Annotated in this window: 45 protein-coding genes and 1 pseudogene; 19 read left to right on the top strand and 27 right to left on the bottom strand. The window is 67.0% G+C overall.

Features of this window, described 5'->3' with window-relative positions; all coding sequences use genetic code 11:
* Positions 1 to 35: 35 nt before the first annotated feature.
* The gene (locus N5D20_RS21125) at positions 36 to 1,013 is read right to left on the bottom strand and encodes a zinc-binding dehydrogenase (protein WP_049410313.1); all 978 of its coding nucleotides are present in this window, start codon (positions 1,011 to 1,013) and stop codon (positions 36 to 38) included.
* A 431-nt stretch (positions 1,014 to 1,444) separates the two neighbouring features.
* Here N5D20_RS21125 and N5D20_RS21120 point away from each other — a divergent pair, with 431 nt between their 5' ends.
* From N5D20_RS21120 to N5D20_RS21105, 4 genes are all read left to right on the top strand, one after another.
* A complete protein-coding gene (locus tag N5D20_RS21120) occupies positions 1,445 to 3,808 on the top strand; it encodes a ribonucleoside-diphosphate reductase subunit alpha (protein ID WP_279914802.1) in 2,364 nt (787 codons plus the stop codon).
* A gap of 99 nt (positions 3,809 to 3,907) precedes the next feature.
* Entirely contained in the window at positions 3,908 to 4,948 is a 1,041-nt protein-coding gene (locus N5D20_RS21115; RefSeq protein ID WP_279914801.1) for a ribonucleotide-diphosphate reductase subunit beta, read from the top strand.
* 25 nt (positions 4,949 to 4,973) lie between these two features.
* Positions 4,974 to 5,441 (top strand): flavodoxin, encoded by a 468-nt coding sequence (locus N5D20_RS21110; protein WP_100050567.1) that lies wholly within the window; start codon positions 4,974 to 4,976, stop codon positions 5,439 to 5,441.
* Positions 5,413 to 5,739: a thioredoxin family protein gene (locus tag N5D20_RS21105; RefSeq protein ID WP_279914800.1), complete on the top strand. Its 327-nt coding sequence runs from the start codon at positions 5,413 to 5,415 to the stop codon at positions 5,737 to 5,739. The genes N5D20_RS21110 and N5D20_RS21105 overlap by 29 nt, the downstream gene beginning before the upstream one ends.
* Positions 5,740 to 5,857: 118 nt before the next feature.
* Here N5D20_RS21105 and N5D20_RS21100 read toward each other — a convergent pair whose 3' ends face one another.
* Positions 5,858 to 7,189: an Nramp family divalent metal transporter gene (locus N5D20_RS21100; RefSeq protein WP_171954429.1), complete on the bottom strand. Its 1,332-nt coding sequence runs from the start codon at positions 7,187 to 7,189 to the stop codon at positions 5,858 to 5,860.
* A 117-nt stretch (positions 7,190 to 7,306) separates the two neighbouring features.
* On the opposite strand from N5D20_RS21100, the gene mntR reads away from it, so the two are divergent.
* Positions 7,307 to 7,777: a manganese-binding transcriptional regulator MntR gene (mntR, locus tag N5D20_RS21095; RefSeq protein WP_006372477.1), complete on the top strand. Its 471-nt coding sequence runs from the start codon at positions 7,307 to 7,309 to the stop codon at positions 7,775 to 7,777.
* Between the two features lie 114 nt (positions 7,778 to 7,891).
* On the opposite strand, the gene N5D20_RS21090 is transcribed toward mntR, so the two are convergent.
* The 3 genes from N5D20_RS21090 to fabR all read right to left on the bottom strand — a co-directional run bounded on the left by N5D20_RS21090 (position 7,892) and on the right by fabR (position 11,476).
* Positions 7,892 to 8,440, bottom strand: coding sequence for a thioredoxin-like domain-containing protein (locus N5D20_RS21090; protein ID WP_171954427.1), 549 nt, complete (start codon positions 8,438 to 8,440; stop codon positions 7,892 to 7,894).
* Positions 8,430 to 10,589 carry a TonB-dependent receptor gene (locus N5D20_RS21085; protein WP_279914799.1) on the bottom strand — a complete coding sequence of 720 codons (2,160 nt, stop codon included), beginning with the start codon at positions 10,587 to 10,589 and terminating at the stop codon, positions 8,430 to 8,432. The genes N5D20_RS21090 and N5D20_RS21085 overlap by 11 nt, the downstream gene beginning before the upstream one ends.
* Before the next feature lie 230 nt (positions 10,590 to 10,819).
* Positions 10,820 to 11,476 carry an HTH-type transcriptional repressor FabR gene (gene fabR / locus N5D20_RS21080; RefSeq protein WP_005409961.1) on the bottom strand — a complete coding sequence of 219 codons (657 nt, stop codon included), beginning with the start codon at positions 11,474 to 11,476 and terminating at the stop codon, positions 10,820 to 10,822.
* A 92-nt stretch (positions 11,477 to 11,568) separates the two neighbouring features.
* Between fabR and N5D20_RS21075 the strand changes: the two genes are divergently transcribed.
* Entirely contained in the window at positions 11,569 to 12,639 is a 1,071-nt protein-coding gene (locus N5D20_RS21075; RefSeq protein ID WP_279914798.1) for a ferredoxin reductase, read from the top strand.
* An 11-nt stretch (positions 12,640 to 12,650) separates the two neighbouring features.
* Positions 12,651 to 13,799: an acyl-CoA desaturase gene (locus N5D20_RS21070; protein ID WP_010485207.1), complete on the top strand. Its 1,149-nt coding sequence runs from the start codon at positions 12,651 to 12,653 to the stop codon at positions 13,797 to 13,799.
* Between the two features lie 5 nt (positions 13,800 to 13,804).
* Here the strand turns inward: N5D20_RS21070 and N5D20_RS21065 are convergent, their stop codons facing one another.
* The 5 genes from N5D20_RS21065 to N5D20_RS21045 all read right to left on the bottom strand — a co-directional run bounded on the left by N5D20_RS21065 (position 13,805) and on the right by N5D20_RS21045 (position 17,922).
* On the bottom strand, positions 13,805 to 14,140 hold the full coding sequence (locus N5D20_RS21065; protein ID WP_019336271.1) for a hypothetical protein: 336 nt from the start codon (positions 14,138 to 14,140) through the stop codon (positions 13,805 to 13,807).
* On the bottom strand, positions 14,137 to 14,715 hold the full coding sequence (locus N5D20_RS21060) for a flavin reductase family protein (protein ID WP_021204258.1): 579 nt from the start codon (positions 14,713 to 14,715) through the stop codon (positions 14,137 to 14,139). The genes N5D20_RS21065 and N5D20_RS21060 overlap by 4 nt, the downstream gene beginning before the upstream one ends.
* On the bottom strand, positions 14,712 to 15,341 hold the full coding sequence (locus N5D20_RS21055) for a superoxide dismutase (protein WP_279914797.1): 630 nt from the start codon (positions 15,339 to 15,341) through the stop codon (positions 14,712 to 14,714). Before N5D20_RS21055 ends, N5D20_RS21060 begins: the two co-directional genes overlap by 4 nt.
* Before the next feature lie 481 nt (positions 15,342 to 15,822).
* Entirely contained in the window at positions 15,823 to 17,343 is a 1,521-nt protein-coding gene (locus N5D20_RS21050; protein ID WP_279915094.1) for a thioredoxin family protein, read from the bottom strand.
* Between the two features lie 129 nt (positions 17,344 to 17,472).
* On the bottom strand, positions 17,473 to 17,922 hold the full coding sequence (locus tag N5D20_RS21045; protein ID WP_100445962.1) for a GNAT family N-acetyltransferase: 450 nt from the start codon (positions 17,920 to 17,922) through the stop codon (positions 17,473 to 17,475).
* Between the two features lie 66 nt (positions 17,923 to 17,988).
* On the opposite strand from N5D20_RS21045, the gene N5D20_RS21040 reads away from it, so the two are divergent.
* The 9 genes from N5D20_RS21040 to N5D20_RS21000 all read left to right on the top strand — a co-directional run bounded on the left by N5D20_RS21040 (position 17,989) and on the right by N5D20_RS21000 (position 29,076).
* Entirely contained in the window at positions 17,989 to 18,924 is a 936-nt protein-coding gene (locus N5D20_RS21040) for a TIGR03571 family LLM class oxidoreductase (RefSeq protein WP_279915095.1), read from the top strand.
* A gap of 125 nt (positions 18,925 to 19,049) precedes the next feature.
* Positions 19,050 to 19,361, top strand: coding sequence for a DUF3817 domain-containing protein (locus N5D20_RS21035; RefSeq protein ID WP_057503679.1), 312 nt, complete (start codon positions 19,050 to 19,052; stop codon positions 19,359 to 19,361).
* A gap of 154 nt (positions 19,362 to 19,515) precedes the next feature.
* Positions 19,516 to 20,712 carry an MFS transporter gene (locus N5D20_RS21030; RefSeq protein ID WP_043396400.1) on the top strand — a complete coding sequence of 399 codons (1,197 nt, stop codon included), beginning with the start codon at positions 19,516 to 19,518 and terminating at the stop codon, positions 20,710 to 20,712.
* Positions 20,709 to 21,902 carry an isochorismate synthase gene (locus N5D20_RS21025; protein WP_010485225.1) on the top strand — a complete coding sequence of 398 codons (1,194 nt, stop codon included), beginning with the start codon at positions 20,709 to 20,711 and terminating at the stop codon, positions 21,900 to 21,902. Before N5D20_RS21030 ends, N5D20_RS21025 begins: the two co-directional genes overlap by 4 nt.
* On the top strand, positions 21,899 to 23,551 hold the full coding sequence (locus N5D20_RS21020) for an AMP-binding protein (RefSeq protein WP_143994015.1): 1,653 nt from the start codon (positions 21,899 to 21,901) through the stop codon (positions 23,549 to 23,551). Before N5D20_RS21025 ends, N5D20_RS21020 begins: the two co-directional genes overlap by 4 nt.
* The gene (locus N5D20_RS21015; protein ID WP_279915097.1) at positions 23,551 to 24,183 is read left to right on the top strand and encodes an isochorismatase family protein; all 633 of its coding nucleotides are present in this window, start codon (positions 23,551 to 23,553) and stop codon (positions 24,181 to 24,183) included. The genes N5D20_RS21020 and N5D20_RS21015 overlap by 1 nt, the downstream gene beginning before the upstream one ends.
* Positions 24,183 to 24,440: a phosphopantetheine-binding protein gene (locus tag N5D20_RS21010; RefSeq protein WP_046986169.1), complete on the top strand. Its 258-nt coding sequence runs from the start codon at positions 24,183 to 24,185 to the stop codon at positions 24,438 to 24,440. Before N5D20_RS21015 ends, N5D20_RS21010 begins: the two co-directional genes overlap by 1 nt.
* Positions 24,437 to 28,327 carry an enterobactin synthase subunit F gene (locus N5D20_RS21005; RefSeq protein ID WP_279915098.1) on the top strand — a complete coding sequence of 1,297 codons (3,891 nt, stop codon included), beginning with the start codon at positions 24,437 to 24,439 and terminating at the stop codon, positions 28,325 to 28,327. The genes N5D20_RS21010 and N5D20_RS21005 overlap by 4 nt, the downstream gene beginning before the upstream one ends.
* The gene (locus N5D20_RS21000) at positions 28,318 to 29,076 is read left to right on the top strand and encodes a 2,3-dihydro-2,3-dihydroxybenzoate dehydrogenase (RefSeq protein ID WP_049480895.1); all 759 of its coding nucleotides are present in this window, start codon (positions 28,318 to 28,320) and stop codon (positions 29,074 to 29,076) included. The genes N5D20_RS21005 and N5D20_RS21000 overlap by 10 nt, the downstream gene beginning before the upstream one ends.
* 90 nt (positions 29,077 to 29,166) lie before the next feature.
* Here N5D20_RS21000 and N5D20_RS20995 read toward each other — a convergent pair whose 3' ends face one another.
* The 6 genes from N5D20_RS20995 to N5D20_RS20970 form a co-directional block, all read right to left on the bottom strand.
* Positions 29,167 to 30,624: an esterase-like activity of phytase family protein gene (locus N5D20_RS20995; protein ID WP_279915099.1), complete on the bottom strand. Its 1,458-nt coding sequence runs from the start codon at positions 30,622 to 30,624 to the stop codon at positions 29,167 to 29,169.
* Between the two features lie 21 nt (positions 30,625 to 30,645).
* Entirely contained in the window at positions 30,646 to 32,964 is a 2,319-nt protein-coding gene (locus tag N5D20_RS20990; RefSeq protein WP_279915100.1) for a TonB-dependent receptor, read from the bottom strand.
* A 284-nt stretch (positions 32,965 to 33,248) separates the two neighbouring features.
* Positions 33,249 to 33,626, bottom strand: a complete 378-nt coding sequence (locus tag N5D20_RS20985) for a DUF2894 domain-containing protein (RefSeq protein WP_100445952.1) — start codon at positions 33,624 to 33,626, stop codon at positions 33,249 to 33,251.
* Positions 33,616 to 34,254, bottom strand: coding sequence for an OmpA family protein (locus tag N5D20_RS20980; protein WP_005409939.1), 639 nt, complete (start codon positions 34,252 to 34,254; stop codon positions 33,616 to 33,618). The genes N5D20_RS20985 and N5D20_RS20980 overlap by 11 nt, the downstream gene beginning before the upstream one ends.
* Entirely contained in the window at positions 34,251 to 36,515 is a 2,265-nt protein-coding gene (locus N5D20_RS20975) for a DUF802 domain-containing protein (RefSeq protein ID WP_071305340.1), read from the bottom strand. Before N5D20_RS20975 ends, N5D20_RS20980 begins: the two co-directional genes overlap by 4 nt.
* Positions 36,516 to 36,525: 10 nt before the next feature.
* Positions 36,526 to 37,179: a DUF3348 family protein gene (locus N5D20_RS20970; protein ID WP_019337835.1), complete on the bottom strand. Its 654-nt coding sequence runs from the start codon at positions 37,177 to 37,179 to the stop codon at positions 36,526 to 36,528.
* A gap of 146 nt (positions 37,180 to 37,325) precedes the next feature.
* On the opposite strand from N5D20_RS20970, the gene N5D20_RS20965 reads away from it, so the two are divergent.
* Positions 37,326 to 38,246, top strand: a complete 921-nt coding sequence (locus N5D20_RS20965; protein WP_043396360.1) for a M14 family metallocarboxypeptidase — start codon at positions 37,326 to 37,328, stop codon at positions 38,244 to 38,246.
* Here N5D20_RS20965 and eptA read toward each other — a convergent pair.
* The 10 genes and pseudogenes from eptA to N5D20_RS20915 all read right to left on the bottom strand — a co-directional run bounded on the left by eptA (position 38,150) and on the right by N5D20_RS20915 (position 47,781).
* Positions 38,150 to 39,961, bottom strand: a complete 1,812-nt coding sequence (gene eptA / locus N5D20_RS20960) for a phosphoethanolamine transferase EptA (RefSeq protein WP_227200023.1) — start codon at positions 39,959 to 39,961, stop codon at positions 38,150 to 38,152. The two genes, N5D20_RS20965 and eptA, sit on opposite strands and share 97 nt — an antisense overlap.
* 73 nt (positions 39,962 to 40,034) lie before the next feature.
* Positions 40,035 to 40,421 carry a diacylglycerol kinase gene (locus N5D20_RS20955; RefSeq protein ID WP_019659912.1) on the bottom strand — a complete coding sequence of 129 codons (387 nt, stop codon included), beginning with the start codon at positions 40,419 to 40,421 and terminating at the stop codon, positions 40,035 to 40,037.
* Between the two features lie 59 nt (positions 40,422 to 40,480).
* Positions 40,481 to 41,713: a HAMP domain-containing sensor histidine kinase gene (locus N5D20_RS20950; protein WP_279915103.1), complete on the bottom strand. Its 1,233-nt coding sequence runs from the start codon at positions 41,711 to 41,713 to the stop codon at positions 40,481 to 40,483.
* Positions 41,710 to 42,384, bottom strand: a complete 675-nt coding sequence (locus tag N5D20_RS20945) for a response regulator transcription factor (RefSeq protein WP_019659910.1) — start codon at positions 42,382 to 42,384, stop codon at positions 41,710 to 41,712. The genes N5D20_RS20950 and N5D20_RS20945 overlap by 4 nt, the downstream gene beginning before the upstream one ends.
* 117 nt (positions 42,385 to 42,501) lie before the next feature.
* Positions 42,502 to 42,723 (bottom strand): annotated as a pseudogene (locus N5D20_RS20940) (nuclear transport factor 2 family protein); the annotation flags it as partial.
* 72 nt (positions 42,724 to 42,795) lie between these two features.
* Positions 42,796 to 43,143: an RcnB family protein gene (locus N5D20_RS20935; RefSeq protein ID WP_021204235.1), complete on the bottom strand. Its 348-nt coding sequence runs from the start codon at positions 43,141 to 43,143 to the stop codon at positions 42,796 to 42,798.
* Positions 43,144 to 43,277: 134 nt separating this feature from the next.
* Positions 43,278 to 44,714, bottom strand: a complete 1,437-nt coding sequence (locus N5D20_RS20930) for an efflux transporter outer membrane subunit (protein WP_279915104.1) — start codon at positions 44,712 to 44,714, stop codon at positions 43,278 to 43,280.
* Positions 44,711 to 45,595 carry a biotin/lipoyl-binding protein gene (locus N5D20_RS20925; RefSeq protein ID WP_100445944.1) on the bottom strand — a complete coding sequence of 295 codons (885 nt, stop codon included), beginning with the start codon at positions 45,593 to 45,595 and terminating at the stop codon, positions 44,711 to 44,713. The genes N5D20_RS20930 and N5D20_RS20925 overlap by 4 nt, the downstream gene beginning before the upstream one ends.
* A gap of 1 nt (position 45,596) precedes the next feature.
* Positions 45,597 to 45,806, bottom strand: a complete 210-nt coding sequence (locus N5D20_RS20920; protein WP_279915105.1) for a DUF1656 domain-containing protein — start codon at positions 45,804 to 45,806, stop codon at positions 45,597 to 45,599.
* Positions 45,807 to 45,810: 4 nt separating this feature from the next.
* Positions 45,811 to 47,781, bottom strand: a complete 1,971-nt coding sequence (locus N5D20_RS20915; protein WP_279915107.1) for an FUSC family protein — start codon at positions 47,779 to 47,781, stop codon at positions 45,811 to 45,813.
* A gap of 70 nt (positions 47,782 to 47,851) precedes the next feature.
* Between N5D20_RS20915 and N5D20_RS20910 the strand changes: the two genes are divergently transcribed.
* Positions 47,852 to 48,646: a helix-turn-helix transcriptional regulator gene (locus tag N5D20_RS20910; RefSeq protein WP_279915108.1), complete on the top strand. Its 795-nt coding sequence runs from the start codon at positions 47,852 to 47,854 to the stop codon at positions 48,644 to 48,646.
* A gap of 35 nt (positions 48,647 to 48,681) precedes the next feature.
* On the opposite strand, the gene N5D20_RS20905 is transcribed toward N5D20_RS20910, so the two are convergent.
* Positions 48,682 to 49,503: an alpha/beta hydrolase gene (locus N5D20_RS20905; protein WP_279915109.1), complete on the bottom strand. Its 822-nt coding sequence runs from the start codon at positions 49,501 to 49,503 to the stop codon at positions 48,682 to 48,684.
* Between the two features lie 357 nt (positions 49,504 to 49,860).
* On the opposite strand from N5D20_RS20905, the gene N5D20_RS20900 reads away from it, so the two are divergent.
* The coding region (locus tag N5D20_RS20900) for a DUF6531 domain-containing protein (protein WP_279915110.1) at positions 49,861 to 52,794 on the top strand (2,934 nt) is incomplete at its 3' end.

Raw genomic sequence — 52,794 nt, 5'->3', positions numbered from 1 at the left:
CATGGCTCGGCTCTACAGAACGCAATGTCAGACGATCACGGCCGCAGCAGCACCTTGCCGTTACGACCCGAACCCGCACCGGCCTTCGCTGCCTGGGCGATGTCGTCCAGTGCGAAGATCTGCTCCACCGGCAGCGTCAGCTCGCCGCCAGCCGCACGCTTCAGCAGTTCGCCAACCAGCCGGCGCTTGTCCTCCACCGCCATCGCCTGGCTGACCTTGCTGCCCCAGAAGCCCTTCACCGTCGCTTCCTTGTAGATCAGGCCGCCGGCCGGGATGCGCATCGGTTCGCCGCTCATCACGCCGAACGACACCAGCGTGCCGTTGTGGCCGAGCAGGTCGACCAGGTCACCGCTGGCGTCGCCGCCGATGGAATCCACGGCGGCCGCCGCCTGTGCTTCGCCGGTCGCTTCACGAACGCGATCCTTCCAGCCGTCCACCGAGGTGTCGAACACATGATCGATACCCAGGGCCTGCAACTGTGCGACGGCATCCGCATTGCGCACCAGGTTGGCTACATGCACGCCACGCGCCCGCGCCAGCATCGCCAGCGACTTGCCCACCGCGCCGTTGGCGGTGTTCTGCACGATCCACTGGCCCGCCTCGACGTGCAGGAACTCCAGCAGCATCAGCGCGCTCAGCGGCATGGCGATCAGCTGCGCGGCCATTTCGTCGGGGATCGCCTCCGGCATCGGAATCACCATGCGTGCCGGCGCGATGAAGGCCTCGGCCCAGGTACCGTGTACCGAGGCTGCGGCGACGCGCTGGCCGATCTGCAGGCCGTCGACACCATCGCCGAGTGCATCGACCACGCCCAGCGCTTCACTGCCACCGATCGCCGGCAGGGTCGGCTTGTAGCCGTAGAGGCCGCGCACGGTCAGCAGATCGTGGTTGTGGATCGAGGCCAGCACGGTGCGGATGCGCACCTCGCCGGGGCCGGGCTCGGGCAGCGGCGCATCGGCAATGGCAAGGACGTCGGCCGGGTTGCCGAAGGAGGGGTACTGGGCAGCGCGCATGGGTGGTGTTCCGGGGAAAGTTGATGTTGTACCGAACTGGGGCCGCAGGGGCTGTCGACAAGGCGCCGCAGCTGCAACACGGCATCCTGCGACTGATCGTCGCGACATGTGCTGATTACCGCATCTTGTGTTGACGGTTCGGGATATCCCCACTATGTTGTGGCCGTCACTCCCGGTCAGCCGCCGCCGCCGGACATGCAGCAAACGTCCCGCGGCCCGCCCCTGAAGGCTTGCCGTGTCGACGCGGCCGCCATCGTGCGGACGCAGGTCGCCCCCACGGCCCGGATACCGGCCGTGGGCGCAGGCAGATGCCGACGACCTACGTTCCCGTGCCCTGGCAATCCACCCGTTCGCCCCGTGCGCCGGTATCGCGTTCAGGGCCGCCATGGCATCGACCGCCAACGCGCGTGCGAGCCTGGAGTTTCACCACCATGACCGACAGTACCTTCCGCGTGGCCGATCTGGCCGGCGCTGGCGACGCCTTGCGCGCCGGTGGCGAGCGCGTGCCGACCTGGATCACCAAGGAGGCCGGCAACCGCCGCCTGCCGTTCGAGGCCGAGCGCCTGCAGCGCAGCATCGACGCCGTGCATGCCGAGTTCCCGCAGCTGGACGTGAGCGACTATCGCCGCGTGGTGCAGGCGATGGTCGAGCGCAAACCGAGCATCAGCGCCGACGACCTGGTCGATCTGCTGATCCGTGAGGCCGAATCGCGGGTGGACCTGGTCGCACCCGAGTGGGAACAGTTTGCCGCGCGCATCTACCTGCGCCGCCTGTACAAGCGTGCCAGCCGCAACCGCTTCTACGATGTCGGCCTGAAGTACGGCTCCTACGTTGGCCTGCAGGAAAGCCTGGCTGACCGCGGCATATACAGCAACGACATCCTGCGCTGCTATTCGAAGGAAGAGCTGCAGCAGGCCGGCGAGATGATCGACCCGGAGCGCGACCGCCTGTTCGCCTACAACGGCCTGTACCTGCTGGCCACGCGCTATCTGGCCAGCGACCGCAGCCGCGAGGTCTACGAACTGCCGCAGGAGCGCTGGCTGACCATCGCGCTGTACCTCATGCAGGAAGAAAAGCCGCGCGAGCGGCGCATGCAGCTGGTCGGCGAGGCGTACTGGGCGCTGTCCAACCTGTACATGACCGTCGCCACACCGACCCTGGCCAATGCCGGCAAGGTGGGTGGGCAGCTGTCCAGCTGCTTCATCGACACGGTGGACGACAGCCTGCAGGGCATCTATGACTCCAACACCGATATCGCCCGCGTGTCCAAGCACGGTGGCGGCGTCGGCGCCTACCTGGGCTATGTGCGCAGCAGCGGCGCGCCGATCCGGGGCGTGGCCAATTCCTCCGGTGGCGTGGTGCCGTGGATCAAGCAGCTCAACAACACCGCGGTGTCGGTTGATCAGCTTGGCCAGCGCAAGGGCGCGGTGGCGGTGTACCTGGACATCTGGCACCGCGACATCGAAGCGTTCATGGACCTGCGCCTCAACAACGGCGACCAGCGCCTGCGCGCGCACGATGTGTTCACTTCGGTGTGCGTGCCCGACCTGTTCATGGAAGCGGTCGAGCGCCGCGCCGACTGGTACCTGTTCGACCCGCACGAGGTGAAGCAGGCCAAGGGCTGGTACCTGCAGGACTTCTATGACGAGAAGCGCGGTGCGGGTAGCTTCCGCGACCGCTATGCCGAACTGGTGGCCGACGAGCGCATCAGCCGCCGCACGGTGAAGGCGATCGATCTGTTCAAGCGGATCATGCTCAGCCAGTTGGAGACCGGCAATCCGTTCCTGTTCTACCGCGACGAGGTCAACCGCCGGAACCCGAACAAGCACGCGGGCATGATCTATTCCAGCAATCTATGCACCGAGATCCTGCAGAACATGAGCCCGACGCGGATGATCCAGGAGATCGTCAGCGGCGACCAGATCGTCACCACGCGCCGCGCCGGTGACTTCGTGGTCTGCAACCTGTCCTCGATCAACCTCGGCCGGGCAATCAGTGCGCCGGATGACCTGCTGGCCACCGACGTGCTGGAGCGCCTGATCCCGATCCAGGTGCGCATGCTCGACAACGTGATTGACCTCAACGCGCTGCCGGTGCCGCAGGCCACCATCACCAACCGCAAGTACCGCGCCATCGGCCTGGGCACGTTCGGTTGGCACCACCTGCTGGCGCAACAGGCGATCCAGTGGGAATCACCGGATGCCGAGGATCTGGCCGACCGTCTCTACGAGCGCATCAACTTCCTGACCATCCAGGCCAGCGCGCAGCTGGCGAAGGAGAAGGGCAGCTACCCGATGTTCGCGGGCAGCGACTGGCACAACGGGCGTTACTTCCGTGACCGCGACTACAGCGGCGCCGCGTGGGACAGCCTGGCCCGCGAGGTCGCCACGCACGGCCTGCGTAACGGCTGGTTGCTGGCCGTGGCGCCGAACATGAGCACCGCGCAGATTGCCGGTTCCACCGCGTCGATCGACCCGATCTACAGCGCGTTCTACTACGAGGAAAAGAAGGACTTCCGGCGGTCGGTGGCGGCCCCGGGCCTGTCGCTGGAAACCTGGCCGTACTACGAGAAGGGTGCCTACAAGGTCGACCAGTTCGCCAGCGTGCGCCAGAACGCCCGCCGCCAGCGCCATGTCGACCAGTCGATCAGCTTCAACCTGTATGTGCCGAGCACGATCCGCGCGAGCACCCTGCTGGAGCTGCACCTGAGCGCCTGGCGCGAAGGCCTGAAGACCACCTACTACGTGCGCTCCAACGACATCGACATCAGCGAATGCGAATGGTGCTCCAGCTGACCATCCACGGTAGCGCCGGGCCACGCCCGGCGAGCGCATCGCGCGGCCGTCGCACATTCCGCCGGGCATGGCCCGGCGCTACCCCCTGCAGGTAACACCATGGCAACCCCCCTCGACCGCATCAAGATCCTCGAACCACGCCATCCCAACCGCAGCACCGGCATCATCAACGGCCGCACCAGCGGCATCCTCAACTGGAACGACATCCCTTACCCGTCGTTCTACCGGGCCTACAAGGAGCTGTCGACCAACTTCTGGATTCCCGACGAGGTCGACATGAAGCTCGATGCCCGCCAGTACGGCGAGCTCAACGCACGCGAAAAGAACGCCTACGATTCGATCATCGGCCTGCTGGCCACGCTCGACTCACCGCAGACCCGTTTCATCTACAACGTCGCCGAGTACATCACCGACCCGGCCGCGCATGCCAATGCGGCGATCATCGGCCAGCAGGAAGTGATCCATAACGAGAGCTACAGCTACGTACTGGCCTCGATCACCGACCTGCCGAACCAGAACCGCATCTTCGAGATCGCCCGCACCCACCCGACCATCATCAAGCGCAATGCCCCGATCATGAGCGCGTATGACGACTTCATGCGCGAGAAGACCGCCGAGACCCTGCTCAAGTCGCTGATCCAGTCCTCGATCCTGGAAGGCATCAACTTCTATTCCGGTTTCGCCTACTTCTACAACATGGTGCGGCAGAACCGCATGAACGGCACCGGCAAGATCATCAGCTTCATCAATCGCGACGAGCTGGCCCATACCAAGTTCATCAGCGAGCTGATCCGCGCCATCATCGGTGAAAACTCCGAGCTGCAGACCAATGAGTTGACCGCCTATGTGCACCAGTCATTCGAACATGCCATCGAGCTTGAGACGCAGTGGTCGTCGGAGGTGCTGGATGGCATCGATGGCATCGACGTGGACGAGATGGTGCGCTACGTGAAGTACCGCGCCAACAAGATGGCCGGCATGCTCGGCATCGAGCGCCTGTACAGCGACACCACTGACAACGTGATGCCGTGGATCAAGGCCTACGCCGACAACTTCACCGAGACCAAGACCGACTTCTTCGAGATGCGCAATGCAAGTTACAAGAAGACCAACGTCGACAACGGCTTCGACGATCTCTGAGCCTGTCGCCGCGCTGCGCATCCTGATGGTGGTCGCCTCCTTGAGCGGCAACACCCGCGAACTCGGCCGGCAGATTGCCGAACGCTGCCGCGCTGCCGGTCATGCGGTGCACTGGCAGGAGGCCGACGACCTGCGCCAGGCACCGCCGCTGGCGACCGATGAGGCCGACCTGGTGCTGCTGGGCTGCTGGACCGACAACGCCGGCCGCACGCCGGCGGAGATGAAGGCATGGGTGGCCGGCATCGCCGAGCGCGGCGAGCGGCCACGGCAGCTGGCGGTGTTCGGCACCGGTGAAACGCAGTGGGGGCAGGAGTACTACTGCGGCGCCGTGCACCGGCTGATCCGCTATTTCCGCAGCGACTACCCGCCGCTGGAGATCGAACAGATGCCGCATGGCCAACGCCATGCAGAGACCATCGATGCCTGGACCGATGCGGTCCTGGCCCATTACTGGAGCAACACCGATGCAGATCATCGACGCCACCACGCCTGAGCAGTTCCAGCAGCTTCTGGCCGAACATCCGCGGGTGCTGGTGGATTTCCACAAGGACCAGTGCCCGGGCTGCCGGATGCTGGAGGTGTCGTTGCACCGGGTGGCCAACAGCGTGGCGGGGCAGGGCACGACCCTGCTGCGCGTGCAGCTGGAGGTGCTGGGTGAAGCGTTCTTCAGGGAGCTGGGACTGCGGCAGACCCCGACGTTGTCCATGTTCCGTGACGGTGATGAGCGCACGCGCCTAGCGGGGTTCCAGTCACCGCAGCAGATCGAGGCCGCGATCGCGTTGCATTTGTAGAGCCGAGCCCATGCTCGGCTGCCGTTCGCGCGGTGAGCGATGAGTCGAGCATGGCCCGACTCTACAAGGGCATCCACGCATGGCGTGGATCTACCGGGGCAGGGTCCGTGGTTCGGCGTCAGGCTCCGCTGAAGGTATCCACCAGCAGCTTCACGTTCAACACCACGATCACCAGCGCGATCACCCAGGCAATCGCGCCCAGCCAGCGTGGTGCCACCAGCGCGCCCATCGTCACTTTGTCGGTCACGATCCGCACCAGGGGAATGATCGCGAACGGCAGCTGCATCGACAGCACCACCTGGCTCAGCACCAGCAGCTTCACCGCGCCCTGGTCGCCGAACAGCATGATCACCACCACCACCGGAATGATCGCCAGTGCGCGCGTGATCAGCCGACGCAGCCACGGCGGCAGGCGCAGGTGCAGGAAGCCTTCCATCACGATCTGGCCGGCCAGCGTGGCGGTCACTGTCGAATTCAGGCCCGAGGCCAGCAGGGCAATCGCAAACAGTGTCGCCGCCGCGCCCACGCCCAGCATCGGCGCCAGCAGCTGGTGCGCCTGCTCGATGTCTTCCACATCGAAACGGCCATTGGCATGGAACACCGCCGCCGCCAGGATCAGGATGCTGGCGTTGATGAACAGTGCCAGCGTCAGCGCGAGGGTGCTGTCGGTCACCGCCCAGCGCAGCGCGCTGCGACGGCCCTCGTCGGTGCGCGGATAGGCGCGGGTCTGCACGATGGAAGAATGCAGGTACAGGTTATGCGGCATCACCGTGGCGCCGATGATGCCGATGGCGATGTACAGCGCGTGCGGATCAGTCACTACCTGCGCGCGCGGAATGAATCCGCCCAGCACGTCCATCACCGGCGGTGCGGCCAGCGCGATCTGCACCATGAAGCAGCCGAAGATCACCATCAGCAGCGCGATCACGAAGGCTTCCAGCGCACGGAAGCCGCGGTTCATCAGCAGCAGGACCAGCAGCGTATCCAGCGCGGTGATCACCGCGCCCCACAGCAGCGGCAGGTCGAACAGCAGCTTCAATGCGATCGCGGTGCCGATCACCTCGGCCAGGTCGCAGGCGATGATCGCTGCCTCGCACAGCGCCCACAGCGCCAGGTTCACCGGCTTCGGGTACCGCGCGCGGCAGGCCTGCGCCAGGTCCATGCCGGTGGCGATGCCCAGCCGTGCCGACAGCGCCTGCAGGATCACCGCCATCAGGTTGGAGATGAGGATGACCGACAGCAGCAGGTAGCCGAAGCGCGAACCGCCGGCGAGGTCGGTGGCCCAGTTGCCTGGGTCCATGTAGCCGACCGAGATCATGTAGCCCGGGCCGAGGAAGGCCAGCAGGCGGAACCACCAATGGCCCGTGTCGGGAACGGCGACCGAGGCGTTGAGCGCGCCCAGGCTGGCCGGGGTGGAGGCCGAAGGGTCGTGGGGCGCCAGGGTGTTCATGGGTCCGAATATAGCTCCTGCTATAGTCATTAGCAATGTGAAACAATCGTCTTTATCGCGTTACTGGTCCAGAATTCAGTTTCAAACCCGGAGTAGACCGGAAGGACAGGCGCAGGCGTGGGCAAGACCGACGATTCGACATCGCTGAAAAGCACCCCCTTGATCGAGGCTGAGCGCCAGGTCGAGAGCTTCCGGCAAGTGCGCGAAGCGCACCGGATGGAGCTGGTGGAGGACTATGTCGAGCTGATCTCGGACCTGCTGGCCGACGGCGGCGAGGCCCGCCAGGTCGACATCGCCACCCGCCTGGGCGTGGCCCAGCCCACCGTGGCGAAGATGCTGCGGCGCCTGGCCCGCGATGGCTGGGTGGTGCAGCGGCCGTACCGCGGCGTGTTCCTGACCCCGGAAGGCGAGGCGCTGGCCCATGCCAGCCGCCAGCGGCACCAGACCGTGGAGCGTTTCCTGCTGGCGCTGGGCGTGGACCCTGATACGGCACGGCGTGATGCGGAGGGTATCGAGCACCATGTGAGCGAGCAGACGCTGGCGCTGTTCGAGGCGTTCGTGCGCAAGGCCGAGGGCGAGGCGCCGTAACGGTAGCGCCGGGCCATGCCCGGCGGCCGTTCGCGCGATCCCGGTTTTTGTAGAGCCGAGCTATGCTCGGCTGCCGTTTGCACGGTGATGGAATGCGTCGAGCATGGCTCGACGCTACAGGTCAGGCGGGCAGCGGGCCTGTTCCTGCGCGCACGCCCGTTTCGACCATTCCTTCAACACCGGCTGCAGGCCTTGGTAACGCCGGCCTTGCCAGCCATTGGCCAGCACCTTGCCGTCGGCATCGATCAGCACCAGGTTTGGCGGTGCCAATCCGGCCAATGCCTGCAGGGCCGGCATGCGCGCGGCGCGGCGCGGGTCCAGTACCGGCCACGGCATGTCCTGCGCGTGCATGTAGCGGCGCAATGCAGCCTCGCTCTCATCCAGACTGACGTACACCACTTCGGTATCGGCGCCGGCTTGGCGCAGGGCATCACGCACGCTGCGCAGCGTGGGTACGAAGGCATGGCACGGTGCACACCAGTCGGCACCGAAGTACAGCGCCACCAGTTTCGGCGGCGGCGTCCATTGCATCGGTCGCAGCGAGCGCTGTTCCGGCCGCATCAGCGAGGCCGAGACCTGCGCGTGCAGGTCCGCAGCCATCGCCGGTGCGGCCAGCAGCACGGCACAGGCCAGCAACAACGCTCGCAGAGCTTCAGAACGCATAGCGCAGGTTGACGTACCACGAACGCGCGAAGCGCGGCCCGTAGACATAGTCGCTGTCACGCTGCGCGCCCACTTCCAGATCTTTCTGGCGCTGATCGAACACGTTCTTGACACCCGCGGCCACCGACACTTCCTGCTGCGCCTGCGCGCCCAGATGTCGGTGCCAGCGAGCACCAAGATCGGTGACCAGGAAGGAACGCGTACGGTGCAGCTCGCCCAACCGGTTGTTCAGCACCGACATAGGCCCGGTATGGCGCAGCGCGACGAAGGTTTCCCACGGCTCGGCGGGCATCCAGCTGAGCTGCGCCAGGCCGGTCCAGCGCGGGGTCTTCAGGTAGTCGCGGCTTTCGATGATGGTGTCGCCACCGTCGCCGGTGTCGTCGAAGATGCGCTGCGGTTCGCGGAAGCGCGAGCGGTACCACGAGGCACCGGCGGTCAGGCGCCACTGCGGCGACGGTTGCCAGCCGAGGTTGGTTTCCGCCCCCAGTACGTTGGAGCCGGAGGCGTTGTAGCGCAGCTGGCTCAGTTGTCCGTCATCGCCGCGCTGGATCTCGCCCAGCGCGAAGGTGTCGCGGATGCGTGCATAGGAGGCGGTAGCATCCCAGCTCCACACTGGATTGGCCGGGTCCGAGCGCCAGTCGAAGCCGAACAGAGTGGTCAACGCGCGCTCTTCCTTCAGGCCATCGGTGTTGCGCACGCGCACCTGCTCGCCACCCAGCGTATCGACGTGCACGTCCTCGACGAAGATCTCCGGTGCACGGAAGCCGGTGGCGATGCCGGCTCGCCATTTCAGGTCGGGCGTGGCTTGCCAGGCCAGGGCGATGCGCGGCGAGAACACCGCGCTGTCCAGCTCCGAGCTCTTGTCCACGCGTGCGCCCAGTACCAGGTCGACGTTGTCGCGCAGGCTCCACTCGTCCTGGATGAAGGCGCCCAGATTGTGGAAGGTTGCATCTTCCAACACCGCCAAGCGCTGCCCGTCACCGGTGCGGTTGTCGTCGCGCAGCGCCTCGTGCTTGTACTGCACGCCGAAGGCCAGCGCGTGCGCGCCCAGGCGCCAGTTCAACTGGCTGTCGATGTAGTGCAGCGGGTTGTGGGTGCGGCCGTATTGGCGCCACGAACGCGAGGCCGCGCTGCCGGCCACGTTGGGATCCAGCTGCGACGGGTCATGGCCGAGGGCAGACGGATCGGTAACCACGTCGCCAAGACCGCCGTAGAAACTGTCGCGGTCGATGTCGGCGAAGGCGTAGGCCAGGCGGAAATCGGCGTCGGCATTGATTTCCTGATCCCACGACACGCTGCCGCGCCGGTATTTCGTATCCAGCGATTCGGCGATGTTGGCCAGGTATTCGGGATGATCCAGTCGATTGCCGCCACGCCGGGTTTCATCGGTCACCTGCAGGTCCAGGCGCAGCCGCGTGCCCGGCGTGGGCGCGTACCAGGCCTGCAGCCCGCCGACCTTGAGGTTCTTGCGGGTGATCTCGGTGTAGCCGTCACCGTTGTAGTCGATGCCGCTGTTCCAGTTGCGCTGGGCAATCACTGAAAGCCCGGCGTCGGCATCTTTCGCCACCAGGTCCAGGCGCACGTCGGCATTCTTCTGCGGTGTGCCCTTCAGGACATCCACGCCGGCCTGCACATGGCCACCGCTGCGCGCCGGCAGCGGCGGAATCAGGTTGATCACACCGGCCACCGCACCCGGGCCGTACAGCGCCGAGCCGCCGCCCTTGACCACTTCGATGCGGTCGACGAACCCGGCCGGGATCTGTTCCAGGCCGTACACGCTGCCCAGCGTGGACAACAGCGGGATGCCATCGAACAACAGCTGGTTGTAGGCACCGGGCAGGCCCAGCAGCTGCACTTCGCTGGTGTTGCAGTTCTGGCAGTTGCTTTCCACGCGCAGGCCGTTGATCAGCTCGGCGGCGCGCGAGAAGTCGGTGGCCGCGCGCAGCGCGATGTCTTCCTTGCGCAGCACTTCGGTGCGGATCGGGACATCGGATAGCAGGCGTTCGCTGCGGGTGGCGGTGCTGACCTTGACCTGCGCGCGGTCCAGCTCGGTCGGCTTCGAGGTGGCGGCCAGTGCAGGCAGCGGCAGGGTCAGGGCAATGGCGGCGGCCAGGGGCAGCCGATGGAAGAGGGGCGTGGCAACGGGCATGAGGGCGTCGTCCTTGGGAGAAGAAAGGCGGCGAGGGCGACCTGGCTGACGCATATGAAAGCAGCGGCTTATTAATATAGCAAGTGCTATATAACGAGGCCGAGGCCATTGCGCGTGGGGCACCAGTCGAGTCAGATCATGCGAGTGTTATAACATTACATAATGCGACCACACCCCTGCCGGTGGTCATGTCCATAGGATGGAGTTGCCGTGTAGGCGCGGTCGGATCGTCAGCCGCGGCGGAATGCGGCGGGGGTCCGGGCGCCAACGATGATCATGCGGATCATCGTGGAGATCTGTTCGACCAGTTCCGGATCCTTCTCCGGCGGCAGGTCCATGGCGGTGGCACCCATCGCGAACACCAGCCGGGTGATGGCCTTGGCCACCAGCTCGGGGGCATGCAGCACGGCGCCGTCCAGTGCAGCCAGGCGCACCAGGTCGTGCTGCAGCTCTTCTTCGAAATAGTGCAGTTCGCGTTCGACCGCATGCTTGAAGTCGTCCGAGCCGACCGCGCCTTCGCGCAGCAGCACGTGCAGCAGCTTGTCGTCGGCGCGCAGCTGTTCCATGAAAGTCTCCACCGAGACCCGTACCACGCTGGTGGCGGTGGAGGTGGCGCGCTGGCGGGCCTCGCCGATGATGGTGCGCAGCGAGCGACCGGCGGCATCGATCAGCGCCACGGCCAGTTCGTCCATGTCGCGGAACTGCCGGTAGAAGCTGTTCGGCGCAATGCCGGCCTCACGTGCCACTTCGCGCAGGCTGAGCGTGGACAGGCTGCGGTGCGGCCCGATCAGCTTCAGGGCGGCGGCCAGCAGATCCTCGCGGCTCACCGTACGGCGGGCCGGGCTGTTGGCATCTTCAGGCGTCGACAAGGCGGTGGCGGCGGCCATGGGGGTTCCGGTGAGGCGAGGCTGAATCATACCCAATCCGGTTCAATATACACATGTATACACAGGTGTATGTGCGCCCGTATAGTGCGCCCATGAGCGCTGTCGTCCGTCCGTCCCTGTTCTCTCCGTACCGCTGGGTCTCGCCGTCGCTGTTCGATTTCTGGGCGGGCCAGCTCAATCCCCTGTGGACCCTGCGCGAGCCGATGGCCCGACTGGTCCGGCGCGAGCCGGCCGGCGAGGGCGCGGCGACCCTGGTCCTGCGCACCAACCGGCACTGGGCCGGCATGCGCGCCGGCCAGCACGTCACCCTGGGCGTCGAGATTGAGGGGCGCCTGTGGCAGCGCAGCTACAGCCCTACCGCACTGGGTCGGCGCGAGCTGGCGATCACCGTCAAGGCGATCGATGGCGGCCGGGTCAGCCAGCATCTGGTCAACCATGCACAGCCGGGCGAACTGTTCCGCCTCGATGCCGCCTTCGGCGAGTTCCATATGCCGGCCGCGGCGCCGGTGCTGCTGCTGGCTGCCGGCAGTGGCGTCACGCCGATGCGCAGCCTGTTGCGCGACGCCTGCCAGCGCCCGCTGGCAGCACCGGTGGACCTGTTCTATTGGGAGCGCACCGCCGCCCATCTGCAGTTCCGTGATGAACTGCAGGCGCTGGCCGCGGCACATCCGAACCTGCGCGTGCATCTGCTGACCACCCGCGAGGGTGAGGTGCCGGCCGCGCGCATCGATACCCATGGTCTGCAGGTGGCCGGCGATGACACGCCGCTGGCGCAGCGCCATGTGCTGGCCTGCGGTCCGGATGGCTTCGTTGCCGCTGCGCGTGAACGCCTGGCGCACCAGGTGGCTGGCTTCCAGGCTGAAGCCTTCACCCCGCCGGCGCCACTGCGCGATGCCAGCAGCGAAGGCGAGGTGTCGCTGACGCTTGCGCGCAGTGGCCGCCAGCTGAGCGTGCCGCGAGGCCGCTCGCTGCTGGAAAGCCTGGAAGCGCATGGCATCAAGCCCAAGCACGGTTGCCGCATGGGCATCTGCAACACCTGCACCTGTGATCGCGTCAGTGGCGCCACCCGCCACCTTCGCACCGGCGACCTGCAGTCCGAAACGGCACAGCCGGTGCGGATCTGCGTGAGCGCACCGACCACCGACCTGACTCTGGATCTCTGAGGACGCCTGCCATGACCCGCGCTACCGACCGTGCCCTGAGCACCGCCGAGATGCATGCTTTCGGTGAGGAACTCGATGCGATCCGCGACCGTGTGATCGGCAGCCTCGGCGCCTCCGATACCCGCTACATCCGCCGTGTGGCTGCTGCCGTGCGATGGTTCGGCGTCGGTGGCCGTGGCCTGCTGTTCCTGGCAGCATTCTCGCCGCTGTTCTGGATGCCGCTGCTGTGGCCGGCCGCGATCACTGGCACGCTGCTGCTGGCGCTGTCGAAGATCCTGGAGAACATGGAGCTGGGCCACAACGTCATGCACGGCCAGTTCGACTGGACCGGCGACCCCAAGCTCAATGGCAACACCTACGAGTGGGATATCGTTGCCACCGCCGACAACTGGCGCAAGACCCACAATTTCCGCCACCACACCTACACCAACGTGCGTGGCATGGACGATGACATCGGCTACGGCCTGCTGCGCATCTTCCCGGAACAGCGCTGGAAGCCGTTCTACCTGCTGCAGCCGATCATCGCGCCGATCTTCGCGCTGCTGTTCCAGTGGGGCGTGGCCGCGCAGGACCTGCGCCTGGGTCGTTGGCTGAAAGGTCGCATCAGCGGCCGTGCGATGTGGATGCAGACCCGCCCGGTGGCGCGAAAGATGGCCCGCCAGGTGCTGAAGGACTACGTGTTCTTCCCGCTGCTGGCTGGCCCGTTCTTCCTCACCGTGATGCTGGGCAACATGGTGGCCAACGGCCTGCGCAACATCTGGACCTACGTGATCATCTTCTGCGGCCACTTCACCGCCGAATCGGAAACCTTCCCGAAGGAATGCCTGCGCAATGAATCGCGCGGTCACTGGTACCTGCGCCAGCTGCGCGGTTCGTCCAACATCAGCGGCGGCTTCCTGATCAATGTGCTGTCGGGCAACCTCAGCCACCAGATCGAGCACCACTTCTACCCGGACCTGCCGGCCAACCGCTATGCGGCCATTGCCAAGGAAGTGAAGGACATCTGCCGCCGTTACGGCCAGCACTACAACAACGGCTCGCTGCCGCGCCAGTTCGGCCAGGTGGTCTGGCGCATCCTGCGCCACGCGTTCCCCAGCAAGCCGCGCCGCCTGCCGATGCCGGACATCATGTCCGCACCGGCATCGGCCAACGCGGGCTGATCGACTCAGCCCGCCTTCGCCAGGGCCGCCTGTTCGCGGTCCAGGCGGCGCAGGAACACCTGCATTTCCTTGTGTGCCTGCTGGTCACCCTTGCTGCCGGCCACGCTCAAGCCGCGTTGCCATGCTTCGCGCGCCGCCAGCGGCTGGCCACTGGCCAGCCAGGCTTTGCCCAGCAGCTTCCACGCCGCGGAATACTGCGGATCAAGCACCACGCACCGGCCCAGATGGGTGGCCGCGCGCACCGGGTTGCCCGCATCCAGCCAACCCTTGCCCAGGCCGAAGCGCAGCAGCGCGCCGTCCTTGCCGTTGGCAAGCATGCATTCCAGGGCTTCGATGTTCATCCGCGCACCTCCACCAGCAATTCGGTGGGGCCGGGCTGGAAGCGGCCACGATGGAACAGCAGCGGCGCGCCGCCGTTCTCGTGCACTTCGATGATGCGGCCAGCCAGCAGCAGATGATCACCCACCGGCCACTGTGCGTGGCGGGTACAGGTGAGGTGGGCGACCGCACCGGCGATGCGTGGTGGGGCATCCTCGTCATCATCCAGCAATGCCAGGCCGTCGAAGCGGTTGCGGACCTGCGGATCGGCAAAGCGCCGGGCCAGCGCTTCCTGGTCGGCCGCCAGCACGCTGATCGCAAAGCGGGTGGCGCGCTGGAAGGTGGACAGGCTCTGCGCATGCAACGCCAGGTTCCACAGCACCAGTGGCGGCTGCAATGACACCGGCACGAACGAATTGATGGTCAGGCCGATGGGTTTGCCCTGCGCATCGCGCGTGCAGACGATGGCCACGCCGGTAGGAAAGTGGCCGAGCAGCCGCCGCAGGGCCCGCGGCGGCATCTCGACCGACGGCACCGGGGCCGGGGCGGGGAAAACCCCCGCCCACGGCCCGGCGTACGGCAGCGTTTCGCCGCTCATGAGGCCCTGGCCTGGCGGTAGCGCCGGCCGACCTCGGCCCAGCTGATGATGTTGAAGAACGCACCGATGTAGTCCGGGCGACGGTTCTGGTAGTGCAGGTAGTAGGCGTGTTCCCAGACATCCAGTGCGAGGATCGGGGTGTTGCCGGACAGGCCCACGGCCGCACCCATCAGCGGGCTGTCCTGGTTGGCGCTGCTTTCCACCTGCAGGCGACCATCGCGATCGCTGGTCAGCCAGGCCCAGCCGCTGCCGAAGCGGGTCTGCGCCGCCTTGGTGAAGGCCTCCTTGAAAGCATCGAAACCGCCGAGGTCACGGTCGATGGCGGCGGCCAGTTCGTCATCGGGCGCACCACCGTTGGTGCTGAGCACGGTCCAGAACAGGCTGTGGTTGGCGTGGCCACCGCCGTTGTTGCGGATGGCGCCGCGCTGCGCCTCGGGCACGGCATCGAGGTTGGCGATCAGCGCCTCGACCGGCTGCTCGGCGATGCCGGCCTGCTCGATGGCGGCGTTGAGGTTGTTGACGTAGGCCTGGTGGTGCTTGCTGTGGTGGATCTCCATCGTGCGCGCATCGAAATGCGGCTCAAGGGCGTCGTAGGCGTAGGGGAGCGGGGGAAGCGAGTACGACATCGAAGCAATCTCCGTGGGGAAGGCCAGAGGGCTGGCCGTGGGGAGACTGTTATCGCACCTCAACATTGGTTGAGGTCAAGGGGCGGGATTGGGATGCGCGCGCGTTCGCCGCTTTGATTCCCCCGTCAACCTCTGCAGGACAGTTCCCTGCGGCGGCGTGGAAACGGAGTCAAAGGCAAGAGGCAGAGCGACGTGGTAGTGCCGGCCGCTGGCCGGCAATCAGCGAAGGTCGGGTTGACGGCCAGCGGCCGGCACTACCAGAACCCGCTGTTCGGACCTCACCGGCGCGCTGATGTGCTGCCCGCGCTCGCTGGAAACTGTCCGGTGGCGGGGGGAGGGGCTGGCTGGGACCGTTGGCGCCATGGATGGCGCCATCGAGCCCCCAAGGATGGGTTTACGGCGTGTCCCGGCCAGCCCCTCCCCCCGCCACAACCGATATCAACAAAAGCGCCGGCAGGCGAACCCGCCGCCAGCGTTTTCATCAACTCAACCAATCCTTGCACGCGCCATCTACCTGATCGCCGCACGCCTGCTGCATCCTCTGCTGCAGCCGCGCCAGCGTCTCCGCGCCCTGGTGCTTGCCGCTCCACGTCTTCAACTGCCCTGCCAGGCGTTCGAAACGCTGGCGGGTACGCTGGTGGTAACCGGAAGGCTGCGCTTCCAGTTCGGCGATCAGCGAGGCGGTGGCCTGCTCGATGCGTGGTGCGTCGTCCGGCGCCAGCTTCAGCAGGCCCTCCACGTACAGCACGCCCCACTGCACGCGGGTGGCCGGGCCCTGCGCACCGTCGTAGGCACGCTTCAACCACTCCAGCGCCCCGGCGGTATCGCCGCGCTGCTCGGCCAGTTCGGCCAGCTCGGGCATGTAGTAGTACGGCTGTTCGCTGCGCTTCAGCTCGGCCAGCAACAGCGCCTCGGCACCCGCGTCGTCGCCAACCTCGCGCAGGGCATGGACCGCGCTGCTGATCGTGGCCTGGCGCGCATGCGCATCGGTGGCGGCGGCATCGGCAGCGGCCACGCGCTGCTTGACCCGATCAACCAGCGGCGCGGGCAGTGCACCCTCCGGCTGCTGCTGGCGGACCAGCGCTACTTCGGTCAGCGCACGGGACAACGCGTCGTCGGCGCGGTCGCCGCGCTCGGCGTCCGCCCGCTCCAGTGCGACCAGCAGCTGCTGTCCCAGCGTGTTGCTGGTGGCCGGCCCGGCACTGGCCTGCTTGACCAGCTGCACGCCTGCATAGCCCAGCAACTCGCGGTTGCGACGTACTTCCGCCGGTTGCGCCAGCACCGCCTGCAGCAGCTCGCGCACTTCGGTGGGCGAGGCATCGGGCTTTTCGGCGGTTGCCAAGGCAAGCAGAGCGAAGCGGCGCTGCAGGGCGGCATCCGGTGCCGCCTTGGACAGCTGGCGCAGCACATCCTGGCTCCTGCGCTCGCCGGCCAGGCGGTTGGCGTCCACTTCCCAGCCGTAGTCGCCCAGCACCTGCCAGTCTTCTGCGGCCAGTCGGTCCGGCGTTGCCAACGCGGTGGCCAAGGTGGCGGCAACAGCACTGCGGCGGCCTGCGGCGACGGTCAGTGCCCGGGTCAGTTCGGTGGCATCATTGCCGCCGGCCACGCGGGTGATTTCGTTGCGCTGTGGGTCCAATACGATCAGGGTCGGATAGCCGCGTACGCCGAAGCGCTCGCCCCAGGCCTGCGCCCCTTCCTCGTCGCCATCCAGATAGACAGGAACGAATTTGCTGGTCAGCGCGATGAAGGCCGGATCCTTGAACAAGCCTGCTTTGAGCTGGTTGCACGGCGGGCACCAGACGGCACCCCAGTACAGCAGCACCGGCTTGCCGCTGTCGGCGGCCTCGGCGAAGGCATCGTCGACATCGCCTTGGCGCCAGGCGATGGCGGACGCCGGCGCGGGCGCCTCGGCGGAGTTGGCGGTGGAAACCGGGGCCGGGGTGCAGGCGCTCAGCGCCGAAGCCAGCAGCAACACGGAAAGCGCGACGCGCATCGGCAGCATCTCGAAGGGCAGGGTGACAGGCCATTGTAGGAACCGCCGGGGAGCCCGCTGATTCAGTTTGCTTATGACGGGCGTGCTGCAGGGCATGACGCCCACCGCGCATTGCCGGGCAACGCCGGGCGGATGCCTTCAGGCCGCTGCCCGCACCATCTGTTGATACACCAGCCCATTGAACTCGCCGACCTCGCCGTCCAGCACGAAGCCATAGCGCAGGTAGGTTGGCACTGCATTGAGTGAGGCGCGCACGGTCAGGACCGGCTCGCGCACCTGTGGAAGCACCGCCTCGAACAAAGCATGGCCGATACCCTGACCCTGGCAGCCGGGATCGACGAACAGCATCGCCAGGTGCCGGCCCTCCTTCAGTTCGATCACGCCGACGACACGGCCGTCCTGCTCGGCCACCAGGATGTGGTTGTCGCCCTGCAGGCGCGCGCCGAACGCTTCGGCCGCGGCGACACTGCCGAAGGTGGCGATGCCGGCCGCGCTGAGCGAAGGCGCGACCGCCGCAGTGAACGCAGCCAGGCACACCGCGCTGATCGCAGGCAGGTCATCGACGTGGGCAGGGCGAATCGTCGGCATGCAGTGTTCTTCCGGTGGTGGGCGGCGCGTCATCGTTGCCGCATGACTGCACGCTAAGCTGCCGGCATGAGTGATTTCAATCCCGCTTACGCTGCGTTGTTTCCCCAACAGGGGCTGAGCCTGGGCCTGATGACCCCTGTCGCCGCGCATGGGCTGGCCGATCCGCATGACGCCAGGCGCATCGCACGACTGGCCGATGACCTGGGCTTTGCCGCGTTGTGGACGCGCGATGTGCCGTTGATGGTCCCGCAGGGGCCAGATGCGACAGCCAGCGCGCTGGACGATCCGTTCCTGTGGCTGGGCATGCTGGCTGCGGCGACCGAGCGGATCGTGGTTGGCAGCGCGGCCATCGTGCTGCCGTTGCGCCAGCCGCTGCAGGTGGCGAAGTCGGCCTTGAGCCTGGACCGGATCAGTGGCGGCCGCTTCGTGCTGGGCCTGGGTTCGGGCGACCGCCCGGAAGAGTTCGCCGCATTCGGCGAGGATCTGGAGGGCAGGGCGGCGACGTTCCGTGAGCGCTGGACATTGTTGCGCGCGGCGCTGTCACCGGAGGCCGATGAGCGGGCCGCCGTGCGGCAGGCGACCGGTGGCTTCGACGTGCTGCCGGCCCCGGCCACGCGCATTCCGATGCTGGTGGTGGGCACTGCGCGGCAGAGCCTGCAGTGGATCGCGCGCGAGGCCGAAGGCTGGGCTACCTATCACCGCGAGGAAGCCGCACAGGAAGGGCGCATCGGCCTGTGGCAACAGGCGCAGGCGCAAGGCGCTGGGCCAGGCAAGCCGTTCGTGCAGTCGATGCTGCTGGATCTGCAGGCCGATCCGCAGGCGCCACCCGAGCCACTGCCGCTGGGGCTGAAGGTTGGCCGCGATGGCTTGCGCGACTACCTGCTGCGCGTACATGTGCAGGGCGTGGCGCATGTGATGTTCAACCTGGTCGACAACGGGCGACCGATGGACGCGGTGCTGCGCGAAATTGGAGAGCAGGTGCTGCCACATATGCTCCGGTAGGTGTCCACCTTGGTGCACACGTTCCAGCAGTCGAGCACGGCTCGGCTCTACATGGGGCGTGCATCTGCGTATCATTCGCATTTGATACCCCGATGCCGGAGCCCCGCGTGACCCAACGTTCCCCCATGCACTCGACCGGACGCCTGTTCGCCGCGGTCGCTTTCATCGAGGCCGTGACCTGGGCCGGCCTGCTCATCGGCATGTGGATGAAGTACGGCCCCATGACCAACGTGGCGCTGGTGAAGCTGTTCGGGCCCCTGCACGGCGTGGCCTTCCTGGTGTACGTGGCGGTCACGCTGTTTGCGGCGGTGCGCCTGCGCTGGCCGTGGTGGGCCAGTGCCCTGGCCCTGCTGGCGGCCATCCCGCCGTTGGTGACGCTGCCGCTGGAGTGGTGGTTCAAGCGCCGTGGCCTGCTGGGCCTGCGTGCAATGCGCTGAACCCACTGTTGCATGCCCATTCAAGAGAATGGGTATCAAATGCAAATAAGAGCCGTTATCATTTAAGCGTGGCATCCGGTCCTGAGTGGGGCGGGTGCCGGGCGGGGCGTGCAGACGCGCCCGGCCAATCCTTTCCTGTTACGGCTGGTGTTTCATGCACGCACGTCCCGTCGTTCCCGGCTTGCCGGCGCTGGTGTTGGCTGCCCTGATCGGCACCATGGCGATGATGTCCTTCGTCGCTGTGATCGGCCCGGTGGTCCGCATGCTCGGCCTGTCCGAGTGGCATGCCGGCCTGTCGGTCACCGCCGCAGGCGTGCTGTGGATGCTGGCCGCGCGCCCCTGGGGCCAGCTCAGCGACCGCATCGGCCGCAAACGCGTGCTGATGCTGGCGATGAGCGCCTACACCGTGGTCTATATCGCGCTGGCGGTGTTCATCGACGTCGCCCTGCAGGCAGTGCCGCCGGTGCTAGTGTCAGTGCTGGTGCTGGTCGGTGCGCGTGGCCTGATCGGCCTGTTCTACGCGGCTGTGCCTCCTACCGCAGCCGCGCTGATCGCCGACAAGGCACCCACCGGACAGCGTGCAAAATTCCTCGCCCGCCTGGGCAGTGCCAACGCGCTGGGCATGGTGCTCGGCCCGGCCGCCGCGGGCTGGCTGGCCTATACGAATCTGTCGCTGGCGCTGTACGTGGCCGCGCTGCTGCCGTTGCTGGCACTGGCATTGCTGGCCTGGCGGCTGCCGGCTACACCGCCCGTGGTGGGCGCGTCCGCACAGCGCCGCACGCCGATGAGCCGCCTCGACGCGCGCCTGTGCCTGCCGCAGCTGGCAGCGTTCATCGCCATGGTCTCGGTGACTATCGCGCAGGTCACGGTCGGCTTCTTCGCAATTGATCGCCTGGGTCTGGATGCGGCGACCGGCGCGCGCATGGCCGGCATTGCACTCACCGCCGTTGGCGTCGGCCTGATCCTGGCGCAGGCGCTGGTGATGAAGCTGGAGGTGCATCCACGTCGCTGGATCGTCCTCGGCGCTCTCATTTCCGGCATCGGCTTCACTTCGGTGGCGGGCGTGCAGCAGGCCTGGCAATTGCCTGCGGCCTATGCGCTGGCTGCGTTCGGCATGGGCTTCGTATTCCCCTCGTTCCAGGCGCTGGCCGCCGATGCGGTAGAGGCGCACGAGCAGGGCGCCGCCGCAGGCACCGTGGCGGCCGCGCAAGGGCTGGGCATGGTGGCCGGGCCGATGCTCGGCACGCTGTTGTATCGCGGCGGGCCAAGCCTGCCTTACCTGCTGGTGGGCGCGCTGCTGCTGTTGCTGTGCGCGCTGGCCGCAGCGCATCGGATGAAGGAGACCCCATGAACGATTCCCTGATGCAGGGCGCGTGGCCGGAGGCTGCGCCAGCACCACAGGAGAGCACCGACGACGCGTCGCTGTTCCTGCTGCGGCATGCCGGCCAGCACGTGCACGCCCGCGGTTGCCGCGCCACGTTGCCAGCCGGTGCACTGGCGACGTTGGCAGAACGCGTTTCGGAGTTCTTTGCCCAGCAGCGTGGCGGCCCGGGCCTGCTGGTTGGCGCGGTGCCGTTCGAGCCGCGTGCCGACGATGCGCTGTACCAGCCCGAGCGCCTGCTGCCGGCGCTGGCACTGCAGCCGCAGGCCGCACCGCCGCTGGACGGCGCCCTGCGGGCCGAACCTGTGCCGCAGGACTATGCCGCTGCAGTCGCTGCGGCAGTGCAGGCCTTGCGTGCGCCCGAGCAGAACCTGCATAAGGTGGTGCTGGCGCGCAGCCTGCTGGCACGCACCCGCCAGGCGCTTTCTCCGGACGTGCTGCTGGCACGCCTGGGCGCGGATCCGTCGGTGGCGACCTACGCGGTGCCGCTTCCGGTGGAGCTGGGCCAGGCACCGGCCTGGCTGGTCGGTGCGACGCCGGAGCTGCTGCTGCGCAAGCGCGGCGCCGAACTGTTGTCGCATCCGTTGGCGGGTTCCGCGCGGCGCAGTGCCGATGCCGCCGAGGACGAGCGTGCGGCGCAGGCGCTGCTGGCCTCGACCAAGGACCACGACGAGCACCGCCACGTGGTCGAAGCCATCGTCGAAGGCCTGGCACCGTACTGCAGCCACATCGATGCACAGCCGCGCCCGGTGCTGCATGCCACCGCCAGCATGTGGCACCTCGGCACACGCATCCACGCCACCCTGAAGGATCCGCAGACATCGGCGGCCGAGCTGTTGGCACAGCTGCATCCCACGCCGGCGGTCTGCGGTACGCCACGGTTGGCGGCGCTGCAGCGCATCCGCGAGCTGGAACCTGTACCGCGTGGCTTCTATGCCGGCGCCGTGGGTTGGTTGGACGCGCAGGGTGACGGCGACTGGTACGTGGCGATCCGCTGCGCGCGCCTGCAGGGCACGCAACTGCGCCTGTATGCCGGTGCCGGCATCGTCGCCGAGTCGCACCCCGAGGCCGAGGTGGCTGAAACCGCAGCGAAGTTTGCTGCCCTGTTGAACGCGCTGGGTGTCCATGAATCCGCGCCCGCCATCGAGCCTGCCGCATGAATGCTTCCGTTGAATCCTCCCGCCTGCCACTGCAGCAGGTGTGGCCCGACGCGCTGGTGGCGCGCTATCGCGAGGCCGGTCACTGGCGTGGCGAGACCTTCCCGGCGTTCCTGCGCGACCGTGCAGAACGCTATGCCGATGACATCGCGGTGGTCGCCGGCGACGTCCGCCTGAGCTATGCACAGCTGTGGCACGAGGCCGGGCGGATCGGCGCCGGCCTGTTGGCGCTGGGCCTGCAGCCAGGGGGGCGGGTGCTGGTGCAGCTGGGCAACACGGCAGGCTTCATCACCACGGTCTGTGGCCTGTTCCGTGCCGGGCTGGTGCCGGTGTACGCGTTGCCGGCGCACCGCATCACCGAGCTGGTGCACTTCGCCAGCAAGGCCGAAGCCAGTGCCTACATCACCACGGCACTGCACGACGGCTTCGATCACCGCGGGCTGGCGCGGGCGCTGCAGGCCGAGGTCCCGGCGGTTCGCCATGTGGTGATCGACGGCGATGCGGCGGAGTTCGTCGCGCTGGAGGCGCTGCAGGGCGATCGCAGCCAGCTGCCGGTCGATCCGGACCCGCAATCGGTAGCGTTCCTGCAGATTTCCGGAGGCAGTACCGGGCTGTCCAAGCTGATTCCGCGTACCCACGACGACTACATCTACTCGTTCCGCGCCAGCAATGACCTCTGCGGCATAGACCGCGACAGCGTCTACCTGGTCGCGCTGCCGGCTGCGCACAACTTCCCGATGAGCTCGCCCGGCTTCTTCGGCGCGCTGTACGCCGGTGCCCGCGTCGTGCTCAGCCCCGGCCCCGGACCGGATGTGGCCTTCCCGCTGATCGCCCGCGAACAGGTGACCTGCTGCGGGCTGGTGCCGCCGCTGGCGCTGCTGTGGGCGCAGGCGGCCGCCACCAGCAGGCATGACCTGTCCAGCCTGCAGGTACTGCAGGTGGGCGGCGCCAAGCTGGTGCCGGAAGCCGCGCGGCGGGTGATCGACGGCCTCGGCTGTACCTTGCAGCAGGTATTCGGCATGGCCGAAGGGCTGGTGAACTACACCCGCCTGGATGATCCGGAAGAACTGATCGTGGCCTGCCAGGGGCGACCGATCAGTCCGGATGATGAAGTGCGCGTGGTCGATGACCATGACCAGCCGGTGGCCGAGGGCGAGGTGGGGCATCTACTCACCCGTGGCCCGTACACCATCCGTGGCTACCACAACGATGCGGTGGCCAATGCGCGCTCGTTTACCGACGACGGCTTCTATCGCACCGGCGACCGTGTGCAGCAGCTGCCCGGTGGCTATCTGGTGGTACAGGGCCGTGCGGGTGACCACATCAACCGCGCTGGCGAGAAGATCTCCGCTGAGGAGATCGAGGACCACCTGCTGGCGCACCCGGGTGTGTTCGACGCCGCCGTGGTCTCCATTCCCGATGAGTATCTGGGCGAGCGCAGCTGTGCGTTCGTGATCGCGCAGGGCGAGCCGTTCAAGGCCCCGGCACTGAAGGCCTGGATGCGCGGGCGCGGCCTGGCGGCGTTCAAGGTGCCCGACCAGGTCGTGTTCGTCGACAGTTTCGATACCACTGCGGTCGGCAAGATCAGCCGCCGCGAACTGCGCGCGCAATTGCGTGCGCGTCATCTGCAACAGACAGGAGGAACGCGCTGATGGCGCTGCCCCGTATTACCGACTATCCCTTGCCGACCGCCGCCGAACTGCCGCAGGCGCGTGGCCCGTGGCGCCCGCAGCGCGCTCGTGTCGCGCTGTTGGTGCACGACATGCAGCGTTACTTCCTGGCCGCCTTCGACGCCGGTAATGCACCGCTACGGCCGGCCGTGGACAACATCGCACGGCTGCTGGCGCATTGCCGCGCGCACGGCATTCCGGTGTTCTACACCGCCCAGCATGGCGACCAGGACCGCCGTGACCGTGGCCTGCAGGCCGACCTGTGGGGACCGGGCATGCGCCGCAGCGCCGACCACGAACCGATCATCGAGGCGCTGGCACCGCAGCCAGGCGAGCACGTGCTGGTGAAGCACCGCTACAGCGCCTTCCAGCGCAGCAACCTGGAGACGCTGATGCGGGTACGTGGGCGCGACCAGCTGCTGGTGACTGGCGTGTACGCCCATATCGGCTGCACCGCGACCGTGGTCGAGGCCTTCCAGCGTGACATCGAGGCTTTCATCGCCGCTGACGCGGTGGCGGACTTCTCGCGCGCCGATCACGATCAGGCGCTGCACTGGATCGCACGCACCAGCGGGGTGCCGATGATCACCGACCAGCTGCTGGAGGTGCTGTGATGGCTGCCACGGGTGAGGTGCTGGATCTGGAGCGGATGCGTGCCGATGTGGCGCGCGTGCTGGAGTGCACACCTGCCGAGATCGGTGACGACGACAACCTGATCGACCTGGACCTGGATTCGATGCGCATGCTCGGCCTGGTCCTGGCCTGGGGCAACACCGGCCTGCCGCTGGAGTTCTCGCAGCTGGCCGAACACACCACGCTGCGCCAGTGGTGGAACGTGGTGCAGACGCTGCAGGCCGCGCAGAACGCATGAACGCCGCCGCGCTGGCCACGCCGGTGGCATTGACCGAGGCCCAGGCGGGACTGTGGTTCGCACAGCGGCTGGCACCGGACAACCCGTCATTCAATACCGCGCACGCGGTGTGGATCGATGGCCCGCTGGACGTGGCCGCGTTCGTCGCAGCGGCAGACCAGGCTGCAGGCGAGGCCCAGGCCTTAGCACTGCGCTTTGCCGAAGGGGCCGATGGCCAGCCGCTGCAGTGGCATGACCCCGCACACGTGCCGTTGCTTTCGGTGCGTGATGTGTCCACCGAGACGGATCCCGCCGCTGCGGCACGCAACCTGATGCACGCCGACCGGCTGAGCCCGGTCGATCCCACCCGCGACCGGATCAGTCAGCAGGTGCTGCTTGAGCTGGGCGGGCAGCGCTGGGTCTGGTACCTGCGTGTGCATCATCTGGCCACCGATGGTTACGGCATGGCGCTGTTCACTGATCGCGTGTGCGCGTTGTATGCCGGTCGTATGGGTGAGCCACTGCCGGGGCTGGCGGGCGTGCTGGCCGACGATGCTGCTTATCGTGCCGACCCGCGCCGCACGCAGGCCGGGCAGTGGTGGCGCGAGCACATGCAGGGGGCACCGGCGGGCGTCGGTCTGGCCGGTACGCTCGCGGCCAGTGACGACGCGCTGCGCTGGGTGCAGCCGCTCGATGCGGCATTCCGTGAGCAGTTGCTGCAGGCATCGGTACGTTGGTTGCAGCCCTGGCCAGACGTGCTGGCCGCGTTGTCGGCCGAGTACCTGCGGCGGATGAGCGCGGCCGATGAAGTGGTGCTGGGCGTGCCCTACATGGGCCGGCTCGGCAACGCGTCGGCGCGGGTGCCGGCGATGGTGATGAATGTGTTGCCGCTGCGCGTGGCCGCCGGCGAGGGCAGCGTCGAGACCTTTACCCGCAGCCTGGGCCGGCAGCTCAGCCAGGGCCGCAAGCACGGCCGCTACCGCGGCGAGCAACTGCGCCGGGACTTGGGCCTGGTCGGCGCGCAGCAGCGCCTGCACGGCCCCCTGGTGAATGTGCAGCCGTTCTACAAGCCGCTGGCCCTGCCAGGCGTGCAGGCCACGCTGGAGGTGCTGTGCACCGGGCCGGTGGATGATCTGACGCTGGGCTTCCGTGGCGATGGCCAGGCGCTGCTGGATCTGGAGATCGAGGCCAATCCCGCGCTGTACAGTCGCGAGGATGTCGAGGCGCACGCGGCGCGGCTGCTGCATTTCGTGTCCTCGGCACTGCAGGCTGACGATATCGCAGCCGCACCTCTGGCGACGCCCGAGGAGGCGCAGCAGGTTCTGCAAGGCTTCAATGCCACCGCGCACGCCCTGCCGGAGACGACCCTGGTCGAGCTGCTGCAGCAGGGCATGGATCGGGACCCGCACGCGCCGGCACTGGTGTTCGGCGACACTACGCTGGACTACGCAACGCTGGAAGCGCGCAGCTTCGCGCTGGCGGCACAGCTGCGGACAATGGATGTCGGCCCGGGCAGCGTGGTGGCGGTGGCATTGCCGCGCTCGCTGGAGCTGGTGATCGCTCTGGTCGCGGTGCTGCGAGCAGGCGCGGCCTACCTTCCGCTGGACCTGGCCCATCCCGATGAGCGGCTGGCACGTATTTTCGCGTCGGCACAGCCGGTGTGCGTACTGGCTGCGGCGGACGTATCGGCGCGCGTGGCCGGCGTACCGGTGCTCGCGCCGGAGCAGTGGACTGCGCTGAGTTTTGCCGCACCGTGGGCCGATCCGGCACCTGACGATGCGGCCTACGTGATCTATACCTCCGGCTCGACTGGCGAGCCCAAGGGCGTGGTCATCGAACACCGTGCCATCGTCAACCGCCTGCTGTGGATGCGCGAGCACTACGACATCCGCGCCGATGACCGCGTGCTGCAGAAGACCCCGGCCACCTTCGACGTCTCGGTCTGGGAGTTCTTCCTGCCGCTGCTGTGCGGGGCCACGCTGGTGGTCGCCGGGCCGGACGCGCATCGCGATCCCACTGAACTGGCGCGGCTGATCCGCGAGCATGGCATCACCACGGCGCATTTCGTGCCATCGATGTTGGATGCCTTCCTCGCTGCACCGGCCTCCGAAGGGCTGCAGCTGCGACGGGTGTTCACCAGTGGCGAGGCGCTGGATGCTTCGTCCCGCGACCGCTTCCACGCGCGTGTGCACGCCGAGCTGCACAACCTGTATGGCCCGACCGAAGCTGCGGTGGACGTCAGCTACTGGCCGGCGTCGGCGCAGGATCGTTCGCGGCCGGTGCCGATCGGGTTCCCGGTCTGGAACACCCGCCTGTACGTGCTGGACGCCCGGATGCAGCCGGTGCCGGTGGGCGTGCCCGGTGACCTGTACCTGGGTGGCGTCCAGCTGGCGCGTGGCTATCTCGGTCGCGATGATCTGACCACCGAGCGCTTCCTTGCCGATCCCTTCCTGACGGGCGAGCGCATCTACCGCACCGGCGACGTAGCACGCTGGCGCCGCGATGGTGCGGTCGAGTATCTCGGCCGCAGCGACCACCAGGTGAAACTGCGCGGCCTGCGCATCGAGCTGGGCGAGATCGAGGCGGCACTGCGCGAGCTGCCTGGCATGGAGCGGGCGGAAGTGCTGCTGCGCCAGGATGCTCCCGGCGAAGTGCGTCTGGTGGCGTATCTGCCGACCGCGCTTGCCGATGCCATAACGCTGCGCAGCCACCTGGCCACGCGCGTGCCGGACTATATGGTGCCCTCGGCGTTTGTCGGCGTGGACCACTGGCCGGTGACCGCCAACGGCAAGCTCGACCGCAACGCGTTGCCGAAGCCTCCGCAACTTGAAGTTGCCGGCTTGGCGCCGCGCACGCCGTTGGAACAGGAGCTGGCGTTGTTGTTCGCCCAGGCGCTTGGGCGTGAGGCGCCGGTGGCAGTGGATGCAGATTTCTTCAGTCTCGGCGGTGATTCGCTGTCGGCGGTGCACCTGCTGCTGGCGATCGAGCAGCGCTGGCGCTGTGATCTGGGTCTGGGTGCCTTGTTTGCGCAGCCCACCGTGGCCGCACTGGCGGTTCGTATTGCCGAGCCTCCCGCGCTGGCCGATCACGCACTGGGGCCGGTGATCGCATTGGCCGCAACCGACGCCGCCGGGCCCACGCCGCTGTTCGTGCTGCATCCGGCCGGGGGGATCGCCTGGAACTACCGCACCCTGGCCCGGGCACTGCAGCCGGCACGCCCGGTGTACGGCCTGCAGTCGCCGGCACTGGACGCCCGGCAGCCGCTGCCGAGCAGCATCGAGGCGATGGCCAACGACTACGTGCAGCGCGTGGTCGCACTACAGCCGAAGGGGCCAGTGCATCTGCTGGGCTGGTCGGTAGGTGGCATCCTCGCCCAGGCGATGGCGGTGCGCCTGCATGAAATCGGCCGCGACGTCGGCGAGCTGGTGCTGCTGGACGCGTATCCCAGCGAGTGCTGGCGGGCCGAACCGGAACCCGATCCCATCGCCGCATTGCGGGCATTGCTGGCGATTGCCGGCCACGATCCGGATGCGCATCCGGAACTCGACAGCCGTGAACGAATTCTGGGGTTCCTGCGCCGTGGCGGCAGTGCACTCGGCAGCCTGCCGGATGTGGTGCTCGATGGCGTGGTGCGCGCGGTGACCGGCACCAATCGACTGATCCGCGAACATATTCACCAACCGTTCGACGGCACGCTGGTGCACGTCCGTGCTGGTCGGGATCATCAGGCGCGGCCACAGCTGCAATCGACGTTGTGGCGGACCCACGCGCGCAGGGTGCAGGCGCTGGAACTGCCGTTCCTGCACGCCGAACTGACCGGCCGCGATGCGGTGGCGCAGCTGGCGCCGTGGTTGTCGGCGCGGCTGCGCCACTGGGATGAGCAACAGGAGATCGCAACATGCAGTTGACCGGTTTCGACGGCCGCGTGGCGTTGGTTACGGGTGCATCCGGCGGCATCGGCGAGGCGTTGGTACGGCTGTTGGCCGAGGCCGGCTGCACGGTGGTGGCGACCGATCGCGAGACGCCGCGCGTGGCCGATACCCGGGTGAAGTCGCTCGCACTCGATGTAACCGACAGCGCCGCCGTGGACGCCTTGGTGGATCAGGTCGAGTCCAGCATCGGGCCGATCATGCTGGCCGCCAGCGTGGCCGGCGTACTGCATGTGGGCGGCGTCACCGGGACCACCGACGACGACTGGCGCCGGGTGTTTGCAGTCAATGCCGATGGCGTGTTCCATGTCGGAAGGGCGTTGGCGCGGGTGATGTCACCGCGTCGGCAGGGCGCGATCGTTACCGTCAGCTCGAATGCGGCCGGTGTACCAAGGCACGGCATGGCGGCCTATGCGGCCTCCAAGGCCGCCGCCACGATGTTTTCTCGCTGCCTCGGGCTGGAACTGGCGCCGCTGGGCATCCGCTGCAACATCGTTGCCCCGGGTTCAACACTGACCCCGATGCAGACCGGCATGTGGCTGGACGAGCATGGTGCCGAGCGGGTGATCGCCGGCAACCTTGAAACCTACAAGGCCGGCATTCCGCTGCGCAAGCTGGCCACCCCGGAGGACATCGCGCACTCGGTGATGTTCCTGCTCTCCGAACAGGCCGGGCATGTGGCGATGAGCGACCTGTATGTGGATGGCGGCGCCACCCTTCGCGGCTGAGCTTCTGTAGAGCCGAGCCCACGCTCGGCTGAGGGCGAAGGCAGCCGAGCATGGGCTCGGCTCTACAGCGGGCGTGGCATCGGTTTGCGCTCAGGGCAGTGTGAGGCGGTACACCAGCACGCGGTTGTCGTTGTCGTACGGGCTGTCGCAGGCCTGGCCCTGCATGCGGCAGTGGCGGGCGATGAAGTCGTTGTCGTTGCCGATCAGCAGCAGTACGTCGTTCGGGTGCTGCGGGTCCAGCGCCGGCAGCACGTCCATGGCTTCCCACTTCTCTGACAGCAGTCCGGCATGTGGGCCGCGCTTTGTGTCCAGGTCCAGCCCGGCACGGGCCAACTGCGGGCGGTCCAGCAGGTTCAGCAGTTCGTCGCTGCGTGCTGGCATGATCTCCGGCTTCAGCGCGGTGTCGGTCGGGTCGGCCAGAACCGAGGCCGTGCCGGTTTCATAAGCACTTTCGGCCAGGTTGGTGGCATCGGTCACATCGACCAGCAGCACCGACTTGTAGACGATCGGGTCGTCGCCGTCCTTGCCCAGCCCGTTTCCGTCGCGGGCCAGCAGCAGAAAGCGATGGCCGTCCAGCGCGCGCAGCTCGCTCTGCGCCGCGGTTCGGTCCAGCTTGCCCTTGCCGTCGTGCGCGTAGGCAGGCAAAGCCATCACGTAATGGCCGATCGGCTGCTGTGGCGTTGGCGAGGCCTTCACGTCGTAGACCAGCACGCGGGTGTTGATGCGGCCCGCCGCGTTGCCCTGCGCGCTGTCCTGCAGCGTCGCGCTCTGCAGGGCGACGTACAGGCGGCTGCCGTCGGGTGACAGGCCCATGCCTTCCACGCCCTGGTTGTTGCGTCGACCGGTCTGCGGTGGTGCCAGCGAACCGAACGCCGGCTTGCCGTCGCGCTGCGGACGGATCGCGGGTGGTGCCACGATCACACCCTGCACCTGGCCCTGCGCATCGAAGTAGTAGACGTTGGCGGTGTACTCGTCGCCGATATAGAAGTGGCCATCTGCGGTGAACTGCAGTGACTCAGCATCCAGCGAGACCTTGCCCGCACCGGCGCCGCTGGCCGGCGAAGGCAGCACCACCTGGCGCTGAGTGACCGTGTGGTCGCCCGGGTCGGCACCGGTGAACGGCTGCCCGTTGAAATCCTTCAGTACCACGCCCTTGTCGGGCACCATCGCCAGCGTGCCAAGCTCGGGCTCTCCCGGGGAAACGTCGATGCGCAGCTGCATGCGCTCGACGCGGCCGGTGTAGTCGTAGAACAGGCCAGCCTCGGGATCGTTGCGGCCGCGGTCGGGCAGGGTCCACAGCACGCCTTCGTAGCCGTTGGCAGTGCGCTTCCAGGTGCCGGGCTGCACCGCCAGCGACGAGAACGATCCCAGCGTGTCGCCCAGGAAGTCCACCGTGCCCGCCGGCACCCGCCCGGCGGCGACCAGGCCTTTGTCCACATAGCTGCGACCGCCCAGCTGCAGGGTACGCGGCGCTGCACCCGTTGCCTCATGCGGAGCGGAGTATCCGCTGGCGGAGAGAGTGGCCATCAGCAGGGCGGTCGTGAGCATCAGTGGACTCCGGGCGGTCAATCAGAAGCGAAGGTCGATCGTACCGAACACCTGGCGTGGTGCCGAGGCATGGAACACGTACAGTTTGCCGGCCGGGTCGCTCGGGGCGAACACGCTCGAATCCAGGTTGCTGGCATAGCGCTTGTTGGTCAGGTTGGTCACGTTGAACGACACGCGCATGCCCTTGGCGAAGCCGACCTGGCCGAAGTCATAGCCACCGGCCAGATCGAACACGGTAAAGCCGCCGAAGCCCTGGTCGTTGGTGTAGGTGTAGAAGCGTTCGCCGGTGTACTTGCCGCGCAGGCTGGCGAACCAGCCGTTGTCGCGCCAGGTGATCTCGGTGGCCAGCAGCTGCTTGGGTGTATCGGTCTGGATCTTGCCCTTGATCTGCTGCTCGACGCCGGCCTGCACGTAGTTCGACGCATAGGTCGAGCGGTTCAGCGAGGCCGAGGTGTACCAGCTGAAGTGCTCGTTCGGGGTCCACAGCACGGTCAGCTCGGCACCACGGCTGTCGACGCCGCCGACGTTGTAGAAGCGGTTGCCGCAGGTCGGGCCGACCGGCTGCCGCGAGTCGCAGGGGTTGTACTGCAGCAGGCGGTTGTCGAAGCGCACGCTGTAGGCCGCGACCGAGGCCTGCAGGGTATCGGTGACGAAGCGGTAGCCGGCCTCCAGCGAGCGGGATTCTTCCGGCTTCAGGTTGCCCTGCGCGTTCCAGGTGGCCTGGCTGACTGCCTGCGGGCCCAGCTTGAAGCCGCCCTGGAACATGGCGATGTTCTCGGCGTAGCTGGCGAACACTTCGTGATGCTCGGCCAGGCGGAAGTTGGCGCCGATGCTGGGCAGGAAGTTCTTGCTGGCCTTCAGTTCGCCGGTGGCGAACTGGTTGTTGGAGGTCGGCGAGATCGGCGCCTTCGCGTCGCCCGGCAGGGCCTGCGCATCGGAGGTGGCATGCGGGCTCTTGGCGCCGAACTCCAGGGTCAGGCGATCATCGAGCAGGCGCCAGGTGTCCTTCAGGAAGAACTGGTGGGTCTTCCAGCGCGTGCGCTGGGCGAACACACCGACGTCGGAGGGCAGGGTGTTCATGCCACTCAGGTCGCGCGGGCCGTCCACGGCGGTCTGGTAGCGCTCGGCGCTGCTGGTGTTGCGCTCGTACCAGACGCCGCCCTCGATGCGGTGCGCGCCCAGTTCCCAATCGAACGAAAGCGTGCCGCCATCGCGGTCGATGGTATAGATCGTGTTGCGGAAGATGATCGGGATTTCCTGCGCGGTGCCCTTGTTCGACCACGCGCCGCTGTTCCAGTTGTGGCCTTCGCCGCGGTCGTCGTGGTGGTAGGCCAGGGCCCGCAGGCTGAAGCCATCGGCCAGGAAGAAATCGCCGGCCAGGTAGTACAGGTTGTCATCGCGCAGGATCTGCCCGGCGGTGAACGCACCGTCGGCATCCTTGTCCCGGCCGCTGCTGTCGCACTTCTTCGCGTTGAAGCTGGCGGTATTGCAGTAGGCCTTGGCCACGGCCTTGTTCCAGTCCGGCGCATAGCCGCCCCAGTCCCAGCCCAGCCCGCGCGACATCTCGTCCTTGGACAGGTAGAAGTAGTCGGCCTGGGTAGTGCGCGAGGTATCGACGAAACCGGTGATCTGGCCGCGGTCGAAGTTCCACACGCCCTTGGCGTTGAACTGCTTGGTGGTGGATCTGTTGTAGGCGGTCTGGTCGTTCCACAGATCGGAGACCGCGTTCATGCCGGAAACGTAGCCGGAGAAGCCGTTGTACTCGCCGCTGTCCACGCGCACGAAGGTGCGGCGGTTGGCATCGCTGCCGAAGGTCTGCACCACGCGGCCGCCGAGTTCCTGCGCCGGGCGGTCGGAGGTGTACGAAATGGTGCCGCCGAGGTTGCTGGTGGATGGCGTGCCGAGGCTGCCGATACCCACGGCCAGTTCGGCGCCGGCCATGTTCTCGCTGATCAGCGCACGGTTGATGGTCAGGCCGTTGTAGTTGTTGTACGCGCCATCGCCCAGCGGCACGCCATCCAGCGTGTAGCCGAGGCGGGTGGAGTTGAAGCCACGCAGGCTGAGGGTCATCGACTGCTCGTTGGTGCCCAGCGCATCGGCCGACTGCGCGTTGACGCCCGGCAGCAGGTTCAGGGTCTTCTGCAGGCTGGTACCCGGCGGCAGGATGTCGAGGTTCTCGCGGGTGATGCGCTGCACCTGGCGCGCTTCACCGCTGCCGATCACCGAAACCGCATCGAGGTCGGTGGCGGACGTGCCATGGGAGGTCGGGGCAGCATCCTGCGCCCAGGCCGCGGGAGCAAGCGCGATCGACAGCGCGGCGGCCAACAAAGTCTTCGTCATGTTGCAGACACTCAGGCAGGCACGAGCCACCGCGCTGGCGCGGAGCTCATGGAATTGAAAAGGGGAGACAAGCGATGCGACTGCAGGCGCTGCACGCGCCGTGGGCCCACGTGAAAATGGTGCGCTAGACAGATGACTGTCTGGTGACACCGCTACAGGCGTGGCATGCCGGAGCATGCATTGATATATGCCAACCTTGGTTGGCATGCGCGGCGTCGTTGGTGGAACGCCAACCAAGGTTGGCGTCTACGGGGGCGCCGAACGAGGTCGGCGTCACTGTGCGATCAACCCGCGTTGCGCGGCTTGCGCGTGCGCTTCGGCTTTGCGGTGTCACCACTGCTCACGGCACCGTCCTGCAGCGCCTGCAGCCAGGACAGGGTGTCCACGTAGTCGATGAAATGGCGCAGGTAGCCGGGGCTGGTCGCCTGCATCGTGTCCAGCATGCGTTGCACCAGCACCGCCGAGTTCAGCGGGCCGCCGTCGGCGGGGGCCTCGGTGCGCAGCGAGCGGCGTACCTGCAGTTCGCTGCGCAGCTCCGACCACTCGCGCTGGACCTGCTGCAGCATCGGCACCTGCGGGTAATGCGGCAGCGAGCGCGACCCCGCATCGAGGTCGCGCACCAGTGCGCGCAGTCCCTCCAGTGCGGGCGGCTTACTTGGCATCCGGGGCCTTGGGCTTGGGAATCGGCGCGATCTCCACGCGACGGTTGCGTGCGCGTCCTTCCTCATTGGCATTGGAACTGACCGGCTGCTCGCTGCCGAACGCGGCGGCGAACACGGCGTCAGCCGGTACGCCATCGGCAATCAGGGTACGGGTCACGGTCAGCGAACGTTGCGCGGACAGCTCCCAGTTGTCGGCGAAGCGGCGGTTGCCTTCGCGCACCGGCGCATCATCGGTGAAGCCGCTGACCATGAGGATTTCTTCGCGACTGCCCAGATAGGCGGCCAGCGGTGCCGCCAGGCTGCGCAGCAGCTCCTGGCCTTCCGGCTGCAGCTGGTCGGAGTTGAGCGCGAACAACACGCTGCCGCTGATGCCGATGCGGCCGTCAACCAGCGTCACGCGACCGGCAGCCAGCGGGCCAGCCAGTGCCTGTTCGAGCGTCTGCAGGCGCTTGGCTTCGGCCTGGCGCTGCTTCACTTCCTGGTCCAACCGCTGCGACAGCTCCAGCTGCACCGCGACCACACCCACCAGGATCAGCACGAACGCACCCAGCAGCACCGACATCAGGTCGCCGAAGGCGGCCCAGATCGGGGCGTGTGAGCCGCCATCGACCTCCAGCTCGTCGCTCATGCGCTGCCGGCCTTGCCGCGGCGCGTGGCCAGCTGCTGCAGTTCTTCCATCACCTGCTTCTGCGACAGCAGGCTGAGGTCGACCACCTCGCGCGCCTGCGCCACGTAGTAGGCCAGCTGCTCATCGCTGCGGGCCAGCGAGGCATCCAGTGCGCCGCCAATCTGTTCCAGGCGGCCGGAAAGCTCGGTGGAGGCACTGCCGAACTGCGCGACCGCTTCACCAAAGGTGCTGGCCAACTGGCCCACTTCACCGGCGCTGCCGTTGAGCGCTGCGGCGATGCCGTCCAGCTTCCCGGTCTCGGCGGCGATATGGTCGGTGAAGCGGTTGCCGACGCGCTCCAGCAGCTCGGCGGATCCGCCAACCAGCGCGTCCACGGCGGTGCGCTGTTCGTGCGAGGCATGGTTGATCGCATCGAGCAGGGTCTGCACGGTGGCCAGCAGGCGACCGCGTTCTTCCAGCATTGCGTTGTCACGCACCAGGCTTTCAGAGAGCGTGCTGCGCAGTTCGTTGATGACGTCGGCAGCGGCCTTCGGCGCGGCTGCCGCGGTCTGCAGCAGGGTGGAGACTTCGGCCAGCGTTGCGCTGGCCTGTGCACGACCGTTCTCGCCGATCTGCTGTGCGGTCGCCGCCAGCGTGTCGCAGACCTGCTGCTGCTGCGCAGCCAGGCGCTCGCCGTTGGCCCGCAGGCGCTCGGCCAGGTCGGTGGAAACGTGCTGCAAGGCATCGCTCCAGCGCTGCAGGCGCTGTTCGTCGCCGGCCTGCAGCTGCGCATGCAGCGCGGCGTGGGCTTGCTGCAGTTCGGCGCTGACCGCGTCCCAGCGCGCCTGGCGCTGCTGTTCGCGAGTGTCCAGACAGGCCTGCAGTTCGGCGTGCGCAGCTGCGGCGGCAGCCTGGGCGGCCTGCCACTGCTGCGAGCGCTGCTGTTCGTGGTCCTGCAGCAACGACTGGCTGGCGTCGTGACGCTGCTCCAGTGCCCGCAGCAATGCCTGCGCATGCTCGTCCAGCTGCTGGCCGGCCGCCAGCAGCGCCTGCTGCTGGCGCTCGACCAGCGCGCTGTTCAGTGCCTGCTGCTGCTCGATGGCGGCGCGCCAGGCCTCGGCGTTGCCATTGGCATCGACCTGCAAGCGCTCGCCGATGCGCGCGACCAGTGCTTCGGCCTGCGTGCCCTGACCATCGCTGAAGGCCTGCAGGTGCTGGCGCAGATCGTCCACCAGGGCCTGCTGTGCCTGGCTCTGTTCACTTACGACCTTGGCCCAGCTGGCTTCGGTCGCAACGCGGCTGCGCTCGAAACCGTCGCTCAGGCCAGCCAGCTGCTCCTGCACGGCCTGCTCGACGCGGGCGTGCAGTGCTTCGCTGTGATGGGCCAGGCCAGCCAGCGTGGTCTCGGCCATCGGCTGCAGCGCACCGCCGATGGCGGCGGCGCTGGCTTCGGCGCCTTCGCGCAGCGACTGCTGCAGCGAGACCGCCAGACGCTCCTGCAGCGCCTGGCTCTGGATCAGGAATTCGGCCTGGCCGGCCAGCAGGCGCTCGTTGGCGGCCGTGCTGTGCTGTTCAAAGGTCTGTGTCATCGCCTGTAGGCGGTCGACCAGTGCCGGCAGCGCGGCGGACTGTGCCTGCAGCAGGCGCAGCGACTCGGCGCGCTGCCAGGCCTGCGAGTAGGGGTGCAGGTCGCATGCAATGGCCCGGTCCAGCTGCTGCACGGCCTGCAGCCGATCCCGACGCAGCAGCGCCGCCAGCAGGCCGAGCATGGCCGAGCTGGCCACACCGGCGATCGAGGTACCGAATGCCACCGCCAGGCCCTGCACCGGCGAGGCCAGCGAGCCGCGGATGGCGGCCATGTCGGTCGCGCTCTGCAGCGCCAGTCCGGTGCCACGCAGCGTGTCCATCATGCCCAGCAGGGTACCGAGCATGCCCAGCAGCACCAGCAGGCCGACCAGGTAAGGGGTCAGCACCGGTGCGGGCAGGGCGGTGCGCTCGCCTTCCACGCGCAGGCGCACGGCGTTGCGCAGGCCTACCGGCACGCGCTCCAGCCAGGGGGCGAGGCTTTCCTTCGCGCTGGACAGGTCGTTCAGTGCGGCGCGCAGGCCGTTGCTGGCCTGGCGGTAGCGGTACAGCTCCACGCCACCGGCGATGTAGCAGGCCGCGATGATCGCCGCCACCGCTGCACCCAGCGGATGCACCGAAACGTAGCCAATGCCGATCCAGCACACGGCCAGCAGGCCGACAAGGAAGACAACGACATGGAAAGCAGTTCTGGACATGGTGTTCCGGTCAGTGGGAGCGCAGGGCGTCTTGCAGCCCTTCGATCGGGTGGAAGCGCAGCTGCAGCTCGGCGAGCAGCAGCGTGCGCATGTCATGGCGGAAGGCTGTGCGCCAGCCGGGCTGGCCGTGCACGCGTTCAAATCGGGCGCCGAGCACGGCCGGCGCAGTGGCCAGCAGGCTGTGCTCGCGCGGGGTGAGGGTCTGTTCCATCACCGCATCGACCTCGGCCAGCCGCGCCAGCTCGGGCGAAACCTGCACCAGCTGGTCGCGCAGGCGGCCGCGCAGGCGGCCCGTGGCGGTCTGGATGGCCTGCTGCAGTACCCGGTAGCGCTGGCGCAGCGAGGCGAAGTTGGGTGCGGCGGCAGCTTCGGCCAGGTCCAGCAGGCGCTCGGCCTCGGCATCCTCGCGGATCGAGGCGAGCAGGCTGGCGTGCGCCTGGGCGCAGTCGGCCAGTACATCCTCAACCGCTTCGGCGGCTTCACCGGGCTCGGGCAGGCGTCCGCCGAGCGCCCCGGACAAGGCCACGGCACGGCTCCAGTCCACCCACTGGCCGAGGCGATCGGTCAGGGCGGGACTGGTGGCCGGCATCGCGCCGTCGCTGAGACGGGCGAGCAGGCGGAGGAACTCCGGTCCACCCAGGACCGGCTGCGCTGCGTTCGCCATCAAGGGGTGAGGGGCCAAAAACCGTTGATTTTACAACCAGATGACCCCGGCTGGATGAAGGCGGGGCGGGGCGGGGGCGCCCGCAGGCGCGACAAGGCTTAGAATGTCCGGCTGCACCCATCCCGTTCGACCCCTGGAGTTCCCCAATGACCGTTGCGCAGTTCTACCCGATCGGCACCCCCGGACAGCCCTGGGGCGACGCGGAACGCGCACAGTGGCGGGCCCGCCAGCAGCGCCGGCGCAGCTACCACGACGACGTGGTGGCCGCGCTCGAGCGCCTGGACGACAGCTTCGATGTGATCCAGTACGGCCAGCTGGACTATGCGCCGGACCATTACCCGCTGTTCGCCGTGGTCAACCACGACTGGAACCCGGCGCTGCCGACCGCGCTGATCACCGGTGGCGTGCATGGCTACGAGACCAGCGGCGTGCACGGTGCCCTGCAGTTCCTGGAGCAGCAGGCGGAGCGTTACCTGGGCCGGCTGAACCTGATCGTGGCGCCGTGCGTCAGCCCGTGGGGCTACGAGCGCATCCAGCGCTGGAACCCGGACGCCATCGACCCCAACCGCAGCTTCCGTGACGGCGGCCAGATCGTGGAAGCCGCCGCCCTGATGGCCTGGGTGGCCGAGCGCAAGCCGAACCTGCTGGTGCACCTGGACCTGCACGAGACCACCGACAGCGACCTGCAGGAGTTCGATCCGGCGCGTTGTGCCCGCGACGGCAAGCCATTCGAGCGCGACACCATTCCGGATGGTTTCTACGTGATCGGCAACAGCGAAGATCCGCAGGCCGAGTTCCAGAAGGCATTGATCACCGCCGTGGCCCCGGTCACCCATATCGCCCCGGCCGATGCCGAAGGCAACCTGGTCGGCCTGCCGCTGCAGTCGCCGGGCGTGGTCTGGGGCGAATCCCGTTCAATCGGCGCCTGCGCTGGCTTCACCGATGCGCGCTTTGCCACCACCACCGAGGTCTACCCGGACAGCCCGCGCACCAATCCGCAGGAATGCAACGACGCCCAGGTGGCGGCGGTGTGTGCGGGCCTGGATTTCGCCCTGGCGGCGCAGTAGCGCGCCACGTTCCGGGCAGCGACCGGCATCAGCCGGCGCCTTTCTTTCGCCGGTGAGGTGGCCACAGCCGGCGAAGCCGACGCGCGGCAACCTGCGAACACATCCAGATCGTGCTGGTACACCCCGCTGTTGACCGCGAACAGGCCCAGCAGCGAGTGGAAGAGGTTGTCGTGGCTGTGCGCCCGGTGCAGGGCATTCTGGTGCAGGCAGGCCAGGTCCAGGCCTGCGTTGCGGCTGAATTCGGGTGAGAACCACATCACCATCGGCACCTGGGTCTGCTCGCGCGGGGCGATGAAGTAGGGCGTGCCATGCAGGTACATGCCGCGTTCGCCGAGCGACTCACCATGGTCGGAGACATAGATCAGCGCAACGTCGCGGTGGGCCGAGTAGCCCCGCAGCAGGCCGATGGCCTCCGCAAGCACCTGGTCGGTGTGCACCAGGGTGTTGTCATAGGTGTTGACCAGTGCCTCGTTGCTGCAGTGCTGGATCTGATTGCTGTCGCAGGTCGGGCTGAAAGCCCGCGACGCTGCGGGATACCGTTCAAAGTAGGTCGGCCCATGACTGCCGAGCTGATGCAGCACGATCAGGGCGTCGCCGTTGATGGCATCGATGCGTGCGCCCAACTGGTGCAGCAGCACGTCGTCGTAGCAGGTGCCGTCGGCGTTGACGCACTGGCCGGCCACCTTCAGCGCAGGCATGTCCTCGGTCGGTACGCGTTCGCACACGCCCTTGCAGCCGCCGTTGTTGTTGTTGCGCCAGAGCACGCTGATGCCGGTGCGCTGCAGGATGTCGAGCACGTTCTCCTCGGTTGCGGCGCGCACGTCGTCGTACTGGCCTCGGGTCATCTGCGAGAACATGCACGGCACCGAGATGGCAGTGGCGGTCCCGCATGAGGAGACATCATTGAAGCTGATGACCCCTTCCTTGCGCGAGAGCCGGGGATTGGTCGCGCGTGGGTAGCCGTTGAGCTGGAAGTTCTGTGATCGCGCGGTCTCGCCGACGACCAGGATCACCAGCTTCGGGCGCGGGCCCGGCGCGCGCTGTGCGTCCATGCCAATCGCGCGCAGCGGTTGCTGGCGGGTGCTGTAGAGACCTTTCAGATAACCGTGGGTATGCCGCACCACGTTCAACGGCAGCACCTGGTCGCGGATGTGGCGGTTGTTGCGCAGCAGTGAGGAATAGTCCTTGTAGAACGCGAAGCCGATTGCCAGCAGTACCAGCAATGACGCCAGAACGCTGACTGGCCACACCAGCAGCGAACGTATCGAACCGGCCCCGCTGGTGGTGCGCACCAGGGCCAGCCCGGCAGCGGGCAGCACGCCCAGCGCCAGCAGGGTCAACAGCAGTGGCAGCGACAGATAGGCGTTCAGTTCGGCCTGGTTGGTCTCGAACACGTTCTGCACCATGCTGCGATCGATCAGCACGTTGTAGTGCAGCATGAAGTAGCTGCAGGCGGCGCTGACGACAACGAGCAGCACCAGCAGCGGCCTGCGCAGGAACGGCAGTGCCAGCAGTGGCGTCAGCATCAGGTTGAACAGGCAGAAAAGCACCACCGGCAAGCTGGCCAGGAACAGCATGCTGCGCAGGCTGTTGAGGTCGATCAGCCCCCACAGCGTCTTCCAGAGGGCGATGTTTCCAATCGTGGTGAAGAACAGTGCGGTGGCCCAGACCAGAACGATCGGATGGGGCCGTGGAAAACGGCGGCGTTGACGCACGAGCAGGTTCCGTGGAGCGGGAGTGCGCGCAGTATCGAAACCGCTTTATCAGGAAGTTGTCAGGTTGGGCGGACTAGCCCAGCAGGATCACGCCCCACACCGCGCCCACCATCAACAGTGCGGTGGTCTGCGCGGCGCTGCCCATGTCCTTGGCGTTCTTGGACAGTGGATGCTGTTCCAGTGAGATGCGATCGACCACTGCTTCGATCGCCGAGTTGAGCAGTTCCACCACCAGGCTGATGAAGCAGACCGCCAGCACCAGCGCCCGTTCGAGCTTGCTGATGTCCAGTACGAACGCTGCAGTGATCAACAGCGCGTGCAGGAGCAGCAGCTGGCGGAATGCCGCCTCGCCACGAAAGGTAGCGATGAATCCGTCTCGCGAATGGATCAGGGTGTGGAAGATGCGGCCCAGGCCGGTCTTGCCATGCGGGTACTTGCCGCTGTCCTTGGGGTGCTGCATGCCGTTTCCGCCGTGAAGTGAGCAATCCCCAGCATGTGCACGCGCGTGTCAGGAAACCGTCAGGCGGGCCATTCCAGGCTGAACCGGCATCCCTGCTGCGAGGAGTGCACCGTCATCCTCCAGCCCAGGTGCTCGACGATGCGCTGCACGATGGACAGCCCCAGTCCCTCGCCATTGTGCGGGCTGCCGGGCACGAAGCGCTGGAACTGCTGTGGGTCGATACTTGAGGGCAGGCCGGGTCCGGTGTCGGCGACGGTGAGTGCGGTGTCGTGGAGGGTGATCCTCACTTCGCCCCTTTCGGTGTACTGGCAGGCGTTGCGCAGCAGGTTCCAGATCACGCTGTGCGCCAGATCTGCGTTGGTGTCCAGCACGGCGTCATGCCGGGCATCAAACGCAACGATCACCGGCTTGCCGGAAATCCACGGTTGGCAGCGCTCCATGCAGGATTCGATCAATGGGCGCAGGGCCACCTTGTTGCGCGGCACGGAGCCGGGGGTATGTGAGAGCAGCAGCAGGCAGGACAGCTGGCGCTGCATCTCCTGGGTAGTGCGCAGGATACGCTCCGCGCTGGGGACCAGGTGGCTGTCGGACGGAAGCTGGCAGGCAAGGGTTTCCGCAGCGCCGCCGATGATGGCCAAGGGCGTGCGCAGCTCATGGCTGGCATCGCCGCTGAAGCATTGCTCGCGATGCAGGAACCGTTCGAGCTCATCACTGTGCCGGGCGAAGGCACGGGCGAGTACACCGATCTCGTCGCGGGCGTCCTGACAGGGAAAGGGCTTCCGCCCGCTCTGCACGGCATCGGCCAACTGCGTGATGGGCGCGATGACGTGCGATGCCACCCTGCGACCGATCAGGAAGGCGCCGAGCACGCAGATCGAAATGACCACCGCGGCAAAGGCATTGATCAGGTGTTCCAGGTAGCCATAGGGTGCAGCGTCCTGCAGCAGGTAGTAGCGCTGGCCGCCACTGTCGAACACACGCAGGTGCCACTCGTCGGGTCCTGCTTCGCCGTGGTAGCCCAGGCCGTACTGGCGCAGCACCATCGGCACGCTATGGCTGTCGTACAGCTGGCTGCCCGGGGGCAGGGCGGTGCGCTCGCCACGGGCCAGTGCTGCCTGCAGCTTGTGCACGGCACTGTCCTGGGTCCGGGCGATGACCGCGGCCCTGACCTGGTCGTAGTCCACCTGTTCGGCCAGGACGATGAAGCCCATCGCGCCGGCCATCAGCAGCACGAACGAAATCGTGATGCGGGTACGCAGGGCCAGGCGGCGGTAGAGAGCGGCAGGGGTCACGCCGGCATGCGCCAGCCGACGCTGTGCACCGTGGCGATCAACGTGGTGTCGAAGCTGCGGTCCACCTGCAGGCGCAGCTCATGGATGTGGGTACGCAGCGCGCCGCTGTCCGGTGGCTCGTCGCCCCAGACCAGGTATTCCATCTCCTGCTTGCGCACCACGGCAGGGGCCGCGCGTACCAGGCACATCAGCAGTTTGTGCGACGTAGGCGTCAGCGCGATGCAGCGCCCCTGTCGCCAGGCCTGCGGCGAGCGCGTATCTACCTGCAAGTCCTTCCACGCCAGTACGCTGTCGACCTGACGGCCCTGGGCGCGTCGCACCAGGGCCTTGATCCGCGCATCCAGTTCCTTCAGCGAGAACGGTTTGACCAGGTAGTCATCGGCGCCGAGAGCGAGGCCCTGCACGCGGTCCTCGACCGGATCGCGCGCGGTCAGCATCAGGATCGGCACCGGGTTCTGGAATTCCCGGCGCAGCTTTCGGCACAGCGTCATGCCATCCAGGCGCGGGAGCATCAGGTCCAGCAGGATGGCGTCGTAGTCGTGCTGCGTGGCCCGGCGCAGGCCGCTGGCACCGTCGCGGGCGTCGTCCAGCACGTAGCCGATAGGCTCAAAGAAAGCGTACAGGTTGGCTACGAGCTCGGGGTTGTCTTCGATGATCAGCAGGCGGGTCATGGCGTGCGTCCTTGCGCGTGGCCGAACTGTGCCCGATCCCTGACTGATTGCCAATGCGCATGCTGAATGGTTCGCGGCCTGGGTTCGGCCGCGTCAAGCGACGTTCAATCGGCCGGCATCTTCGGAAACGAACTGCCAGCCGATATCTTCCGGTTTGTCCGAAAAGAACAGGCTCATGTAGGTCGGCTTGTCCTTGTTGATCAACGAGGTGCGGAACGATTCGACCACCTGTTCGATGGCATTCACATCAGCCGATGATGGGCGCTGGCTTGCGTGGGCCGGCAGGCCTGCGGCGAGGCACGCAGCGAGAAGCGCGTTCTGGATTCCGGTGGCTCGCATCGTTCATGACGGCCTTCTTAGGGTGGAAGCGCCACCGGGGCCCCGGCTACAGGGCCCCGGCGCGCTCCGCATTCAACGATGCAGCGCGTCGATGATCAAGCCGGTCGCGATCTCCACCAACAGGTACTCGGTGTCGGACTGGCGCACCCAACGCTGGCCGCGACCCGGATTGCGCAGGTCATAACGCGCGTAATCGTCCACCCAGTAGCGGCGGTCCACTTCGGCCCAGGGCAGGCGGTCGCCACGACGCCAGGCCTTCTTCTGCCAGCCGGGCGGCGGCGCATCACGGTTGTGCGGGCCGCCGGCATGCGGCGGCGGGCCGTTGCCGCGGGCGTGATGCGGCGGGTCAGCGAAGGCGGGGGCCGCAGCCAACGCGGTGGCGGTGGTCAAAGCGATGGCAAGCAAACGTGTGGTCTTCATGGAAGTGCCTCCGTCATGGCCGCAGCATGCGGCGCTGTGGCGGGAATATAGGGCAGTCAGTGTGAATGAATACGGGTTTGGGAGGCACTTTTCTGAACAGACGGCGCGGCCTGCAGCCGCTGCCAGGCAACGGGTCACTGGACCCCGCTCGGGGCTGAATCTGTTGCAGCCCAGCCTCCACCCAACGACAGGAAAAGATCCATCTGCCGGTCAATGCGCTCCGCGCGCGAGACGGCCAATGCGGACTCCGCATCTGCCAGCGCGGCCTGGGCCGAAAGCAGGTCGAGAAAATCGATCCTGCCGAAACGGTAGAGCTGCTGCGCCTGCCCGGCGGCCCGCGCTGCATCCCCACGCGCCTGCGCCAGGCTGCGCTCGCGTTCAAGCTCCTGCGTGCAGGCAGAAAGCGCGGTCTCGGTCTGGCGCAGTGCCTGCAGCACGACGCCGTCAAAGGACGCGAGCGCGGTATCTGCATTGGCACCTGCCGCTGCGACGCGGGCCTTGGCCACGCGGCGGTTGGGCCAGTGCCATGACAGCACGGGACCGATGCTCGCACCGAAGCCGTCGGCCGACAGCAGATGCGCCGGTGTGCCGGCCACGCCCGAAGAGGCGCCCAAGGTGATCTGCGGATAGAGACCCGCCGTCTCGACACCGATCATTGTAGTCGCGGCGGCCAGGCTGCGTTCGGCTGCGCGTACGTCGGGGCGCCGCTGGAGCAGTTGCCAACCATCACCGACCGGCAGCGCCTGCTCCAGCTCCGGGGGGCCTGGGCAGGCTTCGGCCTCCCTGGGATAGTCCGCCGGGAGCCTGCCCATCAATGCGGCCAGTTCGAACAGTGCGGCCTGGCGTTCCGCCAGCAGGTGCGGTATCCCCGCCGCGCTGCGGTTGACGGCGGCACCGGCACGGCTGACATCGAAGTCCGTTCCGCGCCCTCCGGCAGCCAGGCGTCGGGTTGCCTCCAGCGTGGCGCGCTGTATCGCCAGCACCTGCCGGGTCGCAGCGAGCGTGTAATTGCTTGTGCAGATCTGGAGATAGGCACGGGTGACGGCAGCAGCGACGACCACGCGGACCTGGTCCCGTGCCGCAGCGACGGCCTCCGCGTCCGCGTTGGCGGCTTCGATGCCGCGGCGGATGCCGCCTGCTAGATCCAGCGGATAGGAGAGGTGAAGGCCCAGCGCATAGGATTGCGGTGCGGCCGACGCCTGGGCGTAACCACCGGCATGGGTGAGCGCGCCCGATGCATCCACGTCGGCCTGCACGGAACTGCGCGCGCGGTACTCCGCCACGGTTGCGCTGGCGCGCCGAAGGTTGGCATCGGCGGCGCGCAGGTCGGTATTGGCCGCCAGTGCTTCGCGTACGTAGGCGTCAAGCTGGGGGTCGCCATACAGTTGCCACCATCGATCCGGTGGCGCGTCGTGGCTGAACGATGCCTCGCTGCCCGAGACGAACGCCCGGGCCGCCCGGGGGGAGGCTGCGACGGCATTCGCAGGCAGGTGATAGTCGGGGCCGGATACGCAGGCCGTCATGGGCAGCAGCAGGGCAAGCAGCCCACCGCGTAGTGTTCGCACGCTCACTTGCAGGCTCCCGCTGCCGAGGGTGTGATGGTCACACTCGCAGTGCGACCCACGATCAGGCGGGTATCCGACGGCGCATCATCGATGCGGATGCGTACCGGGATGCGCTGCGCCAGCCTCACCCAGGTGTAAGTTGGCGCCACGGCGGGCAGCAGGTTGTGTGTGCTTGAGCGCTGATCGTCGGCAATGCCGGCGGCGATGGTATCCACGTGCCCGCGGACGTCGTGGTTGTCGCCCATCAGCCGGGCCACGGCGGCATCGCCCTCGGTGATGCAGCCCAGCTTGGTTTCCTCGAAATAGCCCTCGATGCGCAGGCTGCGGGTGTCGATCAGCGCCAGCGCCTGTGCCCCCGGCTGCAGGTAGTCGCCCGCGTGCAGGTCGAGGTTGGTGATGATGCCATCGGTGGTTGCGCGCACCTCGGTGCGTTGCACGTTGAGCTGGGCAACGCGCTGTTCGGCCCGTGCCTGCGCCAGCGCGGCCAGCTCGGTATCGACCTTGGCGGCGTTGCGTTCGCGGGTTTCCGAAGCGACCAGGTTGCCAAGTGCGTTGTCCCGCGCCGATTCGCGGCGAGCCAGCGCCAGCGTGGCATGCGCGCTCCTGACCGCCGCGTCTGCCTTCTCCAGCGTGGCGGCGAAGCGTGGCTGATCGAGCACCAGCAGCAGCTGGCCGGCACTGACCCGCTGGTTGTCGTGCACCAGCACCTGGGTGACCAGCCCCCCCATGTCCGACGCAACGCGCACCACATCGGCGCGCACCCGCCCATCCCGCGTCCACGGGCGCATTTCGTAACGATTCCAGAGGGAGAGCGCGGCAATGGCGGCAAGCGCACACACGCCCAGCGTTGCGCTCCAGCGCCCGATGACAGCAAGCAGGTCTTTCATTTCATTTCTCGAGCAGGGGCGAGAGCCGGATCATCAGCTCCGCCAGGATCACGAACAGGGACAGGCCCACCAGCGGCCGCGCGGCGAACAGCCGGTACAGACCGAGGCTGGCGAGCAGGCGTGAAGTCAGTATCCACAGCGCCAAGGCGGCAGCGGCCACGGCGAGCAGGCCGGGAATGAGCACGCCATCAATGGAAAGATCAGAGAGCATGCGGTCAGTGCCGATGGGTGAGCGGTGAGGCCAGCAGGTCGCGGCGCAACCCGCTGAGCAGGTGCAGCAGATTCCCTCGATCGGCCTCGGCGATGGCTGTTGCGGCCTCGCGCATGCAGTCCAACAACTTCAGAAGATGGGCATCGACACTGCGTGGCGCGTGGGCGCGAACCCTGAAATGTGCGGCGACGCGTTCGACCAGCGCCGCGTGTAGCGCCCGAACGTGCGGGTTGTCCAGGTACTTGTCCAGTGTGCGGAGTTGGCTGGATGCATGTGCCGCACGAACGTCCGCAAACAATGCCCGCAGCTCGTGTACTGCGCTGGAACGGCCCTGCAACCTTGGAGCGAGCAGCCCGATTCGATCCAGCATGCGGCTGAGCAAGGCGCGGGTCACATCACCTCGTCCGGCGGTGTGTCGTGCGATATCCCGACGGATCGAATGCTCCAACCGTGCGCGGTTGCGGCCCGCGTCGGCGGTTTGGAACAGCTGCATGCTGCACAGTGCCACCGTCGTACCCACGAACAGCGCAACGCTGTTGTTGAGTGCGCCGACGATGTTGACCGAATTGGTCGCGCCCAGGCCTGCGATGATCGGGAAGGTCAGTACCACGCCCAGGGCGGCCATGATGAAGGGCGGCCGGGCAAGGAACGATCCGCACAGCAGCAGCACCGGCGCCAGCGCGGCAATCAGGCCGAGGAAATCGGACAACGCGGGGAAGATCAGTAGACCGTAGAGCAGGCCGACGGCCACGCCGATGCACGATCCCACCAGGTAGCGCATGACATGCGGTGCCGGCGCTTCGATCGTGCCGAACAGCACGCACGCCGTGCCGATGATGGATACCGCCGTGGCGCCCTCCGACCAGCCGGTGACGATCCACAGAACGCAGCTCAGCAGGATGCCGGCGAACGCGCCCAGCGCGCTGCGCAGGGCAAGCCGATGATCCCGGTGAAGTACCGCACCCTGCACATGTCGCGCAAGGCGGGCAGGCACATGCCGACGCCAGTCGGGACGGGCAGTGTGCAGTTGCGCCTGCAGCACGCGGCAGTCGGCGTGGGCGAGGTCGAGCTCGGTCTGTTGCGCGGCGAGGCCGGCCTGCAGCAGATCGCGCCAGCCCGTTGCATCCATCGCGCCGGCCTGTGGTGAACGCAGCCGGTCGATGGAATCTTCCACCGCGCTGGACAGCATCAGGACGTCCAGCATCCGGTCGTGCAGGGCGCGCAGGATCTGCACCTGCGCCACGCCGTGGGCGCTGTCGTAGGGCAGGTGGATCGACAGCACATGCAGCTCGAGCAGGTCGGCGGCCACTTTCGAGCGGTCCGTCGCCAGCATCGTTTCCGATGCACCGGCCCGCATGTCGCGTGTCCATCGTTCCGCATCATCCAGCACAGCGGCAACCCGCGCGTGCACGCGCATCGAGACCCGGCGCGGCAGCACCAGCGCATGGACCAGCGTTGCGGCAAGGATGCCGATGGCGATTTCCTGCACCCGCGTGATGGCGATGGTGAACACGTCTCCCGGCACCATCACCGCAGGAAACCCAATCAGGCTGGTGGTATAGCCGGCCAGCAGGAACGCATACGCACGCGGCGTGCGGTCGAGCATCGCCAGGTACAGGCACAGCGCCATCCACGCCGCGAGCGCGGCGCTCAGCACCAGGGGGGCATTGGCAAATCGTGGCACCAGTGCGACGGTGGCGAAGGCCCCGCCCACGGTGCCGAGCAGACGGAACAGGCCGCGGCTGAGTGTCGCCCCGGAAAGGGGCTGCGACACCAGATAGACCGTGCCGATCACCCAGAACGGGCGGTTCAGGCCGATCCGCAGGGAGACATACAGCCCCAGCGACGCGGCGAGCAGGCATTTGAGTGAGAACAGCACCGCCTCCTGGTCGGTCCTGAGGGCAGGGCTTTTCAACCGGGCGAATGCCTGGAACAGGTGGGGAAGAAAAGGTGTGGGGAGGTGCATGCGGGTCATGCTAGTGATCGGCCGCACTGGCGAATTTCGCTACAATGACAACCAATCGCTAAAACCGGTCAATGTGAGAATGGCTCGCATTTCGCTCCCCGGCTTTGACCTGGACCCGGACGAGACCGATCGCCCGGCGGTCGCCAGCCGCCTGCAGGTGGCCGAGCACGACGCGGAGATTCCCGTACATGAGCATCGCAAGGGCCAGCTCATTCTTGCGCTGCATGGGGCGGTGACCTGCGAAGTGGCCAGCGCGTTGTGGATCGTGCCGCCCCAGTGTGGCGTCTGGATTCCGGGTGGCATGCCGCACAGCAATCGCGCCACCGCCAACGCGCGCCTGTGCTATCTGTTCGTCGAGCCCGGCATCGTCGATCTGCCCATGCAGTGCGTGACGCTGGCGATCTCCCCGATGCTGCGGGAGATGATCCTGCACCTGGCCGACGCGCCGCTGGACTACCCGCATGGCAGCCACACCGACCGGCTGGCGCGGGTGTTGCTGGACGAGCTGGTACAGATGCCTGCCGAGCACCTGTCGTTGCCGGTCAGCCATCACCCGAAGGTGCGTGCATTGGCTGCGGCATTGTCGGCTGATCCGGCAGACCGCAGCACCATCAGCCAGTGGGCCGTGCGCCTGGCCCTGGGCGAGCGCACGCTGACCCGGTTGATTGAGCGAGAAACGGGCTTGTCCTTCGGACGCTGGCGGCAGCAGCTGCACCTGCTCATCGCCATTCGTGAACTCGCCGCGGGCGCACCGGTACAACGCGTTTCCGAGACGCTGGGCTATGAGTCGGTGACGGCCTTCATCACGATGTTCAAGAAGGCGCTTGGCCTTTCCCCGACGCGGTACTTTGCGGTGCGCCTGCGCGGGCAGTAGTCGGGAACATCCCGGCAAGCCCTTGCCTGGAATGGCTAGTTCAAGGTGCCGGAGACCGATTGAATCGCGGTCACCACCGCAGCAGGATCCTCGCGCTGGAGGGTATGCCCGGTCGCCAGGTAGCGATGCGTGCCGCGCGTGAATCCCGAGAAGAGCAGGGCGTGCTGCGCCTTCCAGAGTGCCTTGCCCGCTGCGGTTTCTTCGAAGAACAGCGGTTCGGCAGCGAGCTGGGTTGCAGTCAGCAGCGCGACCGGCACGTCCGGCATTGAGCGCGGGGTCTGTGCACCGGGTGCATCCAGTTGTTCCGTCAGCACGGCATAGTCGGCGGCCATGGCCGGCGGCAGCATTGCCCGCAGCTGGGCATCGTCTGCCTGCACGCGGGCACTGTCGGCCTGCTTGAACGCATGGCGCTGACCCATCGTGGCCGGGTCCACCAGCACCAGGCCCTGCAGGCGCTCCGGATGGCGGCGTGCAAACTCCGTGGCCAGCGGGCCGCCATAGGAATGACCCACCAGCACCACGCGGCGACCGGGGGCGAGCGTATCGATCACGGCCGTGAGGTCGGCCAGATGCGCATCGATGCGCTTGGCGTGACCGTCGCTGCCGGACTTGCCGAGTCCTGCACGGGCGTAGGTGATGCTGTGGTAGTCGCGCCCCAGACCCGCAACCACCTCCTTCCAGGCGCCCGCGCCCTGCCCGAAACCGGATTCAAAGACCACAGCGATCGGGCCGGTCCCCGTCTCTTCGGCCTGCAGTGCGTAGGCGCCGCGATCCACCTGGATTTCGCCGGCGTGGACGGAGCCTGCTGCGGCCATCACCGCGGCCAGCACCCACATCGTCACTCGGCTGCTATTCATTGCCATTCCCCCTGGGCCGTGCCGCGTGGCAGCCCTTCCGATGGGTCAGGTCTGCAGCAGAGTGCCACAGCCTGCCGACCCCGCGACAGGTCGTGCTGGTAATGTAGTGAGGTATAACACCGACCCCCTGTGCAGGAAGTCATGGGGACGGGGCGTAGACCGCTGAATGGCGTTGGATGCTTGAATCTGTGATCGGTTACGCGGCTCCACACTTGAACGTGCAAGCGTCTTCAACGATAAAGGCGGCATGTGGCACTGCCGCATACCGGACCAGGGACGATCCGAAGCATGACGCGGGGAACACCTTCGCGTTCTCGTTCCCGCCGGCGCTGTGTTCGTCCAGGAAGGAGAACAGGGATGTTGGAACGACTGAAGACCATTTCGTGTGCCGTGCTGGCGATTGTTGCCGTTGGCTGCATTGCGCCGGCTGTTGTACAGGCGCAGGAAAGCAAGATCACCTGGCGTATTTCCCAGCCCGGCGGCGACGCGACCCAGTACAAAACCCAGCAGGCGGCGGTGGCCGGCATCAAGAATCTGCCGGCGCCCAGCCCCTTCCCGCCGGAGTTCCAGTTCGGCTGGCAGTACGTCGACAAGATCAAGTCGAAAGTCGTGGACTTGAACGGAAATACGTCGATTACCTACTGGATGGGAAAGACGCAGCCCTCCGACCCTGACTGGACTTACTACGGCGCGGGTGATGGTGGCTTCTTGTCCGAAGAGGAAGTGCTGGAAGCGCTCATTGCAGACTTGCAGGACATCAATCCCCAGTGTCCTGGGGAAACTGCTGTGCCGGAAGGAGAATGGGGCCCAACTGCTCCAGGGATGGACGGAATTTCGGAGGTCAGGGAGTACCGGGTCACCGGCATGCTGGGCAGCAATTCGGCGGAGTCTCCGTGCGTGCCCTTCGACGCAGGAACGACAGGGCTTGCTCGCATGCGACGCTTGAACTGCCCGATCCCCTTCACGCAGTGGTCCAACACACACAACGCCTGCGTCAGCGAAGAATTCGTTGCAACCATTACCTCGAAGTCGCAAAAGTGCGACAAGGACGGCGGCAACGGTAGCTGCCCCATGTCCCGCAACGATGCAGCGGCGAACATGAGTCCGATTCCCGACAAGGACCCGGCCTCCAACGGCGGTACCTGCGACGGCAATGTCGGCAACCCATGTGATGTCAAAACGGGCGAGAAGTACGAGATCGCGCCGGACTTCGATCTGGGCTGGATCGCGCTGACGCGCTTCTATCACTCCGGCATCTCCACCTCATCCGGTGGCTTCGGTTATGGCTGGACCCATTCGCTGGGCGCCCACCTGGCACTGGATGGCGTTGACAGTGTGGGCATCATTGAAAGCACTGGTTTCCAGCGTGCATTCAAGAAGATCGGGCAAGCCTATGAGGCGGACGACGACAGTGGCGATCGTCTGGTCCAGAACGGCAACTGGACACTGTACACGGCCGATTCCATCTCTACCTTCGGCGCGGACGGGCGTCTTGCCGCCAAGCGCTTCGCGGATGGCACGTCGCTGACCTACATCTATGACGACAGCGACCGCCTTGCAGCCGTCACCCACAGCAGTGGCCGCACGCTCGAGTTCGTTTACCAGTCCAACGACTATGAGGCGCTGATCAGTTCGGTGCTGGTCGAAGGCATTCCGCTCGCCACTTATACCTACACGCCGCAGAACCAGGTCGCCACGGTGACCTATGCGGGTGGTGGTGTGCGGACGTATCACTACGAGAACCAGGACTTCCCCCAGCACCTGACCGGCATCACCGCCGAGGACGGTCGCCGCTACAGCACCTTCACCTACGATTCCATCGGTCGTGTGATCTCCAGTCAGCATGCCGGCGGTGCCGATGGCGTGACGCTGGCCTACAGCCCCAATGGCGGTGCGGTGGTGACCGACGCGCTGGGGCGGCAGACCGACTACACCCTGACACCCGGAGGCGATAGCGCTCCGTCGCGCAAGGTGACCGGCCTGACGGATTCGCAGGGAACCGTCAGCCGAACCTACTACGACCAGAGTGTCGACTTCCGCCGGCGTCTGAATACCTACACCGATCGCCGCGGCATCCAGACCAAGCACACCTATGCGCAGGGCACCGATCCGGTGAGCGGTCGTGCCGTCAGCATCCATACCGTGACCGAAGCGGTCGGCTTTCCCGAGCAGCGTGTGGTGACCACGGCGCGCGACGTCGAAACCAATGCGGTACTGACCACCCGGATCGGTAGCCGCGAAACCCGCACGGCCTTCAATTCCCGACGCCAGCCGACGGCCAACACCGTGACCGACACCGCTTCCGGTCAGACGCGCATCACCAACTACACGTACTGCGAAGCCGCTGATGTGGCAGCGGCAGGCAGCTGCCCGGTGGAGGGGCTGCTGAAGAGTGTGGATGGCCCGCGCACGGATGTGGCCGATGCCGTTACCTATGCCTATTACTCGGCGGATGATGCAGGGTGCGCGACGGGAGGTGCCTGCACCTATCGCAAGGGCGACCTGCGCAGCGTGACCAATGCGCTGGGCCAGACGGTCGAGACTCTGGCCTACGACGCTTTCGGACGGCCGTTGTCGGTCAAGGATGCCAACGGCGTGGTCACCGACTACACCTACCATGCTCGCGGCTGGCCAACCTCGGTCACCGTACGTGGCGCGACCACTGCCGAGAATCGGGTCACCCAGATCAGCTACTGGCCGACCGGCCAGGTGCAACAGATCACCGAGCCCGACGGCAGCAGCGTTTCCTATGTCTACGATGCGGCGCTGCGCTTGACCGATATCGAGGACAACGCGGGCAACACGATTCACTACACGCTGGACAATGCCGGCAATCGCCTCAAGGAAGACACGCTCGATGCAGGCGGTACCCTGCGCCGTACCCTCGCACGGACGTTCAACACACTCGGCCAGCTGACCGCACTGAAGGACGCAGGCAACCACGCTACCGGCTTTGCCTACGATGCTAACGGCAACCCGCAGACCGTGACCGACGCCCTGCAGCGCGTGACCAGCCAGCAGTACGACCCGCTGAACCGCCTGGCCCAGACCTTGCAGGACGTGGGTGGCGTGGCCGCCGAGATCCGCAGCCAGTACAACGCGCTGGACCAGGTCACCCAGGTCACTGACCCGAAGGGCCTGCATACCACCTACGCCTACAACGGATTCGGTGACCTGACCGGGCAGGTCAGCCCGGACAGTGGCGCCAGCAGCTTCACCGTGGACGCCGCCGGCAACCGCAAGACGGCCACCGATGCACGCGGCATCACTGCCACCTATCACTACGATGCA

The sequence above is a fragment of the Stenotrophomonas sp. GD03877 genome (genome assembly GCF_029840555.1).
Lineage (GTDB): Bacteria > Pseudomonadota > Gammaproteobacteria > Xanthomonadales > Xanthomonadaceae > Stenotrophomonas > Stenotrophomonas geniculata.
The sequence above is the reverse complement of the archived record's forward strand: the minus strand, read 5'-3'. Positions and strand labels throughout refer to the sequence as shown.

Coding starts and splice junctions, on each gene's coding strand:
- N5D20_RS21125 (WP_049410313.1), bottom strand. CDS start 1,013: ATGCGCGCTGCCCAGTACCCCTCCTTCGGCAACCCGGCCGACGTCCTT.
- N5D20_RS21120 (WP_279914802.1), top strand. CDS start 1,445: ATGACCGACAGTACCTTCCGCGTGGCCGATCTGGCCGGCGCTGGCGAC.
- N5D20_RS21115 (WP_279914801.1), top strand. CDS start 3,908: ATGGCAACCCCCCTCGACCGCATCAAGATCCTCGAACCACGCCATCCC.
- N5D20_RS21110 (WP_100050567.1), top strand. CDS start 4,974: ATGGTGGTCGCCTCCTTGAGCGGCAACACCCGCGAACTCGGCCGGCAG.
- N5D20_RS21105 (WP_279914800.1), top strand. CDS start 5,413: ATGCAGATCATCGACGCCACCACGCCTGAGCAGTTCCAGCAGCTTCTG.
- N5D20_RS21100 (WP_171954429.1), bottom strand. CDS start 7,189: ATGAACACCCTGGCGCCCCACGACCCTTCGGCCTCCACCCCGGCCAGC.
- N5D20_RS21090 (WP_171954427.1), bottom strand. CDS start 8,440: ATGCGTTCTGAAGCTCTGCGAGCGTTGTTGCTGGCCTGTGCCGTGCTG.
- N5D20_RS21085 (WP_279914799.1), bottom strand. CDS start 10,589: ATGCCCGTTGCCACGCCCCTCTTCCATCGGCTGCCCCTGGCCGCCGCC.
- fabR (WP_005409961.1), bottom strand. CDS start 11,476: ATGGCCGCCGCCACCGCCTTGTCGACGCCTGAAGATGCCAACAGCCCG.
- N5D20_RS21075 (WP_279914798.1), top strand. CDS start 11,569: ATGAGCGCTGTCGTCCGTCCGTCCCTGTTCTCTCCGTACCGCTGGGTC.
- N5D20_RS21070 (WP_010485207.1), top strand. CDS start 12,651: ATGACCCGCGCTACCGACCGTGCCCTGAGCACCGCCGAGATGCATGCT.
- N5D20_RS21065 (WP_019336271.1), bottom strand. CDS start 14,140: ATGAACATCGAAGCCCTGGAATGCATGCTTGCCAACGGCAAGGACGGC.
- N5D20_RS21060 (WP_021204258.1), bottom strand. CDS start 14,715: ATGAGCGGCGAAACGCTGCCGTACGCCGGGCCGTGGGCGGGGGTTTTC.
- N5D20_RS21055 (WP_279914797.1), bottom strand. CDS start 15,341: ATGTCGTACTCGCTTCCCCCGCTCCCCTACGCCTACGACGCCCTTGAG.
- N5D20_RS21050 (WP_279915094.1), bottom strand. CDS start 17,343: ATGCTGCCGATGCGCGTCGCGCTTTCCGTGTTGCTGCTGGCTTCGGCG.
- N5D20_RS21045 (WP_100445962.1), bottom strand. CDS start 17,922: ATGCCGACGATTCGCCCTGCCCACGTCGATGACCTGCCTGCGATCAGC.
- N5D20_RS21040 (WP_279915095.1), top strand. CDS start 17,989: ATGAGTGATTTCAATCCCGCTTACGCTGCGTTGTTTCCCCAACAGGGG.
- N5D20_RS21035 (WP_057503679.1), top strand. CDS start 19,050: ATGCACTCGACCGGACGCCTGTTCGCCGCGGTCGCTTTCATCGAGGCC.
- N5D20_RS21030 (WP_043396400.1), top strand. CDS start 19,516: ATGCACGCACGTCCCGTCGTTCCCGGCTTGCCGGCGCTGGTGTTGGCT.
- N5D20_RS21025 (WP_010485225.1), top strand. CDS start 20,709: ATGAACGATTCCCTGATGCAGGGCGCGTGGCCGGAGGCTGCGCCAGCA.
- N5D20_RS21020 (WP_143994015.1), top strand. CDS start 21,899: ATGAATGCTTCCGTTGAATCCTCCCGCCTGCCACTGCAGCAGGTGTGG.
- N5D20_RS21015 (WP_279915097.1), top strand. CDS start 23,551: ATGGCGCTGCCCCGTATTACCGACTATCCCTTGCCGACCGCCGCCGAA.
- N5D20_RS21010 (WP_046986169.1), top strand. CDS start 24,183: ATGGCTGCCACGGGTGAGGTGCTGGATCTGGAGCGGATGCGTGCCGAT.
- N5D20_RS21005 (WP_279915098.1), top strand. CDS start 24,437: ATGAACGCCGCCGCGCTGGCCACGCCGGTGGCATTGACCGAGGCCCAG.
- N5D20_RS21000 (WP_049480895.1), top strand. CDS start 28,318: ATGCAGTTGACCGGTTTCGACGGCCGCGTGGCGTTGGTTACGGGTGCA.
- N5D20_RS20995 (WP_279915099.1), bottom strand. CDS start 30,624: ATGCTCACGACCGCCCTGCTGATGGCCACTCTCTCCGCCAGCGGATAC.
- N5D20_RS20990 (WP_279915100.1), bottom strand. CDS start 32,964: ATGACGAAGACTTTGTTGGCCGCCGCGCTGTCGATCGCGCTTGCTCCC.
- N5D20_RS20985 (WP_100445952.1), bottom strand. CDS start 33,626: ATGCCAAGTAAGCCGCCCGCACTGGAGGGACTGCGCGCACTGGTGCGC.
- N5D20_RS20980 (WP_005409939.1), bottom strand. CDS start 34,254: ATGAGCGACGAGCTGGAGGTCGATGGCGGCTCACACGCCCCGATCTGG.
- N5D20_RS20975 (WP_071305340.1), bottom strand. CDS start 36,515: ATGTCCAGAACTGCTTTCCATGTCGTTGTCTTCCTTGTCGGCCTGCTG.
- N5D20_RS20970 (WP_019337835.1), bottom strand. CDS start 37,179: ATGGCGAACGCAGCGCAGCCGGTCCTGGGTGGACCGGAGTTCCTCCGC.
- N5D20_RS20965 (WP_043396360.1), top strand. CDS start 37,326: ATGACCGTTGCGCAGTTCTACCCGATCGGCACCCCCGGACAGCCCTGG.
- N5D20_RS20955 (WP_019659912.1), bottom strand. CDS start 40,421: ATGCAGCACCCCAAGGACAGCGGCAAGTACCCGCATGGCAAGACCGGC.
- N5D20_RS20945 (WP_019659910.1), bottom strand. CDS start 42,384: ATGACCCGCCTGCTGATCATCGAAGACAACCCCGAGCTCGTAGCCAAC.
- N5D20_RS20935 (WP_021204235.1), bottom strand. CDS start 43,143: ATGAAGACCACACGTTTGCTTGCCATCGCTTTGACCACCGCCACCGCG.
- N5D20_RS20925 (WP_100445944.1), bottom strand. CDS start 45,595: ATGAAAGACCTGCTTGCTGTCATCGGGCGCTGGAGCGCAACGCTGGGC.
- N5D20_RS20920 (WP_279915105.1), bottom strand. CDS start 45,806: ATGCTCTCTGATCTTTCCATTGATGGCGTGCTCATTCCCGGCCTGCTC.
- N5D20_RS20915 (WP_279915107.1), bottom strand. CDS start 47,781: ATGACCCGCATGCACCTCCCCACACCTTTTCTTCCCCACCTGTTCCAG.
- N5D20_RS20910 (WP_279915108.1), top strand. CDS start 47,852: ATGGCTCGCATTTCGCTCCCCGGCTTTGACCTGGACCCGGACGAGACC.
- N5D20_RS20905 (WP_279915109.1), bottom strand. CDS start 49,503: ATGAATAGCAGCCGAGTGACGATGTGGGTGCTGGCCGCGGTGATGGCC.